The 56591-nt window shown below is 64.5% G+C and carries 54 protein-coding genes and 2 pseudogenes; 29 read left to right on the top strand and 27 right to left on the bottom strand.

The genetic code is table 11. The features are described from left to right. Positions 1–4: 4 nt before the first annotated feature. Positions 5–1150: an NAD(P)/FAD-dependent oxidoreductase gene (locus tag AUL34_RS18840; RefSeq protein ID WP_192845790.1), complete on the bottom strand. Its 1146-nt coding sequence runs from the start codon at positions 1148–1150 to the stop codon at positions 5–7. A gap of 126 nt (positions 1151–1276) precedes the next feature. Between AUL34_RS18840 and AUL34_RS18835 the strand changes: the two genes are divergently transcribed. The 4 genes and pseudogenes from AUL34_RS18835 (at position 1277) to AUL34_RS18825 (ending at position 5669) form a co-directional block, all read left to right on the top strand. Then, positions 1277–2317, top strand: coding sequence for a phosphatidylglycerol lysyltransferase domain-containing protein (locus tag AUL34_RS18835; protein WP_061937284.1), 1041 nt, complete (start codon positions 1277–1279; stop codon positions 2315–2317). Between the two features lie 245 nt (positions 2318–2562). Then, positions 2563–3593, top strand: a pseudogene (locus tag AUL34_RS18830) (IS110 family transposase). A gap of 374 nt (positions 3594–3967) precedes the next feature. Further along, a complete protein-coding gene (locus AUL34_RS22935) occupies positions 3968–4216 on the top strand; it encodes a putative Ig domain-containing protein (protein WP_370539066.1) in 249 nt (82 codons plus the stop codon). Between the two features lie 88 nt (positions 4217–4304). Next, positions 4305–5669: an SGNH/GDSL hydrolase family protein gene (locus tag AUL34_RS18825; RefSeq protein ID WP_061937281.1), complete on the top strand. Its 1365-nt coding sequence runs from the start codon at positions 4305–4307 to the stop codon at positions 5667–5669. A 288-nt stretch (positions 5670–5957) separates the two neighbouring features. Here the strand turns inward: AUL34_RS18825 and AUL34_RS18820 are convergent, their stop codons facing one another. Then, positions 5958–6323 carry a hypothetical protein gene (locus AUL34_RS18820; RefSeq protein WP_061937278.1) on the bottom strand — a complete coding sequence of 122 codons (366 nt, stop codon included), beginning with the start codon at positions 6321–6323 and terminating at the stop codon, positions 5958–5960. Positions 6324–6605: 282 nt separating this feature from the next. Here AUL34_RS18820 and AUL34_RS22430 point away from each other — a divergent pair, with 282 nt between their 5' ends. Next, positions 6606–6761, top strand: a complete 156-nt coding sequence (locus AUL34_RS22430) for a hypothetical protein (protein WP_156421006.1) — start codon at positions 6606–6608, stop codon at positions 6759–6761. Positions 6762–6962: 201 nt separating this feature from the next. Here the strand turns inward: AUL34_RS22430 and AUL34_RS22425 are convergent, their stop codons facing one another. The 5 genes from AUL34_RS22425 to AUL34_RS22660 form a co-directional block, all read right to left on the bottom strand. Further along, the gene (locus tag AUL34_RS22425; RefSeq protein WP_156421005.1) at positions 6963–7124 is read right to left on the bottom strand and encodes a hypothetical protein; all 162 of its coding nucleotides are present in this window, start codon (positions 7122–7124) and stop codon (positions 6963–6965) included. A gap of 197 nt (positions 7125–7321) precedes the next feature. Beyond that, the gene (locus AUL34_RS18815; RefSeq protein WP_156421004.1) at positions 7322–7570 is read right to left on the bottom strand and encodes a hypothetical protein; all 249 of its coding nucleotides are present in this window, start codon (positions 7568–7570) and stop codon (positions 7322–7324) included. A 226-nt stretch (positions 7571–7796) separates the two neighbouring features. Further along, a complete protein-coding gene (locus AUL34_RS22025) occupies positions 7797–8300 on the bottom strand; it encodes a MarR family winged helix-turn-helix transcriptional regulator (RefSeq protein ID WP_082653495.1) in 504 nt (167 codons plus the stop codon). A 601-nt stretch (positions 8301–8901) separates the two neighbouring features. Next, positions 8902–9429 carry a DUF4142 domain-containing protein gene (locus AUL34_RS18805; protein ID WP_192845789.1) on the bottom strand — a complete coding sequence of 176 codons (528 nt, stop codon included), beginning with the start codon at positions 9427–9429 and terminating at the stop codon, positions 8902–8904. Between the two features lie 270 nt (positions 9430–9699). Further along, positions 9700–9921 (bottom strand): hypothetical protein, encoded by a 222-nt coding sequence (locus tag AUL34_RS22660; protein WP_061937267.1) that lies wholly within the window; start codon positions 9919–9921, stop codon positions 9700–9702. An 835-nt stretch (positions 9922–10756) separates the two neighbouring features. Between AUL34_RS22660 and AUL34_RS18795 the strand changes: the two genes are divergently transcribed. From AUL34_RS18795 to cyoD, 6 genes are read left to right on the top strand one after another with little or no spacing between them, the layout of a single operon-like run. Beyond that, a complete protein-coding gene (locus tag AUL34_RS18795; RefSeq protein WP_061937264.1) occupies positions 10757–11749 on the top strand; it encodes an SDR family oxidoreductase in 993 nt (330 codons plus the stop codon). 12 nt (positions 11750–11761) lie between these two features. Beyond that, positions 11762–13546: a glycoside hydrolase family 15 protein gene (locus tag AUL34_RS18790; protein ID WP_061937261.1), complete on the top strand. Its 1785-nt coding sequence runs from the start codon at positions 11762–11764 to the stop codon at positions 13544–13546. Further along, positions 13533–14507: a hypothetical protein gene (locus AUL34_RS18785; RefSeq protein WP_061937258.1), complete on the top strand. Its 975-nt coding sequence runs from the start codon at positions 13533–13535 to the stop codon at positions 14505–14507. Before AUL34_RS18790 ends, AUL34_RS18785 begins: the two co-directional genes overlap by 14 nt. After that, positions 14494–16560 (top strand): cbb3-type cytochrome c oxidase subunit I, encoded by a 2067-nt coding sequence (locus AUL34_RS18780; protein WP_061937255.1) that lies wholly within the window; start codon positions 14494–14496, stop codon positions 16558–16560. Before AUL34_RS18785 ends, AUL34_RS18780 begins: the two co-directional genes overlap by 14 nt. Further along, entirely contained in the window at positions 16557–17183 is a 627-nt protein-coding gene (locus AUL34_RS18775) for a cytochrome c oxidase subunit 3 (RefSeq protein WP_061937252.1), read from the top strand. The genes AUL34_RS18780 and AUL34_RS18775 overlap by 4 nt, the downstream gene beginning before the upstream one ends. After that, the gene (gene cyoD, locus AUL34_RS18770) at positions 17180–17497 is read left to right on the top strand and encodes a cytochrome o ubiquinol oxidase subunit IV (protein ID WP_061937249.1); all 318 of its coding nucleotides are present in this window, start codon (positions 17180–17182) and stop codon (positions 17495–17497) included. Before AUL34_RS18775 ends, cyoD begins: the two co-directional genes overlap by 4 nt. Before the next feature lie 10 nt (positions 17498–17507). On the opposite strand, the gene AUL34_RS23125 is transcribed toward cyoD, so the two are convergent. The 3 genes from AUL34_RS23125 to AUL34_RS18750 are packed head-to-tail and all read right to left on the bottom strand — an operon-like array spanning position 17508 to position 20145. Beyond that, positions 17508–19247: an SMP-30/gluconolactonase/LRE family protein gene (locus AUL34_RS23125; RefSeq protein WP_370539064.1), complete on the bottom strand. Its 1740-nt coding sequence runs from the start codon at positions 19245–19247 to the stop codon at positions 17508–17510. Further along, positions 19232–19678: a cupin gene (locus tag AUL34_RS18755; protein ID WP_061937242.1), complete on the bottom strand. Its 447-nt coding sequence runs from the start codon at positions 19676–19678 to the stop codon at positions 19232–19234. Before AUL34_RS18755 ends, AUL34_RS23125 begins: the two co-directional genes overlap by 16 nt. Then, complete coding sequence (locus tag AUL34_RS18750) at positions 19675–20145, bottom strand: DoxX family membrane protein (protein ID WP_061937239.1); 471 nt, start codon at positions 20143–20145, stop codon at positions 19675–19677. The genes AUL34_RS18755 and AUL34_RS18750 overlap by 4 nt, the downstream gene beginning before the upstream one ends. A gap of 151 nt (positions 20146–20296) precedes the next feature. Here AUL34_RS18750 and AUL34_RS18745 point away from each other — a divergent pair, with 151 nt between their 5' ends. From AUL34_RS18745 to AUL34_RS18730, 4 genes are all read left to right on the top strand, one after another. After that, positions 20297–21877 (top strand): GMC oxidoreductase, encoded by a 1581-nt coding sequence (locus AUL34_RS18745; protein ID WP_061937236.1) that lies wholly within the window; start codon positions 20297–20299, stop codon positions 21875–21877. 629 nt (positions 21878–22506) lie between these two features. Further along, a complete protein-coding gene (locus tag AUL34_RS18740; RefSeq protein WP_244492645.1) occupies positions 22507–24600 on the top strand; it encodes an ATP-binding protein in 2094 nt (697 codons plus the stop codon). A 269-nt stretch (positions 24601–24869) separates the two neighbouring features. Then, complete coding sequence (locus AUL34_RS18735) at positions 24870–25826, top strand: SMP-30/gluconolactonase/LRE family protein (protein ID WP_082653493.1); 957 nt, start codon at positions 24870–24872, stop codon at positions 25824–25826. A 3-nt stretch (positions 25827–25829) separates the two neighbouring features. Then, complete coding sequence (locus tag AUL34_RS18730; RefSeq protein WP_244492644.1) at positions 25830–26684, top strand: ZIP family metal transporter; 855 nt, start codon at positions 25830–25832, stop codon at positions 26682–26684. A gap of 400 nt (positions 26685–27084) precedes the next feature. Here AUL34_RS18730 and AUL34_RS22420 read toward each other — a convergent pair whose 3' ends face one another. Both AUL34_RS22420 and AUL34_RS18725 read right to left on the bottom strand, forming a co-directional pair. Beyond that, positions 27085–27411: a hypothetical protein gene (locus tag AUL34_RS22420; RefSeq protein WP_192845788.1), complete on the bottom strand. Its 327-nt coding sequence runs from the start codon at positions 27409–27411 to the stop codon at positions 27085–27087. A gap of 23 nt (positions 27412–27434) precedes the next feature. After that, positions 27435–27644: a cold-shock protein gene (locus tag AUL34_RS18725; RefSeq protein ID WP_061937230.1), complete on the bottom strand. Its 210-nt coding sequence runs from the start codon at positions 27642–27644 to the stop codon at positions 27435–27437. Positions 27645–28008: 364 nt separating this feature from the next. Here AUL34_RS18725 and AUL34_RS18720 point away from each other — a divergent pair, with 364 nt between their 5' ends. The 9 genes from AUL34_RS18720 to AUL34_RS18685 all read left to right on the top strand — a co-directional run bounded on the left by AUL34_RS18720 (position 28009) and on the right by AUL34_RS18685 (position 34374). Continuing rightward, the gene (locus AUL34_RS18720; RefSeq protein WP_061937227.1) at positions 28009–28227 is read left to right on the top strand and encodes a hypothetical protein; all 219 of its coding nucleotides are present in this window, start codon (positions 28009–28011) and stop codon (positions 28225–28227) included. Positions 28228–28480: 253 nt separating this feature from the next. Then, a complete protein-coding gene (locus AUL34_RS22415) occupies positions 28481–28651 on the top strand; it encodes a hypothetical protein (protein ID WP_156421001.1) in 171 nt (56 codons plus the stop codon). A 5-nt stretch (positions 28652–28656) separates the two neighbouring features. Then, complete coding sequence (locus tag AUL34_RS18710; RefSeq protein ID WP_061937420.1) at positions 28657–28908, top strand: hypothetical protein; 252 nt, start codon at positions 28657–28659, stop codon at positions 28906–28908. A 289-nt stretch (positions 28909–29197) separates the two neighbouring features. Further along, positions 29198–29692: a hypothetical protein gene (locus AUL34_RS18705; RefSeq protein WP_061937221.1), complete on the top strand. Its 495-nt coding sequence runs from the start codon at positions 29198–29200 to the stop codon at positions 29690–29692. Positions 29693–30125: 433 nt separating this feature from the next. Continuing rightward, positions 30126–31280, top strand: coding sequence for a glutathione-independent formaldehyde dehydrogenase (locus AUL34_RS18700; RefSeq protein ID WP_061937218.1), 1155 nt, complete (start codon positions 30126–30128; stop codon positions 31278–31280). Between the two features lie 75 nt (positions 31281–31355). Next, positions 31356–31685 (top strand): zinc ribbon domain-containing protein, encoded by a 330-nt coding sequence (locus AUL34_RS22020; protein WP_082653492.1) that lies wholly within the window; start codon positions 31356–31358, stop codon positions 31683–31685. Positions 31686–31910: 225 nt separating this feature from the next. Then, the gene (locus tag AUL34_RS18695; protein WP_370539063.1) at positions 31911–32321 is read left to right on the top strand and encodes a type 1 glutamine amidotransferase domain-containing protein; all 411 of its coding nucleotides are present in this window, start codon (positions 31911–31913) and stop codon (positions 32319–32321) included. Further along, on the top strand, positions 32318–33214 hold the full coding sequence (locus tag AUL34_RS18690) for an aldo/keto reductase (protein ID WP_061937215.1): 897 nt from the start codon (positions 32318–32320) through the stop codon (positions 33212–33214). The genes AUL34_RS18695 and AUL34_RS18690 overlap by 4 nt, the downstream gene beginning before the upstream one ends. 44 nt (positions 33215–33258) lie before the next feature. Further along, on the top strand, positions 33259–34374 hold the full coding sequence (locus AUL34_RS18685) for a two pore domain potassium channel family protein (protein WP_370539065.1): 1116 nt from the start codon (positions 33259–33261) through the stop codon (positions 34372–34374). A 99-nt stretch (positions 34375–34473) separates the two neighbouring features. Here AUL34_RS18685 and chrA read toward each other — a convergent pair whose 3' ends face one another. From chrA to AUL34_RS18655, 6 genes are all read right to left on the bottom strand, one after another. After that, positions 34474–35880, bottom strand: a complete 1407-nt coding sequence (gene chrA / locus AUL34_RS18680) for a chromate efflux transporter (protein ID WP_061937209.1) — start codon at positions 35878–35880, stop codon at positions 34474–34476. A 1-nt stretch (position 35881) separates the two neighbouring features. Beyond that, on the bottom strand, positions 35882–36700 hold the full coding sequence (locus AUL34_RS18675; RefSeq protein WP_061937416.1) for a sulfurtransferase/chromate resistance protein: 819 nt from the start codon (positions 36698–36700) through the stop codon (positions 35882–35884). Positions 36701–36906: 206 nt separating this feature from the next. Then, on the bottom strand, positions 36907–38310 hold the full coding sequence (locus AUL34_RS18670; protein WP_061937206.1) for a sensor histidine kinase: 1404 nt from the start codon (positions 38308–38310) through the stop codon (positions 36907–36909). 108 nt (positions 38311–38418) lie between these two features. Further along, complete coding sequence (locus AUL34_RS18665; RefSeq protein WP_244492649.1) at positions 38419–38778, bottom strand: response regulator; 360 nt, start codon at positions 38776–38778, stop codon at positions 38419–38421. Positions 38779–38925: 147 nt separating this feature from the next. Continuing rightward, on the bottom strand, positions 38926–39522 hold the full coding sequence (locus tag AUL34_RS18660) for a hypothetical protein (protein ID WP_061937200.1): 597 nt from the start codon (positions 39520–39522) through the stop codon (positions 38926–38928). A 12-nt stretch (positions 39523–39534) separates the two neighbouring features. Beyond that, entirely contained in the window at positions 39535–40710 is a 1176-nt protein-coding gene (locus tag AUL34_RS18655; RefSeq protein WP_061937197.1) for a zinc-dependent alcohol dehydrogenase, read from the bottom strand. A 193-nt stretch (positions 40711–40903) separates the two neighbouring features. On the opposite strand from AUL34_RS18655, the gene AUL34_RS18650 reads away from it, so the two are divergent. The 3 genes from AUL34_RS18650 to AUL34_RS18640 are packed head-to-tail and all read left to right on the top strand — an operon-like array spanning position 40904 to position 44507. Then, positions 40904–42688 carry a PAS domain-containing protein gene (locus tag AUL34_RS18650; RefSeq protein WP_192845787.1) on the top strand — a complete coding sequence of 595 codons (1785 nt, stop codon included), beginning with the start codon at positions 40904–40906 and terminating at the stop codon, positions 42686–42688. Between the two features lie 11 nt (positions 42689–42699). Next, positions 42700–43332 carry an SRPBCC family protein gene (locus AUL34_RS18645; RefSeq protein WP_210168817.1) on the top strand — a complete coding sequence of 211 codons (633 nt, stop codon included), beginning with the start codon at positions 42700–42702 and terminating at the stop codon, positions 43330–43332. Positions 43333–43343: 11 nt separating this feature from the next. Further along, positions 43344–44507: a zinc-dependent alcohol dehydrogenase gene (locus tag AUL34_RS18640; protein ID WP_061937188.1), complete on the top strand. Its 1164-nt coding sequence runs from the start codon at positions 43344–43346 to the stop codon at positions 44505–44507. Between the two features lie 203 nt (positions 44508–44710). On the opposite strand, the gene AUL34_RS18635 is transcribed toward AUL34_RS18640, so the two are convergent. Beyond that, positions 44711–45247, bottom strand: coding sequence for a PAS domain-containing protein (locus tag AUL34_RS18635; protein WP_061937185.1), 537 nt, complete (start codon positions 45245–45247; stop codon positions 44711–44713). Here AUL34_RS18635 and AUL34_RS23120 point away from each other — a divergent pair. Next, complete coding sequence (locus AUL34_RS23120; RefSeq protein WP_082653508.1) at positions 45157–45792, top strand: helix-turn-helix transcriptional regulator; 636 nt, start codon at positions 45157–45159, stop codon at positions 45790–45792. The genes AUL34_RS18635 and AUL34_RS23120 overlap by 91 nt on opposite strands. A 300-nt stretch (positions 45793–46092) precedes the next feature. Here the strand turns inward: AUL34_RS23120 and AUL34_RS18620 are convergent. From AUL34_RS18620 to AUL34_RS18605, 4 genes and pseudogenes are all read right to left on the bottom strand, one after another. After that, positions 46093–47160: pseudogene (locus AUL34_RS18620) on the bottom strand (hemin-degrading factor). 14 nt (positions 47161–47174) lie between these two features. Beyond that, positions 47175–47954, bottom strand: coding sequence for a heme ABC transporter ATP-binding protein (locus AUL34_RS18615; protein ID WP_061937172.1), 780 nt, complete (start codon positions 47952–47954; stop codon positions 47175–47177). A 3-nt stretch (positions 47955–47957) separates the two neighbouring features. Next, entirely contained in the window at positions 47958–49046 is a 1089-nt protein-coding gene (locus tag AUL34_RS18610) for an iron ABC transporter permease (protein ID WP_061937169.1), read from the bottom strand. Further along, on the bottom strand, positions 49036–49908 hold the full coding sequence (locus AUL34_RS18605; RefSeq protein WP_082653507.1) for a hemin ABC transporter substrate-binding protein: 873 nt from the start codon (positions 49906–49908) through the stop codon (positions 49036–49038). Before AUL34_RS18605 ends, AUL34_RS18610 begins: the two co-directional genes overlap by 11 nt. Before the next feature lie 318 nt (positions 49909–50226). On the opposite strand from AUL34_RS18605, the gene AUL34_RS18600 reads away from it, so the two are divergent. Then, the gene (locus AUL34_RS18600; protein WP_082653487.1) at positions 50227–52455 is read left to right on the top strand and encodes a TonB-dependent hemoglobin/transferrin/lactoferrin family receptor; all 2229 of its coding nucleotides are present in this window, start codon (positions 50227–50229) and stop codon (positions 52453–52455) included. A gap of 247 nt (positions 52456–52702) precedes the next feature. On the opposite strand, the gene AUL34_RS18595 is transcribed toward AUL34_RS18600, so the two are convergent. The 4 genes from AUL34_RS18595 to AUL34_RS18580 all read right to left on the bottom strand — a co-directional run. Further along, positions 52703–54517, bottom strand: a complete 1815-nt coding sequence (locus tag AUL34_RS18595; RefSeq protein WP_244492643.1) for a metal-binding protein ZinT — start codon at positions 54515–54517, stop codon at positions 52703–52705. A gap of 42 nt (positions 54518–54559) precedes the next feature. Next, on the bottom strand, positions 54560–55531 hold the full coding sequence (gene aztC / locus AUL34_RS18590; RefSeq protein WP_082653486.1) for a zinc ABC transporter substrate-binding protein AztC: 972 nt from the start codon (positions 55529–55531) through the stop codon (positions 54560–54562). Between the two features lie 307 nt (positions 55532–55838). Then, complete coding sequence (locus AUL34_RS18585) at positions 55839–56285, bottom strand: class I SAM-dependent methyltransferase (RefSeq protein ID WP_244492642.1); 447 nt, start codon at positions 56283–56285, stop codon at positions 55839–55841. 17 nt (positions 56286–56302) lie between these two features. Beyond that, positions 56303–56591: integrase core domain-containing protein (locus AUL34_RS18580; RefSeq protein WP_156420999.1), on the bottom strand; the 289-nt coding region annotated here is incomplete at its 5' end.

Raw genomic sequence — 56591 nt, 5'->3', positions numbered from 1 at the left:
GCAATCAAGCGCGCTGCATTCGGGCGATCGACCGTGCCGCGTGCTTGGCTTCCCGCTGCGCCTGCTGGAAGTAGCTTGTGAGGCTGGGCTGCATGCCGACGAGCCAAAGCCCGGGCACCGCCGTTTCGCCAAGGCCGCCCCGTAGGTGCGGACGGCCCGTCTCGTCGACGACACCGAGCGAGCCGAGCAACGACGTCAGGGCAGAGACATAGCCCACGGCGACGATCACGATGTCGGGTGCCAGCGTCGTGCCGTCGGACAGCGTCACGGTTGCGCCCCCGAATTCCGTGACTCCGCCGACCACGGCGATCCGCCCTCGCTTCACCGCCGCAACGGCACCGTCGTCGACGGCGATCGCGATCTGGTTTCGAGCCAAGCGTGTAGCTGCGTCGAACCGTCCTGGCGGAAAGCCGTGTCGCGTCAGGTCCCCGAACGCGACCCTTTGAGTCCACCCGATGAGGCGATCGGCGAACCGGGTGGGAAGCGAAGCCATGAGAGGCGACAGCCGATGAACCGCAAAACCGCACATGCGCTTCGGCAGGACACTGGTAGAGTTCCGAAGCGCCAGCCAGACAGGCCCCGTCTCAATGCGGCTGAGGTGGTTGAGCACGTCGAACCCGGAGTTGCCCCCACCGACTACGAGAACGGATCGCCCCTGATAGGCTCGGGCGTCGCCGAAGTCGGCGGCGTGAAGGACCCGTCCCGTGAAGGTCTCCAAGCCCTTCCATTGCGGCACGACCGGGACCGCATCACGTCCCGTGGCGACGATCACGGCACTGGCCAAGATCGTACCTACCGTCGTTTCGACGTTGAAGCGCCCATCAGCTCTTGAGATGGAGGAGACCGCGGCGTCGTGACGGATTTCGAACTGATGCCGATCCTGAAACGCCTGGAGATGAGCGATCACTGCAGATCGTTTTGGAAAGGCGCCTGTTCCCGCCGGATAGGACAGACCAGGCAACGCCGATAGCGAGCGGTGCGTGTTCAGCGTCAGTTGCGGGTGGCGCCGGTCCCAGGACGCCCCCAGGTCGCTTTCCCTTTCGAGAACGAGCGGCTCGATGCCTTGCTGGCGCATCGTGTGGGCGGCCGTCAGGCCGGCCAATCCCGATCCGATGATGACGACGTCTCTGAAGATGGGTTCTTGGCTCACGAAGATCCGCTTTAGGCGCTGACGGGCGATGATTGACTATCCGTCTTTGCCGTGGAAATCGAACCGTCGTTTGGAGGAAGGCAAGCAGGCTGTCGGCCGCTGAGGCCGCGCGGGAACCACGTACGCATGCCGAACTTCAAATCGATGATGGATGCCTGGCTGGAGGCCCGCCTTCCGACCGTCTCTGCGTTCGAGCCCGACCTTGCGACCCGACTGAGCCTATGCGTGAACCATGGCGACTTCTCGCTGGCCTATTCCACAGCGGTGCAGCCGGGGCTTGGCTACTTCGGCGACGTGGACGGCTATGTCGCCTTCGCAACCAAGATGGGGCATGCTTTCGTACTCGGCGATCCCGTTGCACACGAAGGCGATCGGGCGGACTACATTCGTCGTGTCGTCACGGCTATGCCTCGACCATGCTTCGTCCAGGTCGGCCATGCGACCGCCGGCGTCCTGGCCGACCTCGGCTATCGCGTCAATCAGATGGGCATCGAGAGCAACCTGGACCTTGCAACGCATTCGTTTGCGGGCAAGCGAAACGAGACGATCCGCTACTCCGAGGCTTGGCTACGCAAGAAGGGCTACCGGATCCTGGAATGCGACGGATCGATCGCGGACAGCGAACAGGTAAGGCATATCTCCACGAACTGGCGGAAGGGGCGCATCGTCAGCCGCCGTGAGATGCGGTTTCTGAACCGACCGTTCGAGCCGCGTCTCGGCCCGCACATGCGCCGGTTCATGATCGCGCACCCCGATGGCCATGTGATCGCCATTCTCGACTTCGACCCGATCTTCAAGAACGGGGCGGTCATCGGGTACACGGCCGCCTTCAAGCGTAAGCTCGTTGGAACGACGGCTCACGCTGAGATCGGCCTGACCAAGTTCGCCGCCGACCGCTTCAAGGAGGAAGGCCGCACCCGCCTGTCGTTTGGACTGTCGCCTTTAGCCGACATCGAAGCCAGCACCTTTCCGGAAAGCCGTCTCTGGCGTCGGTCCTTCCAGCAGGCGTTCCGCTCCCGACGGGTCAACGAAAATGTTTTTAATCTCCAGGGACAGGCGGCCTTCAAGCGCCGTTTCCACGGTGCGCGGCAGGTGAGCTACATCGCGTTCAAGCGTGGCAGCCCAATCGAGATGCTGGCGCTTCTGCGACTGCTCAAGACGCTCTGAGCTACCAGTTCTTTGAGATCGCGACTGAGGAAAACGGCGCAACGCAGCTATGTCGATCGAACAATGACCTCTGACCATAGCGCCCTTGGTGTATCGTGTTCACACTTCATGTTGTTCGTTAGCGATATCGGCTTCGGGCGGCTGCTTTCCCAGCCGCCGGAGACCGGGCAGGGTGATGGGGTGGACGCCCCCGACGGCATCGTTGTGCCAGCATGGGTGTTTCAACTCATTCACAGGAGGCGTCCGTGTCCGAGGTTACCACGATCGGCCTGGATATCGCGAAGACCGTGTTCCACGCTCATGGCGCCGACGAGCGCGGCCGGGGGGGGTCTCGAAGCGCCTGACGCGGGCGAAGCTGCTTGCCTTCTTTGCCGCGCAGCCGCGCTGCACCGTGGCATTGGAAGCGTGCGGCGGAGCCCATCATTGGGCCCGCGAGCTGACGGCGCTGGGCCATGAGGTTCGGCTGATCCCGCCAGCCTACGTGAAGCCGTTCGTGAAGCGGCACAAGAACGATGCGGTGGATGCCGAGGCGATCTGCGAGGCGGCCCAGCGTCCGACCATGCGCTTTGTGGCTGTGAAGAGTGAGGAGCAGCAGGCGTCGGCGCTCGTGTTCCGAACCCGCGATCTTCTGGTTCGCCAGCGCACCCAGCTCATCAATGCCATCCGGGGACACCTGACCGAGTACGGCTGGGTCGCCCCAAAGGGGCCTGCCTACGTCTCGATGCTCGGCGATCTTCTCGAGGACGAGATGGGAGCCTCGTTGCCTCCAGCGGCGTTCTCGATGTTCCGTGTCATGCTCGACCTCCTGGCCGATGTCGACGAGCGCATCGCCGCTCTCGACAAGGAGATCGCCCAGCGCGCCGGCGAGGAGGAGACGGCGCGAAGGCTGATGACCATCCCCGGGATCGGGCCGATCACCGCGACTGCGCTAATAGCTCTGGCGCCCGCAGCCGAGACGTTCGCCAAGGGGCGGGACTTTGCCGCCTGGGTCGGACTGACGCCGACGCAGCACTCCACAGGCGGCAAGCAGAAGCTCGGCGCCACCTCCAAGATGGGCGAGCGAACGCTGCGGCGCCTTCTGATCATCGGAGCCAGCGCCGTGATCCTCCAAGCCACGCGGCGCGGAACAGCGAAGGGATCGTGGCTGGAGCAGATGCTGGTGCGCAAGCCGCGCATGTTGGTGACGGTGGCACTCGCCAACAAGATGGCGCGGATCGTTTGGGCTCTTCTTGTGAAGGGCGGAACTTACCGAGCTCCGACGGCGGTCGCGGCGTAAGCCGAGGTCGTCGTCAGAGGCCGTCGGGACGCGAGGTCGGTCGAAGGAGGGTATGGCGCAACAGTCGGCGAGACGGGGCCGGAAGAACCAGTGCTTTCCACCGTGCCGTCGAGCACGATCTGGGTGTTTTGGTTCCGGTCCGCGAACTCCCATACGGGCCCGCAGCCGCGTGCTGCATCAGAGGCCGGACAGATAGCAGCATCCGACATCATGCCAACCCGACAGAAACCGCTTGCGTCCAAGGGGGCGTCCACAGATGGAAAGCCGACCGTCCGGCGTAGAGCACGGATCGGCGTTTGCAGACTTCACGCCATTCGCGTCCGCATCAATTGAACCTTCCAGATGGCGTAACCACTCCTGGCGCGGGTGGTGGGGTGGTGACGCCGCTCGCGATCTACGGCGCTCCCGGCACGGCCACGGTCGGAACACCTTTTTCCTGGCGGCCTCTGGTGTTCGGGGGGGCGGGCGCGAAGACGTTTGCCCGGTCTGGCCCCGCGCTGCCGGCGGGCCTGACCTTCTCGGCCTCAACAGGCGAGATTTCGGGGACGCCTACTCAGTCAGGATCGGTAAGCGGCATCGGCATCACCGTGTCAGCGGACGGAACGTCGAAGAGCCTGACGTGACTGTCACTGGCTGTCGAAACCGCACCCGCCAAGCTTGGCACAACCAGCCTCGTCTTCGCCCACGGCACGCGCAAGATGATCGACGGGTATGCCGGACCCCGCGCTCGACGTTGTGGCCGGAGGCACGACGACGCCGATCGCCTTTGTGGGCGAGGGCGTTGATGTCCGCGCTATCGCCTCGGTACAGGGAACTGACGCGGCGGTGAAGGTCCCGCGCGTCTACGATCAATCCGGCAACGGCAAGCACCAGACGTCCACCGTCAATCCGAGCATCAGCGCCAAGCTGGGCTATGAGGGGCGGTTGCCGATCCTCTTCGACAGCATCCAGTCGAACCAGGGGGCATCGCAGAACCTCGTCACCGAGAACCTGTCCTTCGAGCGTCGCGACCACACCCAATATCTCGTGTTCAACCCGACAGTCGGTTGGCGGCAGCGCAATCGCTGGTTCGCCATGTTCGCGGCGGCCAATGCCCTGCGCGCCTCCTACGGCACGACGGTCGGCACAAGCGGCAACTACCAGACTTCGAAGGGGCCTATCGTCGGGGACGGCACGAATACGCTGTTCACGAACCAGCCTCTGCGGACCATGCCGCTCGTGCTGGTGGTCCGGTCCACCTCCACGGGGCGTACCGTCTGGTGGGGCGATCAGGTCTATACCGCATCCGCTCTCGCGGCCGGAACGCTGGTGACGCACGAGCTGGGCTATCAGATCGGGTTCGCCTCCGCGCTCCTCAACCCCCGCATGCACGTCCTTGGGCAGTTGCTCTACGGCACGTCGCACACCGATGCGGAGGTCGCAGCCAACGTCGCCGCTCTCGAAGCGATCTACGGCCTGAAGAAGACGTTCGGGCGCCGCCTGATCCTGACGGGTGACAGCAACACGGAAGGCTTAAGCGTCGAGCAGGCGCGTGCTCTCGCCAACATTCTCCAGATGGAGAAGTTTCTGTCGCACCCTTGGGAGGTCTTCAACGTCGGCGTGAGCGGGCGGGGCATGACGGCACTCGCGAACTCGAACGGCGAAACGGACGCGGCATCGGCCTCCTACGAGTATTCCGAACTGATCCGTGCGGGGCAGGGTGACGTGGTCCCCGTCAATGCTGGCGTGAACAACCTCGACACCATGACCGGAGCGGAAGTGTTTGCCCTGGCGCAGACGACTGCCGGCCTCATCAGGTCTCCTGGGGGCATCCCCGTCTTCGAAACGGTTCCGCCGCGCGGGGATTGGACCGAAGGCGGGACGCCGGATAACAATCGCAAGGAGTACAACGCGCTGCTTCGGGCCTCCAACCCCGGAGACTATCTAATCGACACGGCGGCCGATCCGGAACTGGGTCCCTACGCAGCGCCGATGGGTCCGCTATTCCGGTCGGACCTCCTCCATTACACAGCCGCCGGCAACCTGCGTCGGGCGGTCACCCTGTATGCACCGGTGCTGAACGCCATTGCGACGTAACCGGTCGCGCCTCTACGTTCGAAGGGTGACCCGCTCGACTTCTGTGTGGGTCAGATGATCGAGCGGGTCTTCGCGTCGTGGCCAGCTGGCCTAATGCGATCAAACAATTCCGCTTCGCACAAGCCGCGACGTCAACGCCGCCAAAAGTAGGGCATCTGGCAACTGTCGCACATCTGGCGACCCGTCCGGGAGTATCACTTACCGGACGGGTCTTCGCGGTCGAACCTTTGGGCAGGCGCCCGCGATTGGGCGAGGTCGCTCCCATCCGATCTCGGAGTTAACCCGTCATCAAACCCCGCTGGTGGCACTCCGCTGGCGGCGTTCGCGAAAAACGTTCAAACCCCAAGCGAGGACGACACCCAGCGCGGCCCCGCCAGCCTTGATCAGGGCGTCGCTCATCCGCGCGTGGCGGCTTGGAGAAAGCTCCTGCAGGAGTTCAATACCACCGGCTCCGACGATGACGCACAGCCCAACCCATACCCAGCTTCGAGGGTAGGCTAAAACGAAGAGCGCGGCCAATCCGCCAAAAGCAAGAGCCCGATCGTAATCCACTGGTAGAACGTCGTGCGGACGGAGCTCGATTAGGCAAACAGTTACGAAGACGATAACGGCGAGCGCAAGCCAAGCGGTGATCTGAAAGAGGCGATTGTTCATTCGTCGCCCATGCACGTCGATTGAGGCGGCGCCGAGCCCCCGTCGGCCTACACCTCATCTGGGGAGTGACCCGCTCGGGGTTAGTCCGCAAGCCGAGCAGGTCTCCACATAGGCAGCCAGGACTGCTGTGCGATGCAACGAACTAAGCGTCGTTTGGATCCATGCCGGTCATGCTCCTACCCTGACACTTAATCCCGGTGCACGAACGATGCCGGTCGTCGCGACTTCAAAGACACGCATTTAGCTGTCAACGTGTCGCAGGGGACGAATTGGAGACGTCGAATGACCGAGCAGCACGAACAGGGGCGCAAAGCGCATGCCGAGGGAAAAGCCCGGCATGAGAACCCTCACGACATCAATACGGAAAACTGGTCTCGCTGGATGGACGGATACGATCAGGCTGCAACTGAGGCCATGTGCCGTAAAGACACAGCGTAGATTGCTCGCCCGATGTCGTGAGCAGAGTCCCCACCAGATCATCTGAGAGCGACCCGTCCGGGAGTATCACTTACCGGACGGGTCTTCGCGCCAGGATGTTGGAGACGATCTGCGACGCGATAACGAAACCCTCGCCGGTCGCGTCGGGCAGTGTCAACCGCGCCCTGAGTAGGCCGCATGCGTTTGAAGGCTGACGGTTTGCTAAATTTGTCGTTGGCCGTCTTGGGCACCGCCATGCAGACTGCGCGTTGCGGCCGCCTTGCGCTCCCGCAGCACCTGCTTGCGATGGTGCACATTGGCCCAGATGATGAAGCCGAGGAACGTCAGGACTACGCCGATGACGAGAAGGTCAGCGATCGACATGCACAGGTCTCCGTCGCTGGCGGCCCGACCAGCGCGAATTGACCTGCCGACCCACGATGGATCCGCACCCGCCCGCAACATGGCAATGCATGGCAGCGTCGCCTAGACCATTCAGGTCACGTATCCGCGAGGTGTTTGGGACGCTCGGACCCCGGAGTCACCTCGGGTTTCATAGGGAGGCGCGCGCCTCTCAATGATCAAGTGGAAGCGGCCTCGGGAATGAGGTCCTTCGTCCACGCAACGTGGACGACTTTGCCTCGCTCATCGCAGACCTCGACCTTGGACGTGAGAGGGAAGGCCCGTCCGAACCGCAGCTCTTCAACGGCAAAGCCTCTACAGTTGGCCTCGGCTTCGACCTTGGCGTGCGCAAGGTCGAGGAGCTCGATGCCTTCGGTGTCAGGTGTCGCCCGGTTGTCGATGGCAAGGTGGAAGAAAAAGCGTGGCATGAAGTGCACCTCAGACGCGCTGGATCCAAACCAACGCGAGGCCTGTGGTAATGTGCCGCCTTGCTGAAGCCCAAGTGTACAGCCGGCCATAGTTAGGCGCCTCGCCAGAGTCACCTGCGTATTCATCTGAGGGCGACCCGTCCGGAGCTGACGTAACCAGAAGGGTCTTCGCGGTGGAACCGTATGCAGGCGACCCCGATCGGGTGCCGTCGCTTAAGACGCTACATTATCGCATACGGTGAAGACGTTTCCCAACCGCTTCGTTAAACAGGGTGAGCCCTTCCATCATACGTCGGGTATCCTCCGCGCTGAGGTCGGACTGAAGTTCGTTGTCGACCGTTTCGCAAAGTAACCGGAGCTTTCGGCACATCGCCCTACCGTCGTCCGTCAGCTCGACGTTAGTGCGGCGCGCATCGAAATTGTCATGCGATCGGACGGTGAACCCTCGTTTGACCAGCCGGTCCATCGTTTTTGATACCGTGGAAGGGCGAACGTTCAATGTGTCTGCAAGTGCCGAAACGCTCATCCGATCGTGCACCTCAAGCGCTAGCAATAGGCGGTCCTGCCCGGCAGCAAGACCGAGTGGGGCGAGCTTTAGGCCAATGAGGGCTCGCAGTGACTGGGCCGATGACAGTGCCGTTGTCAGGAGCGAACTATCGTCGGCTTGAAGGGTTTGAGTTCTGGATGCGGGCGACATCGAAGCCGCCTTGTGTTCGTAGGCAGTTTCCATTGCTTTCACTCCCAACTGTGGGAAAGCAACTGGGGCGTCCGAAATGTTTGGCTAGCGAAATTCAAACTGTCTAACTATCTACCGTGCGCGATTGCATCGCCCGTAATTCGACGCAGCGGGCGCGTTTCCAACGCCGTTCATCGAGGACAACGTTTCGATCGCATCAGCGAATGTGACCCTTGCAAGAAATCGACCTTCCGCATCGCAAACCCCTATCTCATACAAGTAGGGCAGTGGTTGTCGGCGGCGTAACGCTTCGATCGCAAACGAGAGATGGTCCTCAACCGCTTCCGAGACGGCGTCTTTAACGGACGCCAGTACGGTTCCGTCAGGGTCGACTGCGGTGTCCGACCCTGTGTGAATGTGGAAGAAGTAGCGCGGCATACAAGCGATCCTTGTGATCGTCGCTTTTGCCAGAAGTGTCGCTCATCACTCCATATCATATTTTAATGGTGCGCGACCAGATCCAATGCCGGCTGCAGGACCGCCAGATTCATCTGCGTATTCGAGTGAAGCCTACGGGGGCAGATAAGGGCTTTGGGCAGGCGAAAACGAAAGGGAACCGCCATTGTTGGCGGTCCCCTTAAAACGGTCTTGCAGCTTATGCCTTGCCGGACATCGCCTTCACGTCCTTCAAGTGCTCCGTCACAATCGGCACAGCCTTCGTCGCCACCTCCTTAAGGGCCATATTCTTGCCCGTCTCGGAGTAAGCCGTGTGGAGCGCAACGGCCTCCTGATGCGCCATGGTCTGCATCTGGATGTAGAGAGCGTCGAAGCTGGCGGCGTCGGCTGACTTCAACTGAGCCACCATGTCGGCGTGCTTCGGCATCATCGTCTTCGGAACTTCAAGGCTCTCGGCCTTAGCGGCGGCCATGAGGTCCGCAGAGGTCTTGCCGTGATCGGAAACCATATGGTTCGCAAACTTCTTGACGGGTTCGCTCTGTCCCATCGTCATGGCGAGCTTGCTGGACTCGATTTCGAACATGTCCGACGAGGCAGCCATCTCGACGTACTGCCCGGCCGACATATCGGACATGTTCATGGCCGGAGCTGCTTTCGTGTCTTGCGCAAAGGAAGGCATAGGAGCAATGGCGGCGGAAAGGAAACCAGCGAGAAGAATATTCTTCATGACGACCTCGATTGATAAACTCGATGTGAGATGAAGTGGCTGGCTAGTTGAGTGTTCCGTTACGTCGCCTCTTTGTGAGTGGTTGGCTATTGGGCGGCGCATCGCCCTCAAGGGTGCTTCGCCGGATAGACCCCTTCACCTCTAGATCAAAGGGTGACCCGCTCGACCACTACATGTGGGCCGAGGGTGGAGCGGGTCTTCACGCCGACCACCCCAGTTGTCGACGCGATGGGGGCGGGGCCTGTCCTTCGTGTCGGAGTCAGTCCAGGCTCAAAAGCTGGTCTTCCTCAAAGCCTCTGCGCGGCTCAAAGCCGTCCTGGTGCGCAGCCTTTGGTCAAGTTCGTTCATTAGCTGAACGACTCGTTCAGCCTCCGGGATATCCATCTTGCTCATCGGTCCGAAGCCGCTGTCGGGAAGGGAAGGGAAGTCTCTGTCTGCGATATCCCATCCGCCGTCGACATGTTGGCGGATGGTGAAACGGTCAGTGGTCATTTGGTAAAGCCCCGGCTTCCGCAGGGGGGATACGCCCGACGCTGGCTTAGGTTCAATGCTGATAGGTGCTGCTACCGGTCGTCGCTACCGCGACCACCTTGGCCCGCACCTCATATGCAATGGGCGTCGCTAGTTGACCGCTGATCGGCGTGCGCGGAAAAACAACGATCCATCCCCTTCGGAACGTTCGATAGCCAGTCCCATTCGGACGAGATCGAAGAAAGCAACCAAAAGGTCGTCTGCCAGATCCAAGCTGCTGACAGATGGGAACACATTGTCAGTGTCCTCTATAAGCTTACGAACGGCTTGGCGCTGGATGGCTGTAAGGAGGGGCGGTCGGGTCACCGTACGTTCCTGACGCGATTGGACGTCTACGAAATCTGCATGGGTTGCATCTGAAGATCCATCCGCCACCGCAGATTATGTCGATAGTCGGACTCTCTTCCGGTTCAAATGGTGGGGTGAGTGGTTTGCTGCCTGTCCGCTTAAGGATAGCCGCTGCATCAAAGCGGACATAGCGGCAGGAGTCGCACACGTCCCCTTGTGCTGGAAAGGGCGGCGGACCGATCCTTTGCCTTTTGACCGCCAACTTCCACCTCGCCGGCCAGGGTTGCGCTTGGCTAACCAATGGCTGCATCAGTCGGCAGTGGAATCGTGTCCCGTCCCAGTCACATGGGTTTGCGAAAGGCGACAGGTCTAATGCTCACCGACCGATGCAACTTCCGAAACGCGGAAGGCGAGTCAAGTCGCAACATTAAATTAGCAGGGCGACCATTGCCGCTCCTGATCGGGCATCAACTTAGCGGTCCACAACTGATTAGGTGGGACGGGACCATTGAACAAGATCGTAGTCATAACGGGCGCCGGCGCCGGGGTGGGGCGAGCGACGGCCGATGAGTTCGCCCGGGCTGGCTACGATGTCGTTCTCCTGTCCCGTGATCCCGAACGGCTGGAGTACGCCGCAAGTTATGCTCGGCATCAAGGCGTTCGAGCCCTGCCGATCCCGACCGACGTCGCGGACGCGGCAGCCGTGGAGGCCGCCGCCGAGCGGGCCGAACGCGAACTCGGACCCATCGACGTCTGGGTCAACGTCGCCATGGCGACCGTGTTCTCGCCGGTCGCCAAGCTGACGCCCGAAGAGGTTGAGCGCGGAACGTGCGTCACCTATCTTGGGCAGGTCCACGGCATGATGTCCGCGCTCAAGCGCATGCGGACCCGCGACCGCGGCGTCATCGTGAACGTCGGTTCGGCGCTGGCCTACCGGTCCGTACCACTGCAGTCGGTCTACTGCGGTGCCAAGGCGGCCATCCGCGGGTTCACGGACTCGCTGCGGTCCGAGATCATCCACGACAAGCTGAACGTGCGGATCACGATGGTGGACCTGCCGGCGGTCAACACGCCGCAGTTCGACTGGGCCCTGAACAAGATGGGGCGTCGGCCCCAACCCGTTCCCCCGATCTTCGAGCCCGAGGTTCCCGCGCGGGCCATCCGCTTCGCCGCCGAGCACGACCGGCGCAATGTCTGGGTAGGCTATCCCACCGTGCAGGCCATTCTCGCCAACCGGATCGCGCCGGGGCTGCTGGACCGCTATCTCGCGCGGAGCGGCTACTCCGGCCAGCTCACGCAGGAGCCGAAGTCGGACCATGCGCCGAGCAATCTCTTCGAGCCCGTGAAGGGCGACTACGGCTCGCACGGCCGCTTCGACAGCCGCTCCAAGCCGCGCAGCATCCAGATGTTCACGGACCGCCATCGCACGGCGTTCTGGGGCCTTGCCGGACTCCTCGCCCTCTTCGGGCTGCATCGCCTCGCCCGTCGCTTCGACGTCTGACGGCCGAAGTCGTTGACCGTTCCGCTCGAAGACTACGCCCTGATCGGCGACGGCGAGACCGTCGCCCTCGTGTCGAAGCATGGATCCGTCGATTGGCTCTGCCTGCCGCGGTTCGATTCGCCGGCCTGTTGCGCCGCGCTTCTCGGTGACAAGCGGCACGGGTTCTGGCGTCTTGCCCCGGAAGGGGAGGTGCTGGAGCGCCGGCAGAGCTACCGCCCCGACACGATGGTCCTCGACACCGAGTTCCGGTGCGAGGCCGGTACCCTCGTCGTCACGGACTTCATGCCGCAACGCGAAGGCCGCCCCCTCCTCGTCCGCATCGTGCGAGCCGTGGCGGGCAACGTCGGGTTCGTCTCGCGCGCCGCCTTCCGGTTCGACTACGGCAACATGCCGCCCTGGATCGTTCCGGAAGGCACGGGCCTCGCCATGCATGTCGGGCCCGACAAGCTGGCTCTCCATGCCGACGCCCCCCTCGAGATCGAGGACGACGTCGTCGTGTCCCGCCTCTTGCTGGCGGAAGGCGAGAGCCGGGCCTTCGTTCTCGCCTATGGACGGTCCAACGAGATCGTCGGCGACGGGATCGACGCCGAGGCGGCGCTGCGCGACGCTGAGGATGAGGGGCGCAGGTGGATCGCCCGGCTCGGGAATGATGGCCTCGCCTATCCGCAAGCCGTGCGGCGCTCGCTGCTGACGCTGAAGACCCTGATCCATCGCCCGACCGGCGGCCTCGTCGCAGCGCCGACGACCTCGCTGCCGGAGCAGCCCGGCGGCACCATGAACTGGGACTACCGCTACTGCTGGCTGCGCGACGCCGCCTTCACGCTGGACGCTTTCGTCGAGTGCGGGTTCATCGAGGAGGCGCGCGACTGGCGCGACTGGATCCTGCGCGCGGTCGCGGGAGCCCCGGAGAAGATGCAGATCATGTACCGGGTCGACGGGTCCCGTCGTCTCGACGAGGCGGAGCTTCCATGGCTGCCGGGCTACCGCTTCGCCAAGCCGGTGCGCGTGGGCAATGCGGCCGCGGGCCAGCTCCAGCTCGACGTCTGGGGCGAGCTCATGTCCGCGCTCCACATCGCCGAGCGAGCCGGCATGGAGCGGACGACCCAAGGGCGGCACCTTGAGCATGCCGTCGTGGATCACGTCGCCAGGGTCTGGACGCATCCCGACCAGGGGCTGTGGGAAAGCCGCGGCGAGCCGCGCCATTACGTCTACTCCAAGGCCATGGCCTGGGTCGTCCTGGATCGCTTCCTGAACGGTCGGGGCGCCGAAGAACTTTCGACGGAGCGCCACGCGGAACTTCATGCGCTGCGCGACCACATGCACGCGACGATCTGTGCGGAAGGCTTCGACGCGGGTCTCGATACGTTCACGTCCTTCTACGGCGGGGCGGAAGTCGACGCCTCGCTGCTTCTCCTTCCCAAGATCGGCTTCCTGCCGATGAGCGACGCGCGCATGGCAGGAACGCTACGGGCGATCGAGGCGCAACTCGTCGAGGGCGGCTTCGTGCGTCGTCACCGCATGGAGGCTCTCGTTCCGGAGGGCGCATTCCTCGCCTGTTCGTTCTGGCTGGCCGAGTGCCTTCTGGGTGTCGGGCGGCGCGCGGATGCGGTCGAGACGATCGAGGCGGTGATCGGCGTCGCCGGCGGCACCGGGCTCCTGTCGGAGGAATACGACACGAGATCCCGCCGGCTCGCGGGCAACCACCCGCAAGCTCTCAGCCATCTCGCCCTGATCCAGGCCGTTCTGGCGCTGAAGCGGTTCGACGACGGGAAGCGGGGCAACGATGCCGACCTCTAGTCCGCAAGCTGCTCGATCCGTTCGGCATGGTGCGGCACGCCTAGCCGCCATCATCCCGCTCGCGCTTCTGGCGGGCTGCGGATCCGGCATCAGCTTCCTCGATCCTCACGGACCCGTCGCGGCCACGCAGCGGGACCTGTTCTTCGAGATCATCGGCTGGATGATGATCGTGGTGGTGCCTGCCATCGTGCTCGTGCCGTTCGTTGCCTGGCGCTTCCGGCGCACGGCAAAGAATGCCGTCTATCGCCCGACCTGGCAGTTCTCCTGGCCGCTGGAGATTCTCGTCTGGGGGGTCCCGATCGTTCTGGTCTGCATCCTGGCGACGCTGATCGCCGGCAAGGCGCGCTCGCTCGATCCCTATGCCGCGATCCCGTCCGATAAGACGCCCCTTGAGGTCGAGGTCATCGGCCTCGATTACAAATGGCTGTTCGTCTATCCCGAAGAGAACGTCGCGAGCGTCGGTGTCCTGGCGCTGCCCATCGATCGCCCGGTGCGCTTCCGGCTGACGAGCGACACGGTGATGCAATCCTTCATGATCCCGGCGCTCGGCAGCCAGATCTATGCGATGGCCGGCATGGTGACGGAGCTCAACCTTCTGGCCGACCGGCCGGGCGTGCTTCTCGGTCAGAACACACAGTTCAATGGCTTCGGCTTCCAGAACCAGAAGTTCGACGCGCTCGCCATGCCGGAGGCGGACTTCGACCGCTGGATCGCGAGTGCGAAGGTCGTTGGCCGCCCGCTCGACGAGGGTGCCTACGCGATCGTCTCCCAGAAGGGCAAGCTCGCGGACCTACGATCCAAGTTCGACTTCGACCCGGGCAAGGGCCTGATCTTCTCCGGCGTCGATCCGAATCTCTTCACCACCGTCGTCGCGAGATACCGGCCGGATTCCGCCCATCGGCACGAGCGCGCCGAAGCCGAGACCCACCCGAGCGAGGGACACGCCCATGCCGACCGTTGAAGGCTGGTGGCCGCTCGTCTTCGGGCGTCTGTCCTACGACGCCTTGCCCTTCTACAGCGGCATCGCGACGGCCGCGGCGTCGCTGGTCGTCGTGGGGGCGATCGCGGTCGCGACCCTTCTGACCTGGCTCGGCCGCTGGGGCTGGCTCTGGCGCGAGTGGCTGACCAGTCTCGACCACAAGAAGATCGGCATCATGTACGTCGTGATCGCCCTGGTGATGCTCTCGCGGGCCGTCGTCGAGGGCTCGATGATGCGGGCCCAGCAGGCGATCGCCTTCGACAATCCGGGCTATCTTCCCCCAGAGCACTTCGCCCAGCTCTTCTCGACCCACGGCTCGATCATGATCTTCTTCATGGCAATGCCGTTCCTGACGGGGATCATCAACTTCGCTCTGCCGCTTCAGCTCGGCGCGCGCGATGTCTCGTTTCCACTCCTGAACTCGATCTCGCTCTGGCTGACCGCAGGCGGCGCCGGCCTGATGATGGTCTCGCTCGTGATCGGCAAGTTCTCGACCGGCGGATGGAGCGGCTACCCGCCCTACACGGATGCGACCTTCAATCCGGGCGTTGGGCCGGACTACTGGATCTTCGCGGTGACGCTCGGGTCGCTCGCCTCGACCATGACGGGCATCAACGTCGCGGTGACGATCTACAAGAAGCGGTGCGGCGGCATGAACCCGTTCCGCATGCCGCTCTTCTGCTGGACGTCGCTGTGCACCGCCATCCTGATGATCTTCGCCCTGCCGCCGCTGACCGTGGCGACCGGGCTCCTCGCCCTCGACCGCTACGTCGGCACCCACTTCTTCACGAACGACGGGGGCGGCAACATGATGAACTTCGCCAACCTGTTCTGGCTGTTCGGGCACCCGGAGGTCTACATCCTCATTCTGCCGGCTTTCGGCGTCTACTCGCAGGTGATCTCCAACTTCTCGTCCAAAATCCTCTACGGCTACGATTCCCTGATCATTGCCACCATGTGCATCGCCGTCCTCTCCTTCACGGTCTGGGTGCACCACTTCTTCACGATGGGACAGAGCGCGGACCTCAACGCCGTGTTCGGGATCGCCACGATGACGATCGGCATTCCGACAGGGGTGAAGATCTTCGACTGGATCCTGACCATGGCCTGGGGCCGGGTACGCTTCACCGTGCCGATGCTCTATGCTTTGGCCTTCATGGTCCTCTTCACCATAGGCGGGCTCACGGGCATCCTGCTGGCCAACCCGGCCGTCGACTTCCAGGTCCACAACTCGGTGTTTCTGGTCGCCCACTTCCACAACATGCTGATCCCAGGCCTCCTCTACGGGATGATCGCGGCCTACACCTACTGGTTCCCGAAGGCCTTCGGCTTCCGGCTCGACGAGTGGTGGGGACGGGTCTCCTTCGGATGCTGGGTCACGGGTTTCTGCCTCGCCTTCCTGCCGCTCTACCCGCTCGGGCTGATGGGCATGCCACGCCGCACGCAGGAGTTCTTCGAGGCCGACTACCTGCCGTTCACGATCGTCGCCGGGATCGGTGCCCTGTTCCTGCTGGCCGCGCTGGCGAGCCTCGTCGTACAGCTCGTCGTCTCCATCCGCCGCCGCGAAGACCTCGCCGTTCCCGGCGGGGACCCGTGGAACGGGCGGACGCTGGAATGGGGCATCCCGTGCCCGGTGCCCGAGTACAACTTCGCGGTCCTGCCGATCGTCGATGCCCGCGACGCCTTCCACGCCGCCAAGGAGGACGGCACCGCCTATCCCGACCATCGCATCTATTCGGACATCGGGTTGCCGAAGAACTCGATGACGGGCGTCGTCTTCGGCCTGTCTCTGGCCGCCGCCGCCTTCGGTCTCGTCTGGTACATCTGGTGGCTCGCCGGCGTCGGCGTCCTGGCAGCAGTCGGCGCGATCGTTGCGAGGTCCTTCGTTCTCGACACCATGCGTGTCATTCCCGCCGACGAGGTCCGGCGACAGGATGAGGCTTGGCTGGCCCTCGTGCGCACGCTTCCGCGATCCGACCGCGAGACCGAGACGACCTCCGAGAACCGCGGCCTCGCGGAGGCGGCAGCCGCATGAGCCTCCTGTCCCAACACCGCCATCCTGGCCTAAACCTCGGCCATACCGATCCGGAAACCCACCGCCAGGCGGAAGAGACGCTCTTCGGCTTCTGGGTCTTCCTGATGAGCGACCTTGTCCTGTTCGCTCTTCTGTTCGCCACCTACGCCTCCATGCTCGGCGCGACCGACGGGGGGCCGGGACCGCGCGACGTGTTCGAGCTGTCCTCTGCTGCGCTGGAGACCGGCGTCCTGCTGCTGTCGAGCTTCACCATGGGCATGGCGTCGATCGCCATGAAGTACGATGAGGCACCGTCGCGGCTCTACGCTTGGCTGGGCGTCACCCTCGTACTCGGTCTCGTCTTTCTCGGATTGGAGGTCCGCGACTTCGTCAAGATGGCGTCGGACGGGGCGACGCCGCAACGCAGCGGCTGGCTGTCGAGCTTTTACGCGCTCGTGTCCACGCACGGCCTGCATGTGGCCGCGGGCTGCGTCTGGCTGATCCTGTCGATCGTCCAAGTCGCGGTCTTCGGGCTGCGGTCCGAGGTCAAGCTGCGCATCATGCGTTTGTCCCTGTTCTGGCATCTCCTCGACGTCGTCTGGATCTTCATCTTCTCGGTCGTCTACCTCGGGGGACTGGCATGACCACGGGTGAGCACGAGCAGGAGAAGCGTCGCGAACTGAGATCGTACGTTGTCGGGTTCGTCGCGGCGGTTGCGCTGACGTCCCTCGCGTTCCTTGTCAGTGCGGTCGGGATGACGTCCTCGACGGCATACATCGCGATCGGCGCCGCTGCGCTCGCGCAGGTCGTCGTTCACTTCCGCTTCTTCCTACATATCGGCCTGCAACGCTCGACACGCGACGACCTCCAATTGATCCTCTTCACTACTCTGATCATCACCCTGATGGCTGGAGGAACGATCTGGATCCTTGGAAACCTCCATCTTCGGATGATGTAGCGGCGAACGGTCAGGTGCCCCGGAGGCGGAAGCGGTGCCCGTCCGGATCCGCACCCGAGCCGCTCCCGGCCGGGACACCATGCAACACCAGGGACGTGGCGAACGGCGACCCGTCGATGGCCCCGCCAGGCACGGGGGCGGGGGTCGCGTAGCGGAGCAGCTCGAGATGGGGCGGACTGCCGCCGCCCGGCTCGAGCGTCGTCACCTCGACGAGGGCATTCGGAATCCGAAGCCCGTCCATCCGTGCCTGCTCGGGTCCGCGGTTCACATGCCGGTTCGTGACGGCAAAGTCGAGCTTGCGCCAGAAGCACACGGCTCGGTCGGTGTCGGACACGGTGATGGCAGAATGGTCGATACCGAGGAAAGGGGTGGGATCGCTATGCCGCCAAGGGGCGGGAATTTTTCCCGGATGGAACTCGATGAGCTCCAACGGATGACCGTCCGGGTCGCGGAACTTGAACGCTGTCGCTCCGCCCGATGCCTCGGGTAAGCGTTCGGGCCCGTCGAGCGAGATCGCCGTCCAGCCGGCGACGTCTCGCAGATGCTCCATCGCTCTGTCCATATCCGGGACAACGATGGCGCAGTGCTGGAAGGCGACGGCGTTCGAGGGCGGTGCCGGCTCCCCGTCCTGCGCTGCGTGAACGAGTTCCAACCGCTGCTCCCCGAGGAGCAGGACGCGTACGCCGTTCTCCCCCGCCGTCTCGCGACACCGGAAGGCTACGCTGTAGAAGCGGACCGTGGCCTCGACGTCCCGGCAGGCGAGCCGAATGGCCACGATGCGTTGATCGCTCATGGCCAGCGCGCGCCCCGCGTGTTCAGGAACACGGCCATCAGCGTGTGGCTCGCCCCGATGAAGAGTCGGTTGAGATGGGGCCCCGCCGCCGAAGGCGAGGTTCGACACGGTCAGCCCCAGACGGATGCGCCCGAGGAGCCGGCCGTCAGGACGCAGGCAATGGACGCCGTCGCCCGCGCTGGACCAGATGCGCCCCGCCTCGTCCACCGCCATGCCGTCCGTGTAGCCGGGCCGGACCTTGGCGAGGTCGCGCGAGGGCCCGAGCGAGAGCCCGTCGTCCGAGACATCGCACACGCGCAACACCTGGACCGGATCGGGGTGGGTCTGATCGCCCGTTTCAGCGACATAGAGAAGCCGCTCGTCGGGTGAGAAGGCGAGACCGTTCGGCCCGGCGAAGTCGCGCCTGACGGCTGCGAGATCGCCCGAAGCCGGATCGAGCCGGTAGATGGTGGGGGGCAGCTCAGGTTCCTGCCGCACGCCCTCGTAGTCGTTCGCGATGCCGTAGGGTGGATCGGTGAACCAGATGGACCCATCGCTCATGACCACGACGTCGTTGGGCGAGTTGAGGCGCCGGCCCTCAAAATGCGTGGCGAGCCGGGTGACGGTGCCGTCATGCTCGATCCGCACGAGGGCGCGCTCGAGATTGACGCAGGCGACGACACGACCCTGCCTGTCGCGTGCCTGCCCGTTGGCGTTGCCCGACGGTTCGCGCCAGACCGCGAGGCCACCACGCTCGCTCCAGCTCATCGTGCGTCCGCGCGGCAGGTCCTGGAACAGGAGCGTCGCCCAATCGCCCATCCAGACGAGGCCCTCGATCCAGCGAAAGCCAGTCGCCAGAACCTCGACCGGAGCGTTGGAAAGGGTCAGTCTATCGAACTCGGGCTCGACAGCTTCGAAGCGAAAGTCCGCGACCTTGAGCCCTGCATCCGGGACGCCGGAGTTCAGCGGAAACGGCACATCGTCGTCCGCTCGCGCTTCGAGTCAAACTGCACCACCATGAGGACCGCCGGCTCGTCGCCCACCGTGCCCGACATGTGCCCCACTCGTCCGTCTCGCTCTGTGGTACCCTGGTCTTCGCCGAACGACATCTCCCCCGGTCCCATCTCGACCCGCATCCCGTCCATGCTCTCCACATACCAGCGACCCGAGAGCGGGATGATCCATTGCGGCGAGGGGTTCTCATGCCAGGCGCCCTCCCAGCCGACAGGCTGGACGGTAACCATCACGCTCATGCCGTCATGATACTTCTCGCCCTGCCACTGCGGGGCGGCGGGCGGCTGCATGCTCTTGAGTTCGAACTCGGTCATCTCGCAACGCTTCTGGCGGCTGACACCGTCGTCGTCCGTGTAGAGATGCCAGTAGGGGACGGTCGGCTTGCTGTCGCTCATGGTGTGGTTCCGATGGAGTAGGGGTTCGTTGACGAAAGCGGATCGGCGAAGAAGGCGCCGACATCGTCCGCCTGCGTGCCGAACGTGACGAGCAGGAAGCCGCCGGCGACGGCGAAGTTCTTGAGAAAGTCCCACATGGTCTCGCGACCCTTCGACGGGCCGCGTAACCGGAAGTCGGGCGCGCGCCAGAACTGTTTGAACAGGATGGCGGTGACCGCGCAGTAGCCAGCTAGGAGAAAGGCGGCGAGCCGGTCGGCCACGCCTGTCAGGACGCCCAGCGACATCACCACCTCAACGAAGAGCCCGGTGAGGATCAGCGCTTTCGCCAGCGTGCGGTTGCTCGTGGCCTGGCCGGCCTGTTTCGTCGCATCTGCGAAGTTCAGCACCTTGTCCAGGGCGCTGAACGGCAGGAACAAGAGGACCAGCAACAGGCGCGTCAGGATAGCGACGAGGATCTCGAACGTCATGGTGGCAGGCGGTCCTGGCTGCGGTTTCCGGGTTTCGAGGAGATACGGCACGCCGTTCCGTCGAGTTCCCGCCCTTCGAGGACGAAGATGGAGGAACGATCTGCTGTGCCTAGTCTTTAGCCGCAACTCGGAGCAGGCAGGAGCACAGGGAATGACCGAGGACCGCTACGACGTCGTGATCGTCGGCTCTGGGCCGGGCGGTGGGACCATGGCCTGGAAGCTCGCCCAGACAGGCAAGCGTGTTCTTCTCATCGAGCGCGGCGACTATCTCAAGCGCGAGCGCGAGAACTGGAGCACAGAGGAGGTCTTCGCAAAAGGCCGCTACCAGGTTGACGAGACTTGGGTCTCATCAAACGGCGATCAGTTCAAACCAGGTCTTCACTACTTCGTCGGCGGCAATTCCAAGGTTTACGGCGCCGTCCTGTTCCGGCTGCGCACCGAGGACTTCGACGACGTGCGCCATCCCGACGGGATCGCGCCGGAATGGCCGGTGAAGTACGACGAGTTCGAACCCTACTACCAAGCGGCCGAAGAGCTTTTCGAGGTGCGCGGCGCACGCGGCGAAGACCCTACGGAGCCACCCGCGCGCAAAGGCTACAAGCACGAGGCGATCCGGCACGAGCCGCGCATCCAGCAGCTTTCCGACGACTGGGCGCGCGAGGGACTGCATCCCTTCCACCTGCCGATGGGCGCGCTCCTCGATCAGGACGAGACGGGTGCGGCCACCCCGCACTCGCCGCTACTGCGCTGCGACCCGTTCGACGGCTACCCGAGCCTCACCAACGGCAAGTCGGACAGCCAGATTATTTGCGTCGATCCCGCGCTGCGCGACAACCCAAACCTGACGCTTCTCAAGAACGCTTACGTCGAACGCCTCGTGACCAACGAGGCGGGCACGAGCGTCACCGGCGTCGAAACAGTCATCGAAGGACGGACGCACACGATCCAAGGCGACATCGTAGTGGTGGCCTGCGGTTCGCTATCTTCGGCGCTGCTTTTTTTGCGCTCCGGCAACGACAAGCATCCGGGGGGACTCGCCAACCGCTCAGGGCAAGTCGGGCGCAACTACATGCGCCACAACAACGCGACGGTGCTCGCCATCTCTAAGGACCCGAACCCGACGGAGTTCCAGAAGACGCTCGGCCTCAACGACTTCTATCACGCCCACGCGAAATCACCGCTGAACCCGTTCGAGTACCCGCTCGGCCATATCCAGATGGTGGGCAAGTCGGACGGGATGCAGATCGAGGCGGAAGGGCTGCCCGGCTTCCTGCACTGGCTACCGGAAACGCCGTTCGACTGGATCGCCCGGCACTCGATCGACTTCTGGCTGACCTCGGAGGACCTGCCGAAGCCCGAGAACCGCATCTTCTATCGCAACGGGCAGGTGCATCTGGACCTGACGCAGACCAACATGGAAGGGCACTGGGCGCTTCGCGAGATGCTGCGCAATATCTGCGACAAGGGAGCGATCCACCCGCACCTTATGGACCGCAAGCTTTATCTCGGCAAGAGCACGCCGATCGGCGGCACCGCACACCAGGCCGGCACGCTGCGCTTCGGCACCGATCCCGATACGAGTGTCCTCGATCTCGACTGCCGGGCGCACGGTATCGACAACCTGTATGTGACGGACGCGAGCTTCTTTCCCTCGATCGGCGCGGTGAACCCGACGCTCACCATCACCGCCAACGCGCTGCGTGTTGCAGACCGGATTGTAGAACGCCTTTGAACGGGGGAACCCGTTGAGCGCGAGCTACGGTTAGCGTTGCTGCCTCCGAATGTTCGCTTGTGGGTAAATCAATTAGCGTGACAAGAGTCCGTGAAGGGTCGAAACCCGTCCGACCGCTTCCGGGCGTCCGCTTCGCAGCCCCAAACGGCGCGACCGGGTGGAAAAAGAATGGTCCGCTTCCGGCTCGAACGGCGCAGGAGCGGATGCTCATCAGACTGCGAAGACGGAACTCGGCGTCGACAAGGCTGCCCGCTGCGACTGCTTCTTGCCATTGCCGTTCAGCGTATTCGCGATCATCGGGATGGACTGCGTTCAATTAGCCGTAACCAAGCCACTCCTCGGTGGTTTGTCCGGTATAGGCCAGCCAGCTCGGACTGTCGGCAATCACGACCCCGTCCGGGTCCGTCTCCCATAGCGCCTGCGCCCAGTAAGCAAGCGGCGGACGGTGCTTTGCCTCACTGGCTGCAAGGCGACGTCCAGGTCAACGATGGTCGTTCGACCGTTCATTCGCCGACGAAACATGATGCAGGCGTTGCGCATAACCCAAGGCGTGCGCCGCCGTGATATTCGAACCGTTGCTCCCCAACGTGCGCAGGGAGCGGAATGGATGTGGTGAGAAGGGACGCCTAATGGAAATCGTAGACGCTCGTCGAAGCTGGTTGTCCGAGGGCAGCGAGATGGCCCGTCGCATCAGCACCTTCGACTGGGCATCGACGCCGCTGGGGCCAATCGGGAGTTGGCCTCAGAGCCTGCGCGTCGCCGTTCGCCTGCTCTTGAGCACCCGGCACCCGATGTTTATCTGGTGGGGACCCGATCTGATACAGTTCTACAACGATGCCTATGCGGAGTCGCTCGGGCCGGAGAAGCACCCGTCAGCTTTAGCAGCGCCCGGTCGGCAAACATGGCCGGAGATCTGGCATGTGATCGGACCGCAGATCGCGCAGATCATGGCCGGCGGAGAGGCGACCTGGCACGAGGACCAACTCGTCCCGATGGTCCGACATGGCGGACCACAGGACGTCTGGTGGACCTACAGCTTCAGCCCGATCGACGAGGAAGAGGCCGCCAGCGGGGTCGGCGGCGTTCTCGTGATCTGCCGCGAGACGACTGCGGAAGTGTTGGCCGAACGCGCGTCGGACGAGCGCTATCACACCCTCTTCAATTCGATCGAGTCCGGCTTCTGCATCGTCGAACTCAAGAACGGGACTGAGGGCGAGCCCTTCGACTATCGCGTCGTCGAGGCTAATCCGGCTTTCGAGAAGCATACGGGCCTGCACGGGGCTGAGGGTAAGTGGCTGCGCGAGTTCGCGCCGGACCTCGAGGAGCACTGGTACGAAACCTACGGGCGGGTCGCATTGACCGGCCGGCCGGAGCGTTTTGAGGCGGGGTCCGAAGCGCTCGGACGGTGGTTCGATGTCTACGCGTTCAGGACCGGGACTAAGGAAAGCCGCCGCGTCGCCATCCTGTTCAACGATATCTCTGAGCGCCGGAACGCCGAGATCCAGTTGCGCAAACTCGCCGACACTTTGGAGCAGCGCGTGGCGGAGCGGACGGCAGAACTCACCCAGGCGCACGAAGCCCTACGCCAGAGCCAAAAGATGGAAGCCGTCGGGCAGCTCACTGGCGGATTGGCGCACGACTTCAACAACCTTCTGGCCGGCATCTCTGGCTCGCTCGACATGATGCAGACCCGTGTGCAGCAAGGCCGCATCGGCGATCTCGACCGCTACATGGTCGGGGCACAAGGGGCAGCTAAGCGTGCTGCGGCGCTGACCCATCGACTCCTTGCCTTCTCGCGCCGCCAGACGCTAGAGCCGAAGCCCACGGACGTGAACCGCCTCGTTGCGGGCATGGAGGACCTGATCCGGCGCACAGTCGGCCCGCAGATCACTGTGGAGACGGTGGCGAAAGCAGGGCTGTGGTCAGCATTGGTCGACCCGAACCAGCTCGAGAACGCACTCCTGAACTTGTGCATCAACGCCCGGGACGCCATGCCCGACGGTGGCCAGATCACGATCGAGACCGGGAACCAATGGCTCGACGATCGCGCCGCCCGCGAGCGCGACCTGCCGCCCGGACAATACCTGTCGATGTGCGTCTCGGACAACGGATCGGGAATGTCCGCCGACGTCATCGAGCGCGCCTTCGATCCCTTCTTCACCACTAAGCCGATCGGCGTCGGCACCGGGCTCGGCCTCTCGATGATCTACGGCTTTGCCCGCCAGTCGGGGGGCCAAGTCCGCATCTACTCCGAGGTCGGCAGCGGGACGATGGTCTGCATCTACCTTCCCCGCCATCACGAGGAGGAGGTCGTCGAAGCCGAGGTCGCACCTGCGCTCCCGCGGATCGACGCCCGGGGCAAGACGGTCCTCGTCGTGGACGATGAGCCGCTGGTGCGCATGCTGGTGGTGGACGCCGTCGAGGATCTCGGCTTCAGGGCGATCGAGGCGGGCGACGGTCCACAGGCGCTGCAGGTCCTCCGTTCAGACGCGGCCATCGATCTCCTCGTCACGGACGTTGGCCTCCCCAACGGCATGAACGGCCGGCAAGTAGCGGACGCGGCTCGGGAGCTGCGCACAGACCTGAAGGTTCTGTTCGTAACGGGTTACGCAGAGAACGCTGTGCTCAACCACGGGCATCTCGACCCCGGCATGCAGGTGGTCACGAAGCCGTTCGACATGACCGTCCTCGCGAACAGGATCCAGGGAATGGTCGAAAACTGACGGCGAAACATCGAAGAACGGCTGGAATGACGGAGATACTGAGTTTCCCGTTACGCCGAGCATGCGTTCCCGCACGACCACGGGTTCTCAGCCTTTTTCACGGATCGGACGGCCACAAGCCACGAACATTCTCTCGCGGTCCATTTCCGGAAACACCGCAAGCAGCTCGGGTGCACGGCCGTCCGCGGTTCCGGCTACGGTTTTGAACCAAGCCTGTCCCGCAACTCTGACGCTGACGCCCGCCTTTCCGAGATGGAAGGGTGCGAACGATGATAGACGTCGAGCTTGTATGCCGTGCGGGGGCTTTGAACGGAGAAGGGCCCGTTTGGAGCGTATGCGAAGAGCGCCTCTACTGGGTCGACATTCGAGCTCCGGCCCTTCATCGCTTTGATCCTGCCACGGGGCGGAACGAGACCTGGGCGATGCCGACATGGATCGGCTGCCTGGCCCTCGCCGAACCGGGCCACGTCGTCGTGGCGCTGCGAACGGGTCTCCATCGCTTCGACACCCGAAGCGGCGCGCTCGCCTTCCTCGCTCCCGTCCCCTTCGATCCGCGCCGCTTTGCCTTCAACGACGGCGGCTGCGACCCCGTGGGCCGCTTCCTTGCCGGCACGATGCTCGACCCGCTCGATCCTGCAGCTTCCGATGAGGGTGAGGCCGCGACGCCGCTCTGGCGATATGAGGGCGACGACACCTGGATCGGCGTCACGCCGGCGGTCGAGACTTCCAACGGGCTCGCCTGGAGCCCGGACGGGCGCACGATGTACCACAGCGACACCGCCCGAAAGACCGTCTGGCGATACGACTACGACACGGCGACGGGCGCCGCCGAGAACGGCCGCGTCTTCGCGGAGGTGAAGGACGGGGCCGGTCCGGACGGAGCCGCGGTGGACGCGGACGGCTTCTATCTCTGCGCGGTGTTCGGCGGCGGTTGCCTCCTGCGCTTCGATCCCGATGGCAGGCTCGAGCGGCGTATCGCCATGCCGGCCAAATTCGTGACGATGCCCGCGTTCGGCGGGTCGGACCTTTCCACGCTCTTCGTCACCTCCGCGAGCTTCCCGGTTCCGCAGGCGGAGCGCGCCGCCCGTCCGAACGAGGGAGCGCTGTTTGCGATGGAAGCGCCCGCCCGCGGGATCGCAACTCGGCGCATGAGCCGACACGCAGCCTCGGACCCGGGGAGGACCCGGGGGGCCGCCTTCGTCGGCAGTCGAGCGCAGAGAGCCTGATCGATGCCGACATGGCTTGAAGCCGGGCTGTGGGGCCTGGCGGGCGCATCCTCGCTCGTGATCGAAGCCGCGCTCGCCACGCTCGTCCGTTTGCCCGTCCGCATCATCACCGGCATCATGGCCTTCGGCTGCGGCGTCCTGATCTCAGCGATCGCCTACGACCTCATCATGGAAGGCTTTCGCAGCGCCGGCATCCAGCCGATCATCCTCGGCGCGATCGCTGGCTCACTCGTCTATACGATCGCCAACTGGCTCGTCTCGCGCGGCGGCGGGCATCATCGCAAGCGCTCGGGACACCAGCAGAAGAACACGAACGAGGGGGGCGGGCTGGCCATTGCCGTCGGATCGCTGCTCGACGGCATTCCGGAGTCGATCGTGCTCGGCGTCGGGCTGCTGGGGGGCAGCGGCGTCAGCGTGCCGATGTTCGCGGCGATCTTCCTGTCGAACCTGCCGGAAGGGTTGTCGAGCGCGGCGGGCATGCTGAAGGCGGGCCGAAGCCGGACCTACATCTTCGCGCTGTGGGGCGGCATCGCTCTCGCCTCGGGGCTCGCCGCGCTTCTCGGCGCCGCCCTTCTCGGCGAGGCGTCCCCTGCGGTCCTTGCCACCGTCAACGCCGTCGCCGCGGGCGCGCTCCTCACCATGGTCGCCGACACGATGATCCCGGAAGCCGTCGAGGGCGAGCGGGGCAGGACGGGGTTCCTCGTCGTGATCGGCCTGCTCGTCGCCTTCGCGCTCTCGCACGGGATGGGCGAGGATACGGCAGGAGGTGCAGACCAATCCGCCATTTCGAACGACGCCGTTCGGATGATCGGCTGGGGCGTTCACATGTATGGTCCGTCTGCCGCATTCCATAGCTAGAAGCGTCGGGGGGTGACGGGGCAATGCTCCAGAGTCTGGCAGACCCGTGCCTCATGCAGCCAAGGCACACGGCAGTGGACGGCGGGAACGTTCCGACCGAGCGATCCCGCCGCGTTCTTCGAGTAAGCGCGGTTTACGTCCGCTTTCGGGACGACTTGCGAAGGCCGTCACCGACCGAAAAGGGTGGTTTTCACACCACCTGCTTCCTGACAAAAGTCGCGATTAGCGGACGCAAGTTTCGAAGGTCCGACCTACAGTCAGTAAGGCTGTAAGGAAAACTGCTGCTTCGGCAACGCGAATCAGGATCAGAATACAGTGCGTTCAGGCTAAGTAGCAGAACCGCTTGGTGACCGAGGCCCTTCAGTGGAAAGCTTATTCGCTCAAAGCGTCCGCTTGCAGCCTACAGATCTGCCAACCGAGTATTGCGATACAAGACTTCCGCCATCGTGTTGATTGTTGCCGGCGAGTAGATGCTTCCGCTTGACGTCCAGATCCACGGATACAGCCCCTTCGCGGCTTTATCGTATCGCATCGCCATGGCGAATTCGATCGCTTCACTCAAGCTCGGCCAGCGCTCGCCTTCGTCTTGGCTCCACGAGATCGGCAAGGGTCTGATCTGCTCGTAGCCCCACAAAAGGACGACAGGTTGAAGAACCGCCATCTCAAAACGACGAAAGGCCGGGCAGAACCCGACCTTTCCCCTTTTTCGAATCCCATGCCAGTACATCCGTGGTCATGGGTTGGATCAATTCAGAGCACCTGAAGGTTCTCAGCCGCGTTCTTGCCGGAACGACGGTCGGCGACGAGCTCGAAGCTGACCTTCTGCCCTTCGGCAAGCCCGCGGATTCCAGAGCGCTCAAGGGCAGAGATGTGAACGAAGACGTCGGTGCTGCCGTCTTCCGGAGCGATGAAGCCAAAACCCTTGGTTTCGTTGAAGAACTTGACGGTTCCAGTAGCCATGAGAATGCCCTTTCAAGACAAGGCGAATTGCCCGCAGCGCCGCGTGCGCTCCGATGCGTAGATCGACAGTGAGAAAGAGGATCGCTCGGGCGCTTGAGCACCAAAAATAAGATCGACTACCAAAGTTCGATCGGTGACAGCTACCCTTTCGCCGAACGGTTTACAAGCACACCATAGAATTAAACCCGCCTTGAAACCCTAAACCGTATCGCGAATTACACCCTCTTCGTCGATTTTACGCAATCACCGTTTGCTATTGGAGCGACAAGGACTATCTTCATTGCGAGGGCGTTGAAGAAATACGGTTTGGCGAGATCCTCAGCCGACCGTGCCTCTGGCGCTTCTGCCCTACGGAGCCAGTCCCATGTTCGGATACCAAGGCGGCGAGAGCGGCGAAACCGTCGCGCGCAAACGTGGCTACATGACTGAAGCGCGGCAGCGCTGGCCCTTCCTGACCCGGTTCGATGTCACAACCATCCACAACGAGCAGCAACTCGCCACGATGGTTCGCGACCGGTCAGGTCGCGCGAAGGCCGAAGTCGACGGAGAGGTTCACGTCTGGATGGAAGGCAAAACCTTCTAGGGCGCCCTCGACGCTCGCCGTCCGCCAACAGAACTCATCGTTCCACGAGGTTTCCTATGTCCGTTTCCCGCTTCGCTCCGACCCGAGCTGCCCATCTGCACCTTGTCACCGAACTCTTCCCAGGCCTGCAGAGCCTGGAGATGCGCAGCATCCTTACCACCATGGCCGAGAAGCGGCTCCGGAGGATCCGGATGGAACTGGAGGATCAGGCGAATGCAATCCGCCTGCCAATCTCCCGGGTTGGAGTGCCGTCATGAAGCCCTCGCTCGCACAGTTCTATCTCGATCGCGCAGACGAGTGTCGCATCGCTGCAGCCGACGCTCCGCTCCTGAACGTCCAGAAGAAGCACAACGAGGCGGAGGCCACATGGCGCGCCATGGCGGATCTCGCCACGCTTCGTGACACCAGCGGATCATCGACTTGAACGCGATGTTCGCGTCTGCCGCGAACGTCACGCTATTGGCGATGGAGTCGCAGCAGGCGGTACTGTTGCGGCTCCATCGCCTCGGCTGTGGTGGTCCTCAGTCCATCGACGAGGCAAACCTGATGGTGCGCGAGAAGATCGAAGCCTTCAGCGATGCGATGCGGGCTGCGATGGCCGGCGGATCGTTCGAGAGCGTGGTCGACGACTACCGGAGCGTCGTTCGAGCCAACATCGAGCGCTTGAAACTGACGGACTGACGCGACCTTGGGGTCCGCAACCTGCAACACGCAAGACGTTTGCCTTGGCAAACCCCTCCATGCTTTCTTGAAAGGTGTCTTTGATGACCCGCTTCCATGCACTCAATGCTGCCAACAAGCACTTCAAGACGGGAGGCTCTTTAACCGCTCCCCCCTCCACCTTCGAAGCTGTGGCCGCCGCTGCACGAGCAACGCGCGCAAAGTCCCTCCTGCTTCGACAGGGACGCATGGAACGAGAGGACGCAGCCGCGGCGATCCGTCTCCCGGACATGACGTCGAGGTCGGGCTCATGAACTCCGCAAAGACGGTCGACTACAATCGGGCAGCCGATGTCTTCTGGTGCGCTTCCGCCAGGCGGCAGATGCCGAAGGGTTCACTGCGGTTTCGCAAGTTTGCTTCCCTCGACACCGCGGTTCGGTTTCTGGTTGCCGACAAAAGCGAGAAGCGCTTCCAATGCACGATCGACACCGACATCGCGCACTACGAAGGCGACGAGATCGACACGCTGTTCGATCGTCCGGACTTTCCGGCATCTGGTGTGCTGCCACGAGCGCAACCATCACGCCGGTTCGGTGTCGACTTTTTCCTGGGCGCCCCCATGATGCCAGCTTACGCTATCGCGCGGGACCCTCACGGCACCTGGACAGTGTCATCCGTTGCGACGGGGGAGATGGTTTCGATCAACGACGTCGACATGAGCAGGATGAGCCTACCCGACGCTGAGCGGATGATGGACGTGCTCAACGGTTCGGATGGTCAGGATATGCTAGCCCTTGGCCCATAGATCACTATTAACCCGTTGTGCGCCGTCTCTCGCTGGAGTGACGGGTCGTAGCTGCGCCCTGAACTGCTGGACGTCCGCTTTTGCGCGATTGTTTCTACAGCTCTGAACGACTCAGTCGGGTCGACAACGGAAGGACCGCTTCTGGACGTCCGCTAACTCGGCGGCTGAGACAGGACGGGGTGGAGAACCGACATTCCGCTTTCGCATTCGTGCAAGCGAAAGCTGACGTCACCACTTGGTCTGGCGAATGAACGGAGCCGGCAAGATCGTCCCCTACAACCTCGGCTCTACTCGCCCCAACCTGTCCTCGCCAAACGATGTCGGATCCGTTGTGCTCTCCTAGGAATGCCCCTTAGGGAACGCCCGTATCTTCCGACAACGGGCGGCATGTCATTGCTCCCTACCGAGAACAGGGCTCGAGTGGGAGAATGTCATGAGAGCGGTAGTCTACAATGGACCGCGTGACGTTGCGGTTCGGAACGTACCCGATGCGCGCATCGAGAGGCCGACCGACGTTCTGGTGCGAATCACGAGCACTAACATCTGCGGCTCCGACCTGCACATGTACGAGGGGCGCACCGACTTCCCGCAAGGGGGCGTCTTCGGGCACGAGAACCTGGGTCAGGTGGCGGAAGTCGGCGAAGCGGTAGACCACGTGAAGATCGGGGACTGGGTCGCTATCCCGTTCAACATTGGCTGTGGGTTTTGCAGGAACTGCGAGCGCGGCCTGAGCGCATTCTGCCTGACCACTGCGGATCGAAGCGTCGTTCCGAACATGGCCGGCGCCGCATACGGCTTCGCCGACATGGGGCCGTATCGAGGCGGGCAGGCCGATCTGCTGCGTGTCCCCTACGGCGACTACAACTGCCTGAAGCTCCCGCCGGATGCTGAGGAGCGGCAGAACGACTACGTGATGCTCGCCGACATCTTCCCGACCGGCTGGCACTGCACCGAGCTTGCGGGATTGCGCCCCGGAGAGTCCATCGTGATCTACGGCGCCGGGCCGGTCGGCCTCATGGCGGCCTACTCCGCGATGATCAAGGGCGCCTGCATGGTCATGGTCGTTGATCGGCATCCCGACCGGCTGAAGCTGGCGGCGTCGATCGGTGCTCTGACCATCGACGATTCCAAGGGCTCACCAGTGGATCAGGTGCTGGAGCTGACGAACGGTATCGGCGCCGACCGGGGCTGCGAGTGCGTCGGCTACCAGGCGCACGACCCCGAGGGCCACGAGCACCCAAACATGACCATGAACGACCTGGTGAAGTCGGTGAAGTTCACTGGCGGCATTGGCGTCGTGGGCGTTTACACACCGCAGGATCCCGCCCCGCAGGACAAGCTCTACAGTCAAGGCCAGATCGTCTTCGACCACGGCCTGTTCTGGTTCAAGGGTCAGCAAATCGGCACCGGGCAGTGCAACGTGAAGGCCTATAACCGGCAACTGCGGGATCTCATCTCGACGGGCCGCGCGAAGCCGTCCTTCATCGTCTCCCACGAGCTGCCGTTGAACGAAGCGCCGAAAGCCTACCGGCACTTCGACGCGCGCGACGATGGGTGGACAAAGGTGGTCCTCAAGACCGCCGCCTGACAGACACCGGCAGGCGGCCGCCCGCCTCGGCCGCTTCGCCGACATCTCTTCGGCACCTGGCGCAGCGAGGATATCATGCCGAACTACGACTATGCGTGCCCGACGTGCGGACCCTTCACGGCGATGCGGCCCATGGCGGAGTTCCAAGAGCCGTGCGTTTGCCCAGACTGCGGGACCTCCGCGCCTCGAACGGTTCTGCGAGCACCCGCCATCGCCGCTATGGACCCCGTCCGGCGCAGTGTCCTGGCCTCCGCGGAGGCTGGCATGAGCAACCGTGGCACTGCGAAGGCGGCCCATCCCGCCGGCTGCGGCTGCTGCGTGCGCCGGTCGCCAATCCCAAGCGCCATGGCGTCGACGGGCCGCGTGTTCTCTGCGAGCGGACCGTTGCCCCGGAGCGGCCGGTGAGGGGTCTCCGAATGAGAGGCGACCCCACCGTTCCCCATCCCAGTTGAAAGGAGACAGGACCATGACTTCGAAAACCCTCGGCGGATTGACGATCGCGATCCTGGTGACGGACGGATTCGAACAGGTCGAGATGACTGAGCCGCGCAACGCCCTGGACGAAGCAGGTGCCAAGACCCGGCTCGTGTCGCCGAAAGACGATCAGGTCATGGCGTGGAACCTCACGGAGTGGGGCGACACCTTCCCGGTGGACATGCCCTCGACAGCGCCCGGCCCGAAGCCTTCGATGCGCTCCTGCTTCCGGGTGGGGTCATCAACCCGGACACGCTTCGGACGGACGAGAGGGCGGTCTCATTCGCCAAGGCCTTCTTCGACGCCGGCAAGCCCGTGGCATCGATCTGCCACGGTCCATGGACCCTGATCGAGGCGGGCGCCGCACGCGGGCGGCGGCTGACGTCCTGGACGTCGCTGAAGACGGATCTCCGGAACGCAGGGGCGGAATGGGTCGATGAGGAGGTCGTTGTCGATCAGGGCCTTGCCACGAGCCGCAAGCCAGACGACATCCCCGCCTTCAATCGGGAGGTGATCCGAATGTTCGCAAATGCAGGCAAGCCATCGCGGCAGGCAGCGGCCGAATGAACTCTAACTCCGGTGCGGCCCCGTCTCCGCTTCCGTCGTCAAGTCGAGCCGGCGGAGACCAGCGCCCGTACGGCCCGGTGTCGCGCGAGGTCGCCGCGATCGGCCAGGGGACCTGGTACATCGACGACGCGCACCTGCCGACGGCTGTCGATGCACTGCGTCGCGGTCTCGATCTCGGCATGACCCATATCGACACGGCCGAGATGTACGGCGAAGCCGAACTCGTCGTCGGCGAGGCGATCAGCGGGCGGCGCGACGAGGTGTTCCTCGTGTCGAAGGTGCTGCCGAGTAACGCGTCGCGCCGCGGAACGATCGAGGCATGCGAGCGCTCGCTGCGCCGGCTCCGGACGGACCGGCTCGACTGCTACCTCCTTCATTGGCGCGGAGGACATCCGCTCGAGGACACGGTGGCCGCGCTGGAGGGGCTGGTCTCCGCAGGGAAGATTCTGTCCTGGGGCGTGAGCAACTTCGACGTTGACGATCTCGACGAAGTGCTCGCCGTTGCGGGCCTCGGCCGCATCGCCTGCAATCAGGTTCTGTATCACTTGGAAGAACGCGCGATCGAACATGCCGTCGTGCCATGGTGCGAGAGGAACGATGTTGCGGTGGTCGCGTACAGTCCGTTCGGCCACGACAGCTTCCCCGGCCCGCGCACGCCCGGCGGCCGCGTGTTGCAGGACATCGCGGCGAACCATGGTGCGACCCCGCGGCAGGTCGCACTCCGGTTCTTGGTGCGCCGGCCGTCTCTGTTCGCGATCCCGAAGGCGGCGGCCCCCGAGCACGCGGCCGACAACGCCGGCGCTCTTTCGTTGGAGCTGACGGAAGCCGAGATCGAGCGGATCGACGCGGTTTTCCCGCGCGGCTCCCGCCCTCGTCAGCTTCCCATGTTGTAGATCTTGGGCGGGGCTTCTGCCGTAGCAGCAAGGAGGCCTTCGTGATGGATGCTTTGGAGCAGGCATTCGGCGCCGTCCTGATGCTCTTGGTTCTCTTGGACGTGTTCCTGACCGTGCTCTATGCCCGTGCGGGAGCGGGCATCTTCAGCCAGCGGCTCGCGCGGATGATATGGCGCCTCTTCCGGCATCTTCCGATGGGAGCCGCCCGCCCGGCTGCCTTGTCCTTCTGTGGACCAACCATTTTGGTGCTGCTCGTTCTGGTCTGGTCGACGCTTCTCGCCTTCGGCGCCGGGTTGATCGTCCATCCCGAACTCGGCATCGGCATCCGGGCGAGCACTGGCGAAACGCCGACGGACTTCATCACGGCGGTCTATGTCGGCGGCAGCAGCCTCTCCATTGTCGGTGCAAGCGACTTCGCCCCCCATACGGCTGCGATGAAGGTGTTGTTCCTGTTCAACTCGGTGATCGGCACGTCCGTGATCTCGCTGACGTTGACCTATCTGATGCAGGTCTACTCCGCCCTCAGGGAGCGGAACGCCCTCGGGCTAAAGCTGCATGCGATGTCCGCCGAAACGGGCGATGCGGCCGAGTTGATAGTGCGCTTGTTTCCAGACGGCGAGCTCAGCGGGGGATACGACAATCTTTCCGGACTGGCCGGCGCGATGGCCGAGATCAAAGAGGGACACCACTTCTACCCCATCCTCTTCTATTTCCGTTTCCGGGAGCCCTGCTACTCTGTCTCTCGCACAGCGTTTCTCACGCTCGACACGCTTTCCCTGATCAAGAGTGCGCTGGCCGATGACACCGCGGGCTGGGTGAAGAGGTCGGCCACGATCCAGCAGCTTTGGAGTGTGTCGCTCATGCTCGTCTCGACGCTGGACAGGACCTTTCTCGACCAAGTGTCGCGCCAAGCGGGCGAGCCTACCGACGACATGAGAGAGTTGTGGTGGGCACGGTATTTGGGCGCCCTACCGCGTCTGCGCCAGGCGTGCGTACCCCTCACGGCCAACGAGAAGAAAGGAGCAGAGTTCTACGTCGAGCTTCGCTGCCAGTGGGACCCGCTGATTGCAATACTTGCGCCTGCCATGGCCTATTCGATGCATGAGATCGATCCAGCAGGATCAGGGCAAGGGGAGGCGACGCACCCACGACAGGGTTAGAATCCCTCGCGGTCTGCCTGGTTTCGTAACGAAGCAGCGTCCTCCAACGACGCGTTCTGCCGACTGTGTAACGGTGAGTGCTTCACGATGCCATATGGATTACGCGACGAAGTGCCAGAGCGCTCCCGCACCGGCAGCACCGAGCAACGTCGGGACGACGCCAAGGTTAAAGCGGAACAGAGCGATCGCGGCAGCGACGAATTGCACGCTGGCAACCGGGTCGAGGCTCGCCAGCCGCGGCACGTCCAATGAGAGCGGGCCGATGCGGACCTCGGCGACTTGTCGAAACAGGACGTGCAGCCCGAACCAGACAGCGAGGTTCAGGATCACGCCGACTACCGCTGCCGTGATGGTCGAGAGCGCTCCCGACAGGGCGCGGTTCCCACGCAGCCGCTCGATGAACGGCGCGCCGAGAAAGATCCACAGGAAGCACGGAAGGAACGTCACCCAGGTGGTAAGCAATCCGCCGAGCGTCCCGGCGACGTAGGGGTTCATTGCGCCCGGGTCGCGGAAGGCGGCGAGGAACCCGACGAACTGCGTCACCATGATCAGCGGCCCCGGCGTCGTCTCGGCGAGCCCGAGGCCGTCCAGCATCTCGCCCGGCTCCAGCCAGCCGTAGTGCTCGACCGCCTGCTGCGCGACATAGGCGAGGACGGCGTAGGCACCGCCGAAGGTGACCACTGCCATCTTCGAGAAGAACACCGCCACGTCGGCAAAGACGTTGCCCGTGCCAAAAGCGAGGACGAGAACGGCGACGGGGACGAGCCAGAGCGCGAGGAACACCGCCGAGATGCGCAGCGCCCAGCGCAGGTTCGGGCGGGCGTGTTCGGGCACGCCTTCGCCGAGGGCGGAGTCCGCGTCGGCCAGCACCGCGCCCTTCGACAGCCCGTGCCCGCCGCCGCCAGTGAAGGCGGCCGATCCGGAGCGGGCGCCAACGTAGCCGATCAGCCCTGCTGCGAGGATGATCGCGGGGAACGGCACGTCTAACAGGAAGATGGCTGCGAAGGCTGCGGCCGCAATGGCGACCATGGTGCGGTTGCGGAGCGCCCGCCGTCCGATCCGGTTCACCGCCTCCAGCACGATCGCCAGCACCGCCGCCTTCAGGCCGAAGAACAGGCCGGCGACGATCCCGACGTTTCCGAAGGCGACGTAGACCCACGAGAGGGCCATGATGGCGAGGAGACCCGGCAGCACGAACAGACCGCCGGCGACGAGGCCGCCCTTCGTGCGGTGGAGAAGCCAGCCGATGTAGGTCGCGAGCTGCTGGGCCTCGGGGCCGGGCAGGAGCATGCAGTAGTTCAGGGCGTGGAGAAACCGCTCCTCCCCGATCCAGCGCTTCTCGTCGACGAGGACGCGATGCATCAGCGCGATCTGCCCGGCCGGCCCGCCGAAGGACAGGCAGGCGATCTTCGTCCAGACCCGGACGGCCTCCCCGAAGGCGATGCCATGGTCGTGCGCTCGGGCGAGTTCGGTATTCGGGAGGCGGGTCGTGGGAACGTCGGTCATGTCACGCTCCTCCCTTCCGGCCAGGCCAGTTGTGGGTCTCGTCCGTCGCGTCCCGGCACCAGCGGTAGAAGGCGTCGTAGAGGAGGAGGCCCGCCTCCAGTTGCTCCAGATCGTCGGCGTACATGCGCGACAGGCCGAGGGAAGCGGCAAGAAGGCCCGGCGCCTCACGCGCGAGGTCGGGTCGCCCCGTGTCGGCCCCGCGCACCAGCGTCGCGAGGCGCAGGAGCGGCGGCGTACTGAGGCCGAACTCGTCCACCATCGTGTCGAAGGTGCAGCGCTCGCCGCGGTGGCTCCAGAAGACGTTCTCGACGTCGAAGGGCGCGGCGCCGAACCGCTCGCCGACGGCCTCGACCTCGGAGGGTTGGACGAACAGGAAGACCGCGAACGGGTCGACGAAGCGACGGATCAGCCAGGGACATGCGATGCGGTCGACCTTCGGCCGGGCCCGCGTCACCCAGACGGTGCGGCCTTGCCCGTCGCGAGACGGCAGCTTCGCTTCCGGGACAAGCGGCAGGCTGGCCGCCGCCCAGGCATCAAACCCGCCCTCTAGCACCTCGGCGGGGACTTCCTCGTGGCGGAGCCAGGCCGCGACGCCGTGACTGAGCTTGGTGCCCGTCTGGCAGACCACGACAGCCGCGCGGCCCGTCAGATCCCGCGCCCAGGCGGCAACGTCGGCATGCCCCCGCCGCAAGGCGGCGGGCAGGATGCGCGGATCGGCGGTGAAGTCCTCGTCCGTGCGCACGTCGACGACGAGCGGCGACTTCGGGGTGCCCACGAGCCGGGCGAGCTTGTCGTGCGTGATGGTGATCGTCGAGGCCATGCCGCGTCCGTCCATGGAATGGATATGGGGGGACGCGATGCTTCGGCCGTGGCCTCGTGGGGAGATCGCTGTCCCCATGCGGCTACATCACAGATGCGAGTTCGCCATGTCAACGGTGGTTATCGAGCGACCCGAAGCAGACACCAGCGCTATTTGCGCCACAACAAACCGATGGCCCAATCGCCCCCTCGCTTGAGGCGGCGGCGCTATGACTTCTCTGTTTGGAGTTCGGTGAGGGGTGCCACGATCCGGCACTTGAGACCATCTGGGGCATAGTCGAGCTCGACCGAGCCACCGACCGATCCGGACAACCCGACCTCGATCAGTTTCGATCCGAATCCCTTGCGGCTCGGCGGAACGACGGGCGGACCTCCGATCTCGCGCCACATTAGGGCAAGGGTCGGGAGTTTGGTCCCATCATCGATCTCCACGACCCATGCGATGTGGACGCGCCCCTCCGGCACGCTCAGCGCACCGTACTTCGCGGCGTTGGTCGCCAGTTCATGGGTAATGAGCGCTAAGGTCAGCGCCGCCTTGGGACCGACGAACAGGTCCGGTCCTCGCAGGGCGACCCTGTCTTCGGGATCATGCAACTCGACCGCGCTCTTGATCACGCTCGCGACCGCGCCGGAGTCATGCTGCCCTGTCAGGAGGATGTCGTGAGCGCGGGAGAGAGCCTGGATCCGCTCGCTGAGGCTCTTGCGGGCTGTCGCAAGATCGGGCGCGCTTCGTAGCGTCTGGGTTGCGATTGACTGTGCGATGGCCAGAGTGTTCTTCAGCCGATGGGCCAGCTCGGTGACCAGGAGCTGACGCTCCTGTTCGGCCGCATGTTCCCGCCGAAGATCGGAGGTGACCGTGCCATAGGCGATGGGTCGCCCGTCCGCATCGGGAAGCGTGAAAACGTTGAAGCGGACGGGGATCTCCTCGCCCGTCCCGAAATGGCGGAAGTGGAGGTCCCCCGTCCAGGATCCCTCGCGCAGGGCGGTCGCCAGGACGTCAGCTTCAATGCAGGCCCACTTGTCGGCAGGGAAGTAGTCGCTGATCCGGGTCGTCCCCTCCGGATCCTTCAATCCAAGAAGCGCCTTCCCGGCCTCGTTCACATACTGCACGCGGCCTTCGAGATCGGCGTAGGCGATGAAGTCGGTGCTGTTCTCGACGATGCGACTGAGCTGATCCCGTTGCTGCACTTCCCGAGCGAGGCTCGAGATGGCGACCCGTCGTCCTTCGGCGACCTCGTTGAGAACAAGAACGGCATGGCGAAGCGATGCGGCGAGTTCTGCGATGCCGAGATTAACGATCACGAACAGGATCTGCGCTGCCCATTGTGCGCCCGTCAGGGACAAGGGGGCGTCATCCGGCGACATGGCGTAGGCTGCAGGAATGGTCGAAGCGAGCGTGGCGAAGAACCCCGGTCCCCGGCCGCCGAACAACGCACTGGCGATGATGACCGGGATGAAGAACAGAAACGGCAGGAGGTCGGTGACGAACGCCGCCCGGAGAGCCGCAACGACTACGATGGCCAGCGCGACAAGGGCATAGGTTGCCGGGGCCGGCAGGCGAACCCGGAGGGCCTTGATCAGCGAACGACGGTAGGCACCGGAGATGGACATTGCGTCGGGAACCGTGTTCGGAAACGATCCCACCGGGACACACGACCGTATCATTACCAAGCAGGCCGGTCGTCAGCTAGCGGCTTTCCCGTAGCTCACTCGAAGAGCTCACCGCTTCGCCTCGACCCATTCGAGAGCCGCAAGGATCTGGGATTCCATGAAGGGTTTGGCGATGAAGCCGATGGGTTTCCATCCAAGCTCTTGGGCTCGGGCTTCCTCCTCCCTTCGGGCTGAAACGAAGAGCGCATCGATCCCGTGTTCGCCACGCAGCCTATGAGCGGTCTCGATGCCGTCATCGCTGCCGGCCAGGTCGATGTCGAGGATGGCAACGTCGAAGGGCACCGCCCCCGCGGCAAGATCCAGAGCTTGCTGCATGGCGGGTGCAACGCCGACGACGGTATGCCCTGCGTCCTCCAGGATGTCCTGGAGATCCATCGCGATCAGCGGCTCGTCCTCAACGATCAGCACCCGAAGCAAGGCCGTCTCTCCATCTCCACCGGTCTGGCAGGGAATGAAGCGAACGGATGCTGATTGGTTGCAGGCGTCTTGGAAGTGAGCCTCAGCGCTAGCCGCCGCTGGCGCAGTTCTGCCGGCGCCGGCATAGCTGGATGCGCGTTAGCCCGCTCCAGACGCCTTCGCGTTCAGCGCTTCCGCAACCGTGCCTCCCGCTTGGTAATCCTTCGGGATCTTGAAGTCTTTGCGGGCGAGCCCGCGCGACTCTTGCGTGCCGCGCGGCAGGCCAACCCGGTCCGAGTAGTCGCGGTCGGATCCGGGTGGGCGACGGTGCGCCGCCCTGACGCCCGCATAGGCCTGAAGGTCGAGAAGCGTGATCCCGATGACGAGAGCGGTGGCGATCATCGCGTTGTCGCGCTTCGGGTTACCGTGATGAAGCGCTGTGGAAAGCGTCCCGAGGTCCAGCATGTCCCCCGCGATGCGCGCAGCCAACCCGATGGGCTTGTCTATGGACAGAGTCGGGATCGCACTGGCCAGTTCACGTGCGCCATAGGCCCGTATCAAGCTCTCTCGGCCCTCCAGGCCCAGCGTGCGGGCGATGCGGCCGGGCGCCACGAGTTCGACGACGCCGAGCCCGATCGAGAACCAGCCGAGCGCGCGCGCCAGCTTGTCGGCGCTCGACAGGGAACTCGGACCCTTGCGCTGAACGCGGGGATCACCCTCGGAGCGCGCGATGCCGGAGAGATTGGTGAGTGGCATGGCGTGCCTCCTTCAAGGTTGGAGCATGACCTTGATGCAGCCGTCCGCCTTGTCGCGGAACTTGGCGTACATCTCCGGTCCTTGCAAGAGATCGGCCTTGTGGGTGATCACGAAGGACGGGTCGATCTGGCCGTCTTCGATCCGGCGAAGGAGATCGCCTGTCCAGCGAGGGACATGCGCCTGCGCCATGCGGAAGGTCAGGCCCTTGTTCATCGCCTGGCCCATCGGGATCTTGTCGACGAGGCCGAGGTAGACGCCGATGATCGAGATGACGCCGGCGGGACGGCAGACATAGATCATCTCGCGCAGGACGTGCGGGCGATCGTTCTCCGCCATCAGCATCTGCTTGGCGCGGTCGAGCAGCGTGTCCGGTTGGGCGAAGCTGACATGGCTTTCGGTGCCGACCGCGTCGATGCAGCGATGCGGCCCTTCTCCGCCGGTCAGCTCGTTGAGGCGCTCGACCACGCTCTCGGTCTCGAAGTTGAGCGGGATGGCACCGGCGGCGGCGGCCATCGACAGGCGCTCGGGCAAACAGTCGATTGCCACCACCTGTTCGGCGCCCAGAAGAATGGCCGAGCGGATCGCCATCTGCCCGACGGGCCCGCAACCCCAGACCGCGACCGTGTCTCCGGGCTGGACATCCGTCTGCACTGCGGCCTGCCAGCCGGTCGGCAGGATGTCGGACAGGAACAGGAGCTTCTCGTCGTCGATGCCGTCCGGCACCTTCACATGGGTGGTGTCGGCGAAGGGCACCCGCAGGTATTCCGCCTGGCCGCCGGGATAGCCGCCGGTGAGGTGCGTGTAGCCGAAGAGGCCCGCCGTCCGGTGCCCGAAGGCCTTGTCCCCGAGTTCGGCCTTGCGGTTCGTCCGCTGGCAGACCGAGAAGTTGCCTTTCCGGCACTGGTCGCATTCGCCGCATTGGATGGTGAAGGGAATGACGACGCGGTCGCCCTTCTTGAGCTTGCCCTTCGCCGCGCTTCCGACCTCCACGACTTCGCCCATCGTCTCGTGGCCCATGATGTCGCCGGGTAGCATCGCGGGAACGAGGTTGTGGAAGAGGTGGAGGTCGGAGCCGCAGATCGCGCAACTCGTGACCTTGATGATGGCATCACGGGGATCCTCGATCTGAGGATCGGACACCGTATCGCACCGGATGTCCTCCTTGCCGTGCCAGACGAGCGCTTTCATGCCGGTCTCCTCGGTTGTGATACGCCTACGTAAGTTCACCCCTCATCCTGCGGCATCCGGGCGATACCTAGGGAACATCCCGAGGGCGCATCCGATCGCCTTCGTCTCGTCGACCTTCGGGCCGGGCGACGTCATGACGGGGGTTTCACGTTCCATGGATGCTTCAAGCAATCAAAAGCGCGCTGTCGATGCGGTGCGAGCGGACCGAGCCCGCTTCCTCGAGGCGAACCTCTCGGCGATCCCCGACTACGTGTACGCCTTCGACCGGGAACGCCGCTTCGCGTATGCCAACCCGGCGATGCTAGGGCTCTTCAACCTTTCGTCGGTCGAGATGATGGGCAAGACCTTTTTGGACCTTGGCTATCCCGCCGATCTCGCCCGTCTTCTCGACGGTCACATTGACCGGATCTTTGCGGACGGCATAAAAGTCGAGGACGAGGTCTTTCACCGAACCCCCAGCGGTCACGCCGCCTACTTTGACTATCTCTGGGCGCCGGTCTGGGGCGAGGACGGGACGGTGGAGCTTGTCGTCGGCGTGTCCCGCGACACCAGCGAGCGCCGGGCGATGGAGGAGGCCTTGCGCAGGAGCGAGGCACGCCTCAGGGCCGCCACCGAGCTCGTGGGCATTGGAATCTATTCATGGGACCCGGCGACTGGCGCGCTCGACTGGGACGAACGCCTGCGCGCGATGTGGGGACTGGCCGCCGAGGCTCCCGTCGACATGACCGTCTACGAGTCGGGCATCCACCCGGACGATCTTCCACGCGTACGCGAAGCGATCGTCGCCTGCGCCGATCCGGCGGGCGACGGACGCTACAACGTGGAGTATCGCGTCGTCGGACGCGAAGACGGCGAGACCCGCCATATCGCGACCGCTGGGCAGACGACCTTCGCGGACGATCGCCCCGTCAGCTTCATCGGCGCGGCAATCGACGTCACGGGCCAACGCCGCGCGGAGGCGGTGATCCGAGCGAGCGAGGCCCAGTTCCAAAGCTTTGCGGCCAACAGCCGCAATCTCATCTGGATCGGCGACCCGAAGGCGCGAAGGATCATCTATCGTAGCGCGGCGTTCGAACAGATCTGGGGCATCCCAGCCGAAGATGCGGCGAACGATCTGTCCGAATGGATCAAGGATGTCCATCCCGACGATCGGAGCCAAGTCGAGCACGCTCTCGCCACGGTGGCTGCTGGCGAGGTGTCGCAGTTCGAGTACAGGCTCATCCGGCCGGGCGACGGATCGATCCGCTGGCTGCGGGATACCAGCTTTCCGATCTTCGATGATGCCGGTACGGTGAGTCGCATAGGCGGGATCGTGGAGGACGTGACGCAGGAGGACCTTCGTCACGTCTACGTCGTCAGCACCGAGCCAATGGAGGCGCGCAAGCTCGCCAACGTAGTTCGCGGGTTCGGCTTCCGGGCGAGGATCTTCGAAAGCGCTGCCGCCTTTCTCGATATGGCCGCGGTACTCACGCCGGGCTGCGTCATCGTCGATCTGCGGTCGGGAAGGGATGCGGGTCTGTCGGTCCCGCGTGAGCTCAAGGCGCGCGTGATCACCCTGCCTACGATCGCACTCGACGCCGCTGAGGCCGATGTTACCACGGCTGTCGCCGCCATGAAGGCTGGCGCCCTGGACTACATCGTTGCAGGAGAAGACGCATCGTTTCCGGCAGCGCTCGCAGGCTCAATCGCTGAGTGTCAGGGCGCGGCACGCACGACGGGGCGGGACGAGAGCGCTGCCGCCCGAATCGCACGCCTGACACCTCGTGAGCGCGAAGTCATGGTCGGCCTCGTGGACGGAGGCACCAACAAGGTCATCGGACAGAAGCTCGGCATCAGTCCGCGCACCGTCGAGCTTCACCGTGCCCAGGTCATGAACCGCCTCGATGCGCGCAGTCTGACCGAGCTTCTCCAGATCGCCATCGCGGCCGGCATCGTGCCCTCGCCCGACGAAAGCCGCGCGACGCGGAGGTCTACCTAGGGATCCTACGGGTGCTGGCGGCCGTGGGGGTGTCGCTACAGAAGAACCTTGAACAGGTCCGGAGCGAGCGATGGCAGCGCCGCGTAGAACCCCTTCGGGCCACGATGGAATCGAACAGGGATTCGAGGTGGATCATGAGCACCACTGAGGCCGAAGCAGACACGGCGACCGCTGCTTCCATCACCATAGGCAAGCCGGCCGCCGACCTGCACTCGCTTTGGCTGCGACCGGACACCCAGTCCCGGATATGGGCGCACTTCGCCGAGGTGACGTCCTCGGGCGATCGGACCGCGGAATGGGTCGCGCATGGGCCTGCGGGTGGCGAATATCGTTGGCGGACCGAAGCCGTCGACACCGGGCCGGAGATGGTCCGCTGGCGCAGCCAGGACGGCGCCGACGTGCCGAATGTCGGCACGCTGCGGTTCCGGCCCGCTCCGGGCGACCGGGGAACCGAGCTGCATCTCGATGTCCGGTTCGATCCCCCCGGGGGCGTTGTCGGAAAGGCGGTAGCCAAGCTCTTCCACATCGCGCCGCGCGAGATCGTACGGACGGCCCTCTACAGGTTCCGCGCGCTCGCCCTGACCGGCGAGATCCCCACCACCGACCCTCAGCCCGCCGCACGCAGCGGCGGCGCGGACCGCTAGGAGACAGGCCCATGCGCGCGCTTTGCTGGAACGGCGTGAACGATCTTCGCGTCGAGACCGTTGCCGACCCCCAAATCCTCAACCCGAGCGACGTGATCCTCAAGGTCCGGCTCTCGACCACGTGCGGTTCGGACCTTCACCTCATCGACGGTCTCATCCCGACGATGCGGGCGGGCGACGTCCTCGGTCATGAGTTCATGGGCGAGATCGTCGATGTCGGCCGCGACGTCACCAAGGTGAGGAAGGGCGACCGCGTCACCGTCCCGTCCTTCATCTCCTGCGGCAAGTGCTGGTACTGCCAGCACGACCTCTATTCGCTGTGCGACACGACCCACCCGAAGCCCGAATTGCAGGAACCGATGCTCGGCTATCCCACGGCCGGCATCTACGCCTATTCGCATGCCTTCGGCGGCTATGCCGGCGCACATGCCGAATATGTGCGCGTGCCCTTCGCCGACACCGACTGCTTCAAGGTGCCGGATGGCGTTGCGGACGAGGCGGCACTGTTCATCTCGGACGCCGCGCCGACGGGCTTCATGGGGGCCGACTTCTGCAACATCCACCGCGGCGACGTGATCGCGGTATGGGGCTGCGGCGGGGTCGGCCTAATGGCGCAGCAGAGCGCCATGATCCTCGGTGCCGAGCGCGTCATCGCCATCGACCGCTATCCCGAGCGGCTCGCGCAGGCCGAGGCCTTCGGCGCCATCCCGCTCGACTACACCAAGGTCGACGTGGTCGAGGCCCTCAAAGAGCTTACCGGCGGGCGCGGTCCCGACGCGTGTATCGATGCCGTCGGAATGGAGGCGGACGGCACGGGGCTCCAGCAAGCCTATGACCGGGTCAAGCAGGCGCTTTATCTCGAGACGGATCGGGGAGCGGCCCTGCGGCAGGCGATGCTGGCTGTGCGCAAGGGCGGAACGCTCTCGATCCTCGGCGTCTACGGCGTGATGGACAAGTTTCCGCTCGGCCTTCTGATGAACAAAGGCGTCACCGTCCGGACCGCCCAACAGCACGGCCAAGCCTATGTCCCGCGCCTGCTAGAGTACGCCCAGCGCGGCGAACTGACGCCGGCCGCCCTCGCGACGCATCGCTTCTCCCTGGAGGACGCTCCGACGGGCTATCACATGTTCAAGCACAAGGACGATGGGTGCCTCCGGGCTGTGTTCGTTCAATAGGCGGGGTCTGATCGAACTTCGTTGAGATGACGCTCGTGAGGACGATCGAGTAGTTTCCAGTACCATCGTCCTGCAATAGCAACGCACGCAGCGATGTCCGCTTTTGGGGAGTGCCGTAAGCGATGTGAATGGCAATGAAGGGTCGATAGCTGCCTGCTATCGGCTTAGAGTCTGCTGCAAATCATCTGGCGCTGCCGAGTAAGTCAGTTCCGTCGGATGTGGTTCGCAAGTTGGAAGCCAGCCTCGAGGAGAACCGCCGATATCAGTTTGGATAAGACGGGTTTCGACAGGCTGGCCGCTGCGTCCCGTGCGTTGGTCAAGCTTTCGATCACTTCTGCCAGGACTGTCTCATCATCTGGTTTCGCTTCCCGTATCGGGGTGATGCGGCTGAGATATCCCGAGATGTGAGTAGGGTTGCCTGCCGGGTCGCGGAAGCACCTTCCCGTGGACCGGACCCACACGGTACCATACTCCTCGCTGACGAGACGGTACTCGGCGAGAAAGAGGTCATCACCCTGCAGCGTCAAGTCGACGCGTCGGTCGAGTTCCTCGTGATCATCGGGATGGATCGCAGCGTAGAACCGCTCGGTCGTCACTCCGTGTATCCCGTTCTCGCTGGGAATATCTGCATACAAACAGACGTCCCGACATGCAACAACGAGCCGGGTGCGCACGTTCCAGGTCCACACACCCAAGAAGTCCTCGGTCGCAACCGACTGCGGCGCACTCCGCTCACCCATCTCGTCCCCCAGACGTCTGCCGCACAGGGAGTAAGCTTCCTATGCTGTGCGATATAAGGTTATCGCGAAATTGTAAGTTGACCAGACGGGGCAATATGGTCGAGCACGATCAAGCGCTCATAATTCGTCCAACGCGTCGCAAGCCAGGATCTAGCCGCGCCATGCCTCCGTTTGATGACCTAGATCGGAAGATCGGCGATCGCATCAAATCCGCGCGAAAGCACCGGCGGATGAGCCTGAGTAAACTGGCTGCGGAGTTGGGTCTGACGTACCAGCAGGTTCAGAAGTACGAGACCGGCCGAAACCGCGTCAGCGCATCGACGCTGTTTAGGATAGCCGAAGCCTTGGAAGTCGAATTGGCATTCTTGTTCGAAGGGTGCTCGTCCGGCGGCGAGCGGAGCGCCGATGCTTCGCGGTCGGCCAACAGTGGCGACGACGAGCTTCGAGCTGCGCTGGTGCGCATTCAGGACTTGGAGATTCGCTCGAGGATGGTCGCGTTGCTGGACGCTCTGGCATGCAAACCGGGACATCAGACGAAGCCTTAAGCGTCGACGTGAGATCGGTGTCAACAAGGGTGACGTGCCCATTCATAGGGAAGGGAAGCGACCCGGCCGGAGCGCCTACTGCCAGACGGGGCTTCGCGTCGTGATGTTGGCGACGATCTGCGACGCAATAACAAAACCTCGCCCAACGCGTCGAGCAGAGTCAACCGCACCTCAAACGGCAGGGTCGGGTGGACATCCGGCCGTCGGTTTCGAAAGGCGTCACATCGATAGCTGTCATGCCGTCACAAGCCGTCTGGCAGTGCAGTCGGCTGAACGGTGGCGAGATGCTGGTTTCGTACCTTACGTGGGCTCGCCATCCAGCTCGGACTGGAACTTGTCGTCGGCATCTCGCCAGTCCGGGATGGCTGCTACCAGGTCACGCCATGCTTGCGCCTCGGGTCTGTCGCGCTCGCGCTCGCCGAAGAACTGGACGATCAGTTCGCGTTCAGCGTCATAGAGTTCGATCGATGTCAGGAGCCCGTCGTTCGTCGGCTTGCGCACCTCGAAGCCTTCGGCGACGAGGTCTTGGCGCAGATGCAGGTCGAAGCCTGGATCGAGCACGTTGATTTAGGGACCCATCGCCTTGATGGTGGTCACCTGGCCGGTGAAGATCTGGATGCAGCCCCGGTTGCCGACAAAGCACATGATCGGAGTGCCGCCAGCGCTCGCCGCATGCAGGAGCGCTGCCGCCGCGTCGGGCGCGAGGCGGCGTACATGCGCTTTGCCCATGGCATCCAGTGAGCCGCGCCGGTCGAGCCCGTGGCGGCGCAGCATAGGCGCGAACTCGTGCACGTCGCGCATGGCGCCGAATTCATCGCGGAAGGCGTCGAGGTCGCCGCCCTCTAGGGGCGCTTCGACCGGATGGGGCGACACCACGAAGGGTTCCGCTGCCTCGTCGGCGAAACGGGTCCGGATCGCCTCAAACGCGGCCGCATCGGACGCCGGGCGCAGGTGGACCTTGATCACCGCGTCGCCGGCCGCGTCGAAGACCTGGATCGAGCGGCGCGCACCCGTCTCGTTCGGGATGTCCACCGCGAAGACGCTGACCCAATGCTTCAGGATGAGCCGCAGATCGAGCGGCGGGTTGAGGACAAGGCCCATCAGGCCGTTGAGATGGATCGCGCCGAAGGTGCCGACGATCTCGTGCACCGCCGCCTCGTTGCGCGTCAGCGACAGGACCTCGCCAAGGGTCGGCAGCGCCTCGACGATCGCCGGGATCTCGGTGCGCAGGCGCACGACCTCGGGCCCGTCGTGCCGGTCGAGAAGCTCGGCTTCCGAGAAGCCGAGATCCCGTGCGAGGTCCCGCGGTCGCTTCGCAGACGCATAGAAGGGGTGGGTGGCCGTGTTCGCGGTCTCGAAAGTGTCCATGTTGGGTCCGTTGGTCAGGCTGCGCTCTGAGGCAGGATGAAGGGTATGCCGGCGGCCGGCAGCGCGCCGACACGCAGGGTCAGGCCGAAGGCACGTTCGATCAGCCCGTCGGTGAGAACCTCGGCCGGCGAGCCGTCGCCGAGGACGCGGCCGTCGGCAAGCACGAGGATGCGGTCGGCAAACGTGGCGGCGAGGTTGAGGTCGTGCAGGACCGCGAGCACGCCGCCCCCCTCATGGGCGAACTGGCGGACGATGCGAAGCACGGCGATCTGGTGCCGGATGTCGAGCGACGAGATCGGCTCGTCCAGGAACAGGTAGCGCGGCTGGCCGGCCTCCACTGGCGCACCGATCTGGCAGAGGACCCGGGCGAGATGCACGCGTTGCTGCTCGCCGCCCGAGAGTTCCTGGTAGAAGCGCCCGGAGAACCCCGCGAGATCGACGCGTGCGAGGGCCGCAAGGATCGCCTCCGGCCCGCTTGCGCGTCCGCCCGCTTCCAGGCCGAGGCGCACCACTTCGGCGACCGTGAAGGGAAACGCGAGCGCGGAGGACTGCGGCAGCACCGCGCGGCGACGGGCGAGCACGCGTGCCGGGATCGCGCCGAGCGCCGAGCCGTCGAGGTGGACGTGGCCGCCTTGCGGCGCCTGCTCGCCCGTCATGACCTTGAGCAAGGTCGACTTCCCCGCGCCATTCGGCCCGACCACGATCGTGAACGTCCCCGGCGCGATGTCGAGCGAGGTCGGATGCAGGGCGGTGCAGCCGCGATAGGCGACCGTGGCGTCTTCCAGCGTGATCATGGCTCAGAGGTCCGCGACGCCGCGGCGGCGCAGGAGGATCCAGAGGAAGACCGGCGCGCCGATCCCCGCCGTGAGAATGCCGATCGGCAGTTCCGCCGGCGCGACCACCAGCCTCGCGACCATGTCGGCGCAAAGGAGAAGGCAGGCGCCGGCGAGTATCGAGGCCGGAAGGAGGTGGCGGTGGTCGGGCCCGAGCCAGAGGCGCAGGAGGTGCGGCACCACGATCCCGACGAAGCCGATCGTCCCGGACACGGCGACCGCGGCGCCAGTGGCCAGCGCCACGACCACGACCGTCAGACGCTTCAGGGCCTGGACCCGAACGCCCATGTGGAAGGCCTCCGCCTCACCGAGGACGATCGCGTTAAGGCCTCGTGCCAGGACGGGCGCGCAGAGGAGCGCGGTGAGCATCATCGGGCCTGCGGCCGCCAGCTTCGTCCAGTTGGCGCCCCCTAAGCCCCCGAGGCTCCAGAAGGTGAGGTCGCGCAGTTGCGCGTCGTTGCTCATATAGACCAGGAAACCCGTTCCCGCCGCCGCCAGCGCGCCCAGCGCGATGCCCGCCAGCAGCATCAGCGCCATGGAGGACCGCCCGGCCAGCGTGCCGATGCGGTAGATCAGGAGCGTCGCGACAAGGCCGCCGCCAAACGCCGCCAGCGGCAAGGCGTAGATGCCGACAAGCGCGTGGTAGGGAGCGAGCACGCCGCCGGACAGGACGATCGCCGCCACGGCGGCGAAGGCGGCACCCGACGAAACGCCGACCAGCCCCGGATCGGCCAGCGGGTTGCGGAACAACCCCTGCATCATCGCGCCGACGGCCGCGAGCGACGCACCGACCAGCGCGCCGAGGAGCACCCGCGGCAGGCGGATCTGCCATACGATCAGGGTGTCGGCGAGTGAGGCCGCCTGGCCTTGTGGTCCGGCCAGAAGCACCCGTGTCACGGTGGCCGGACGCAGCATGGCGGGGCCGACCCCGAGCGCTAGCACCGCGGTCGCGAGCGTCAGCGCGGCAAGGGCGCAGAGAGCCAGTCGCGCCCGCGACGTCCGGTCGCCGGGGAGAGCCAAGCGCCGCGTCATCGGCAGCACGTCAGCGACCATCGGTGCCCGGCCCTGCAAGGTCGAGTTCGGAATAGAGCCGGGCCGCGAGGTCGCGGACCGCGCCGGGCGTGCGCGGGCCGAAGCCGAGAAGGTGCAGGGCGTCCATGCGGATCACGGTGCCAGACCGGCCGGCGGGCGTGGCGGCGAGCGCCGGGATGCTGAAGGGATCAATGTCGGGGGAGCCGGCCCGCGTCACCATCAGGATCGCGTCCGGTTGGAGCGCCGCGAGCGCTTCCGTCGACAGCGTCTTGTAGCCTTCGATCGCGCCGAACACGTTTTCTGCGCCCGCAAGCCGGATGACTGCGTCGGCGCCGGTCCCGGTGCCGGCGGCGTTCGGCCTGCCATCCACCAGCGACAGGATGAAGAGCACCTTCTTCCGGACCGGCACCGGGGCAAGCTGCGCCTCGAGGCGGGCGAGGTCGGCCCGGATGGTCTCGGCCATTGCCGCGCCCTCGGGCCCCTTGCCGACGGCATCGGCGACGAGGCGGACCTTCCGGTCGAGGTCGTCGACCGTGTACCCCGTCGGTACGTGGGTCACGGCGACGCCGGCCGCGTCGAGGAGATTCACCGCGGGCTTCGGGCCCGCACCCTCGTCCATCAGGATCAGGTCGGGCGAAAGCGACAGGACGCCCTCGGCGGAAAGCTGGCGCATGTAGCCGACATTGGGTTTCTCGGCGAGCGCTTCGGGCGGGTAGAGGCTCGTCGTGTCCACGGCCGCGATGCGCTCGTCCTCGCCCAGCGCATAGAGGATTTCCGTGATCGACCCGCCGATCGAGACGATACGCTGCGGTTCCGCCGCCCAAGCGGCGATGGGGGCCGCGAAGGCCAGCGAGGCGGCGATGACGGTGGCGATCAGGCGCATGGGCGGTCGCGTCTCCGTGGCGGCCGCATCGATCGGCGACACGGCGGCTAGGAATGATGGCGCCTTGCGTCTCGCAGGACGACCCCATTCGTCAAGTAAAAACCGCAAAATATTATGGTGGGATGCCAATGTATATCCATTCTAATTTGGAATAGCCCCAATCTAGAATGGCTAAAATGCAATCGCGTCGGCATGAATCAAGTTGACTCTACAATATATGTGCAATTAATCCTCGCGTTGGGACAAGGGTCCTGTGGCTAAAACACTGGAAATATTCCAAGAAAGACGCGACGTCTTGCCGGCATCGCGTGAGGGGGCATGACGATGCGCCGATTGGTTCAGGCGATGACGACGGGAGCGGCGCTCAGTGCCCTCCTGGCGACAGGGGCGGGGGCTCAGACGGAGACGGCGGAGGGCGAAAGCCTCATCCTCGACACCGTGGTCGTCGAGGGGGCAACCGAAGACGCTTCGGGGGCTGCCGGCACGGTCACGACCACCCGGACGACCCGCACCACGATCGACGACAAGCTGATCGACTCGATCGACGATCTCGGCCGTACGGAAGAGGCCGGCGTCACGTTCAACCGCCAGACCAACAGCATCAACATTCGAGGTCTCGAAGGGCCTCGCGTCCTCACGACGATCGATGGCATCCGCGTGCCCTACCTCAACGACGTCACGCGCGGTGCCGAAGGGGGCGCGAACGCATTCGACTTCTCGACGCTCTCCTCCCTAGACCTGACGCGCGGTACCGATCCGCTGCTGGGCTCGGGCGCGCTCGGCGGCGTCCTCGCCCTGCGCACTCTCGACCCGGAAGACCTGCTCCTCGGCGGGCGCAAGGTCGGCGTGCTAACGAAGAACGGCTACGATTCCACCGACAGGAGCTGGTTCACGGCCAATGCCGCGGCCATGCGCGTCGGCGACACCAGCGTGCTCATCCAGGGCGGCTATCGCGGCGGCCATGAGGTGGACAGCCAGGGCGACATCGACACCTTCGGCCCCACCCGCACCGCGCCGAACCCGCTCGACTACGACCCGTACAACCTTCTCGCCAAGGTCCATCAGGATGTCGGCGAAGGCCACCGGTTCGGTATCACCGGCGAGATCTTCAGCCGGGATGAGGACATCGACACTCGAACCTCGCAAGGCATCGGCGCGCGCGACAACTACCGCCCCGGCAACTACGCCTCGGGCGAGGGGATCGACCGCGAGCGCGTGTCGCTGACCTACGACTACGAGACGCCCGAACTCGGATCGGCTCTCGTCGACGAGGCGTCGGCAGTCCTCTACTACCAGGCCGTGGAACGCCACTCGACGATCGACGCCTACCGGTCCGTGTCGGTTATCGGCCCCTACGGACGCGACAACAGCTTCGAGGAAGAGTCGGTCGGCTTCACCGGCTTTGCCGCCCGAACCTTCCTCACGGGCGAGATCAGCCACAAGCTGACGCTCGGTACCGAGCTGCGCAGCGCGACCACGACACAGTATTCCGCCGGCTACGACAATTGCCGCCGGCCCTATACCGGCGCCTTCGCCGCCTGCAACAACCTGCACACCAACCAGGCCGACACGCCCGAGGTCGAGGGCAGCGCCATCGGTGTTTTCGCCGAAGATCAGATCGACCTTGCCGGCGGGCGCTTGCGGGTGACCCCCGGCCTGCGCTTCGACTGGTACGAGGAGGCGCCGCAACTCACCGTCGAATACGCCCGCAGCGCCGCCTATCCGGGCTCCCTGCCGCCCTCGTCGAACGACACGGCCCTCTCGCCCAAGCTTCTGGCGGAATACGATCTCATTCCGGGCCTGACGGCCTACGGCCAGTGGTCGATGGGCTTCCGCGCCCCGACGGTGGGCGAGCTTTATTCGCGCTTCGGCGCGGTGGGCACCTATCTGCGCGAGGGCAACCCGAACCTCGAAGCGGAGACGAGCAACGGCTTCGACGTCGGCCTGAAGCTCGAACGCGACACCTTCGGCGCCCATATCAATGTCTTTCACACCGACTACGAGAACTTCATCGACGTGGTGCAGCGCAGCCCGTCCTGCTTAGTAGACCGCGTGAACTGCGACCCGCTCTATCCGCAGGGCGGCGTCTCCAGCTACCGCAACATTCCGGATGCTCGTATCTCCGGCGTCGAGCTCGGGGCCTATGTCCGCTTCGCCGACTTCTGGACGGCCCGCGGCTCGCTCTCCTACATCGACGGACGAAACCGCACCGACGACGTCTATCTCGACTCGATCCCGCCGCTGACGGCCATCGTCGGTCTCGGCTACGATCGCAAGGAATGGGGTGGTGAGGTCTCGACAAAGCTCGCTTCCCGCCGGGACAAGGTCAGTCAGGGCTTCGAAGCGCCGGGCTACGGCGTCGTCGACTTCACAGCCTGGTACGCGCCCGATGAGGTGCCAGGGCTGAAAGTGGCGGGCGGCGTCTTCAACCTCTTCGACAAGACATACTACGACGCCGTCAACGTGCCGCTCAGCCCGTCGCAGCCGGACCTCTACTATTCGGAGCCCGGACGCACCTTCAAAGCGAACGTCACGTATCAGTTCTGAACAGCGGAGCGGCGGACACGAAACCGGGTAGAATGGGTCGTTCGGTGGGTCGCTTGGACGGTCGGGAAAGACCTGGGCCAACGCAGACGCGGGTTGGCGTATACCTCTTTGGTCTTCATCGGTTCGACGGGGTGGAAAGGCGACGGTCTGCTTTCGAACACGAAAGGTTCGAAAGCAGACACCTTGTCGGTGTCCCCGCTTTCGAACCTTATTGTAGCAGCCCCTTGAGTGAGGCTGATCGGTCCTGTCAGTGCGCTATCATCTCGTCGACGATCTGCTCAGGTCTCAGCGAGGACGGATAGTAGGTCGGCCAGTTCGTGACCTCCTCCAGAAGGGCCGTACGATCGTCGCCCCAGTAGAGGTGGTAGTGGTCGGCCTTGGCTGGGGCGATCCCGTGGTCGCTGAACTGGATGAACTGCGGGGCGTCGGCGTCGGCGTCGCCGTCCGTCTTCCGGAAGATGAAGCGGACGCCGCGGTTGCCCTTCTTGTAGGTCAGCGTCTCGCGGCCGTCATAGGCGTAGGTCCCCTTTGTCGGCTTGCCCTCCTTGTAGAAGGTGACGACGTTGCCCTCGATTGTGATCCGTTCGACGTCCGTCCTGTAGCCGGTCTCGTACTCGGCCTTGTATCCAGCCGCATCCATCGTGCCCTTCTCGGCCTTGTGCTGCCAAACCGGATCGAGCGTGCCGTCCTGAAGGTAGGGGTACACCGACTGCCAGTCGCCGGCGTAGTCCGACAGCGGACGGTCTTGGATCTGGCTGTCCTCGAAGTAGCCCGCGTAGATCTGTGGGTCGCCGTGGGAATGAGCATGGCCCGCATGGTCATAGCCGTCACCCTCGTGGACGACGCCGCTTCCGCCGACGACGACGAGGTTGTAGGGCGCGCCTTCGACCGCGATCGTGCCGGCCTCCGCAAGCGTGTCCTTCGCAATGCGGCGCACCAGGCCGGACTTGGGATCGCTCATGACGACTTCGTCGCCGGCCATGGCGAGACGCGGACGCGGATCGTTCCAGTGCCCGTCCATCGAGTAGGGCTCGGTGACGCGGGCGCTCTTGGCGACCTTGCCGTCGAGAATGTCGATCTGGTGCAGCGTGCCGTCCTCGGTCAGGACGTAGCCGAAGCGGGCGTTGGCGGCGTCGAGCGCGAAGTCGATGCGCCGGAAGGGCAGGTTGATGTGCCGGATGTGGGGTTCGTCGACGGGATCGACGACCACGAGACCCTTGGCGCCGTAGTTGCCGAGGAACACCTGCATCGCCTTCGAGCCGAGCAACGTCCCAGTGCTTTCCCCTGCTGGTAGGTCGGCGGAATAGGGCAGCATCTTGAATGTCGGCCCGTCCTTCCCGGCGGTGACCGTCAGGATGCCTTCGTCACAGCCCGTCGCCAGATAGGCCCCGGAGAAGGCCTCGCCGTGGATCCCGGTGCAGGGCTGGACCTCGCCGACGGGCGTCCCGTCCGCCTTCACCTGCTGGAGACCAAGGCGCTTGGGCGCCGCGTCACCCTCGACGGGGGCATCGGACGCCACGCTCGTCACCCAGGCCTCGCCGATCGGGGCGGCATAGCCATGGTGCGCGCGCGCCTGGGGAAGCCGGGTCGCCTCGACCTTGCCCTCGGCCAACTCGTGCGCGTCGAGGACCTCGGCGTATCCTCCCCGATCGAAGTTGATGACGACCTTGCCGTCGTGGTCGATCAGATGGAAGGGGCGGGGACCCATGAGGGTGTCTTCGACAGCAGCCGGGTCGGCGATGTCGATGTCCGAATGATCACCGTGCGAGTGAAGGGAGATGCCGCTGCGGATGAAGTGGACCTTGTCGTTGTCGCACTGGACGGCAACGACCGCCGAGCCGTCGTCGACCCCGTAGAGCTTGGCTTGTCCGGTCGTCTCGAACGACCAGCGCTTGACTGGATCACCGAGGTCGAAGGCCGTCACCTTCGGGGCGGCGTGGTCGCCTACGAAGACGCGGTAGAGCGTGACGTCCTCATGGCTGTGTTCGGCTTCCTGCGCCATGACGTGGGACGCCAGGACGAGGGAGATGCCTGTCGCGCAGGCAAGGGGTCGCAGCATCATCTTCTCCATTGGAAGGGGATTGGAAAAAAGGACCGCAGGTCCTCAGTCGGAGGTCAGGGACGCAGCGATGGTCCGCGCGTTGGCGCGCATCATGTCGACGTAGCTGGACGCAGGACCGTCCGGAGGGGAGAGAGCGTCCGAGTACAGCGTGCCGCCGATCTCGAGGCCGGCCTCGGAGGCGATCTGCTTGACCAGGCGCGTGTTCGAGATGTTCTCGGCGAAGACCGCCACGGCACGTTGGTCGCGGATATCCCGGATGAGCGAGGCGACGTCAGCCGCGGACGCCTCCGAACCTGTCGAGACGCCTTGCGGCGACAAGAACGTGACGCCGTATTCGCGCTCGAAGTAGCGGAAGGCGTTGTGGCCGACGACACCGGTCCGCCGATCCTCCGGGATGGCGGCGATGGTCTGCTTGATCCTGGCGTCGAGACCGGACAACTCCTCGCCGTAGGCTCTCGCGTTCGCCTCGTAGGCGGTGCAGTTGGCGGCGTCGGCGTCGCAAAAAGCTTTCGCGATGTTGCGGACGTATACCCCAACGTTGGCGATCGACTGCCAGGCGTGCGGGTCGTTCGGCGTGGCGTGGAAGACCGCCTCGCCGCCGTGGAAGTGATAGTGCCCGCCGTTCGGATCGTTCAGGATGTCAGCGCCCTCGCTGAGTTCCACCAGCGGGGCGCTGGCGCCGCTGGCCTTAACGAGGCGCGGCAGGAAACCTTCGAAGGACAGGCCGTTGACGAGCACCACGTCGGCACGGACGAGTGCCTTCGCGTCGGCCGGGCGGGGTTCGTAGACATGTGCGTCGGCGTCGGGACCGACGAGGGTCGTCAGCTCGATGTGCTCGCCGCCTACTTGGCTGGCGAGATCGCCGATGATGGAGAAGCTGGCGACGACGCGCAGCGGTTCGGCGTCAGCGGTCGCCGGCAGGGCGATGGAGACAAGGGAGAACGCCGGGCCGAGGGGCGTCTTTCTCGTTCTGGCAAGAAAGCCGGACAGGACAGTGTTGAGTAGCTTGCGCATAGGCCCTCCGCGACGGATCACGGAGCCGCTGTAATGTTATCTTATAACAATGGCAACCCTAGCCTGGGTCTCCACACCTGTTCCCGTTGCGTCGCATCGAACAACCTAAATCCCCCTGGGCGGTGCGGATCGAAGGTTTGTTTCCAAAGTGCGAGGGACCTCGCCTAATCGACGTCGATGGGTCTGTAGCGGTTGGACCGCTTCCGAGCGTCCGCTTCCTCGGCGGCGAGTGGCGCGACGGGCGGTTTCCTACCAGTCCGCTATCAGCCGAGGAGGTGCGACAGCGGACGTTCGATCGGCGGTGAGCTCAGTCCGTCACCGTGCGCCCGAGAAAGATGACGTTGTCGGTCACCGTGGCGGATTGCCCATCCAGCCCCTTGGCCACTCGCGCGATCGGGCAAAGGCAACGGACGCGCCATGCCTCTGGCGGAAGACGCATCGCCGCAAGAGTCTTCTCGGCTGTCGGGAACCGGGTATCTTCTGCGGACCAGGACCATGGATCGCGAGACCCGTGCTCGACGAGGAGGAGGTGTCCGCCCGGCGCCACCGCGCCAGCGGCACGGATAAGGACCTCGGCGCGGGGCCATTCCTGCGGCGAGTGAAGGAAGCTCGCGACGACAAGATCGAAGGTCCCCACCGGGAAGGATGTGGCGAGGTCGTGGGCCTCGAAGCTGACACTTTCCGCAATGCCCGCTGCCTTGGAGTTCCCCGCCGCCAGCGAGAGGGCGACGGTCGAGACGTCGACGGCCGTCACCTTCCATCCCTGCCGGGCTAGCTGTTCAGTCCCGGCATCTGGTGGATCGGATTGACGATGAACCGGTCTGGCTCTGAGGTCCAGATCCTGGCGATGTATTCGTAGGGTGTGAGACCACCGAGCGTCTTCAATCGACGGCCGAAGTTGTAGGCCGCCATGAAGTCGGCGAGATGCGTTCGAAGCTGATCGTGGCTCTCGTAGTGGAAGCGTTTGACGGTGGCTTCCTTGATCGTGCGGTTCATCCGCTCGACCTGACCATTGGTCCAAGGATGGTTCGGCTTGGTGAGGCGGTGCTCGATGCCGTTG

It is taken from the genome of Aureimonas sp. AU22, assembly GCF_001463745.1.
In the GTDB taxonomy this organism is placed as follows: Bacteria; Pseudomonadota; Alphaproteobacteria; order Rhizobiales; family Rhizobiaceae; genus Aureimonas.
This window is presented reverse-complemented; position numbering and strand designations above follow the sequence as displayed.

Excerpts from the sequence above, each read along its gene's own strand:
- AUL34_RS22025 (WP_082653495.1), bottom strand. The coding sequence starts at position 8,300 with ATGGAAACTGCCTACGAACACAAGGCGGCTTCGATGTCGCCCGCATCC.
- AUL34_RS18805 (WP_192845789.1), bottom strand. The coding sequence starts at position 9,429 with ATGAAGAATATTCTTCTCGCTGGTTTCCTTTCCGCCGCCATTGCTCCT.
- AUL34_RS18595 (WP_244492643.1), bottom strand. The coding sequence starts at position 54,517 with ATGATGCTGCGACCCCTTGCCTGCGCGACAGGCATCTCCCTCGTCCTG.
- AUL34_RS18750 (WP_061937239.1), bottom strand. The coding sequence starts at position 20,145 with ATGACGTTCGAGATCCTCGTCGCTATCCTGACGCGCCTGTTGCTGGTC.
- AUL34_RS18655 (WP_061937197.1), bottom strand. The coding sequence starts at position 40,710 with ATGAAAGCGCTCGTCTGGCACGGCAAGGAGGACATCCGGTGCGATACG.
- AUL34_RS18615 (WP_061937172.1), bottom strand. The coding sequence starts at position 47,954 with ATGATCACGCTGGAAGACGCCACGGTCGCCTATCGCGGCTGCACCGCC.
- AUL34_RS22660 (WP_061937267.1), bottom strand. The coding sequence starts at position 9,921 with ATGACCACTGACCGTTTCACCATCCGCCAACATGTCGACGGCGGATGG.
- AUL34_RS18720 (WP_061937227.1), top strand. The coding sequence starts at position 28,009 with ATGTTCGGATACCAAGGCGGCGAGAGCGGCGAAACCGTCGCGCGCAAA.
- AUL34_RS18640 (WP_061937188.1), top strand. The coding sequence starts at position 43,344 with ATGCGCGCGCTTTGCTGGAACGGCGTGAACGATCTTCGCGTCGAGACC.
- AUL34_RS18685 (WP_370539065.1), top strand. The coding sequence starts at position 33,259 with ATGGATGCTTTGGAGCAGGCATTCGGCGCCGTCCTGATGCTCTTGGTT.
- AUL34_RS18745 (WP_061937236.1), top strand. The coding sequence starts at position 20,297 with ATGACCGAGGACCGCTACGACGTCGTGATCGTCGGCTCTGGGCCGGGC.
- AUL34_RS18675 (WP_061937416.1), bottom strand. The coding sequence starts at position 36,700 with ATGGCCTCGACGATCACCATCACGCACGACAAGCTCGCCCGGCTCGTG.
- AUL34_RS18820 (WP_061937278.1), bottom strand. The coding sequence starts at position 6,323 with ATGAACAATCGCCTCTTTCAGATCACCGCTTGGCTTGCGCTCGCCGTT.
- AUL34_RS22425 (WP_156421005.1), bottom strand. The coding sequence starts at position 7,124 with ATGTCGATCGCTGACCTTCTCGTCATCGGCGTAGTCCTGACGTTCCTC.
- AUL34_RS18780 (WP_061937255.1), top strand. The coding sequence starts at position 14,494 with ATGCCGACCGTTGAAGGCTGGTGGCCGCTCGTCTTCGGGCGTCTGTCC.
- AUL34_RS22020 (WP_082653492.1), top strand. The coding sequence starts at position 31,356 with ATGCCGAACTACGACTATGCGTGCCCGACGTGCGGACCCTTCACGGCG.
- AUL34_RS18815 (WP_156421004.1), bottom strand. The coding sequence starts at position 7,570 with ATGCCACGCTTTTTCTTCCACCTTGCCATCGACAACCGGGCGACACCT.
- AUL34_RS18725 (WP_061937230.1), bottom strand. The coding sequence starts at position 27,644 with ATGGCTACTGGAACCGTCAAGTTCTTCAACGAAACCAAGGGTTTTGGC.
- AUL34_RS18710 (WP_061937420.1), top strand. The coding sequence starts at position 28,657 with ATGTTCGCGTCTGCCGCGAACGTCACGCTATTGGCGATGGAGTCGCAG.
- AUL34_RS18735 (WP_082653493.1), top strand. The coding sequence starts at position 24,870 with ATGATAGACGTCGAGCTTGTATGCCGTGCGGGGGCTTTGAACGGAGAA.
- chrA (WP_061937209.1), bottom strand. The coding sequence starts at position 35,880 with ATGACCGACGTTCCCACGACCCGCCTCCCGAATACCGAACTCGCCCGA.
- AUL34_RS18705 (WP_061937221.1), top strand. The coding sequence starts at position 29,198 with ATGAACTCCGCAAAGACGGTCGACTACAATCGGGCAGCCGATGTCTTC.
- AUL34_RS18605 (WP_082653507.1), bottom strand. The coding sequence starts at position 49,908 with ATGCGCCTGATCGCCACCGTCATCGCCGCCTCGCTGGCCTTCGCGGCC.
- AUL34_RS18740 (WP_244492645.1), top strand. The coding sequence starts at position 22,507 with ATGGAAATCGTAGACGCTCGTCGAAGCTGGTTGTCCGAGGGCAGCGAG.
- AUL34_RS18825 (WP_061937281.1), top strand. The coding sequence starts at position 4,305 with ATGCCGGACCCCGCGCTCGACGTTGTGGCCGGAGGCACGACGACGCCG.
- AUL34_RS18700 (WP_061937218.1), top strand. The coding sequence starts at position 30,126 with ATGAGAGCGGTAGTCTACAATGGACCGCGTGACGTTGCGGTTCGGAAC.
- AUL34_RS18600 (WP_082653487.1), top strand. The coding sequence starts at position 50,227 with ATGACGATGCGCCGATTGGTTCAGGCGATGACGACGGGAGCGGCGCTC.
- AUL34_RS18835 (WP_061937284.1), top strand. The coding sequence starts at position 1,277 with ATGCCGAACTTCAAATCGATGATGGATGCCTGGCTGGAGGCCCGCCTT.
- AUL34_RS18730 (WP_244492644.1), top strand. The coding sequence starts at position 25,830 with ATGCCGACATGGCTTGAAGCCGGGCTGTGGGGCCTGGCGGGCGCATCC.
- AUL34_RS23120 (WP_082653508.1), top strand. The coding sequence starts at position 45,157 with ATGCAACAACGAGCCGGGTGCGCACGTTCCAGGTCCACACACCCAAGA.
- AUL34_RS18755 (WP_061937242.1), bottom strand. The coding sequence starts at position 19,678 with ATGAGCGACAGCAAGCCGACCGTCCCCTACTGGCATCTCTACACGGAC.
- AUL34_RS18690 (WP_061937215.1), top strand. The coding sequence starts at position 32,318 with ATGAACTCTAACTCCGGTGCGGCCCCGTCTCCGCTTCCGTCGTCAAGT.
- AUL34_RS22420 (WP_192845788.1), bottom strand. The coding sequence starts at position 27,411 with ATGTACTGGCATGGGATTCGAAAAAGGGGAAAGGTCGGGTTCTGCCCG.
- AUL34_RS18775 (WP_061937252.1), top strand. The coding sequence starts at position 16,557 with ATGAGCCTCCTGTCCCAACACCGCCATCCTGGCCTAAACCTCGGCCAT.
- AUL34_RS18670 (WP_061937206.1), bottom strand. The coding sequence starts at position 38,310 with ATGTCCATCTCCGGTGCCTACCGTCGTTCGCTGATCAAGGCCCTCCGG.
- AUL34_RS22415 (WP_156421001.1), top strand. The coding sequence starts at position 28,481 with ATGAAGCCCTCGCTCGCACAGTTCTATCTCGATCGCGCAGACGAGTGT.
- AUL34_RS18635 (WP_061937185.1), bottom strand. The coding sequence starts at position 45,247 with ATGGGTGAGCGGAGTGCGCCGCAGTCGGTTGCGACCGAGGACTTCTTG.
- AUL34_RS18610 (WP_061937169.1), bottom strand. The coding sequence starts at position 49,046 with ATGGTCGCTGACGTGCTGCCGATGACGCGGCGCTTGGCTCTCCCCGGC.
- aztC (WP_082653486.1), bottom strand. The coding sequence starts at position 55,531 with ATGCGCAAGCTACTCAACACTGTCCTGTCCGGCTTTCTTGCCAGAACG.
- cyoD (WP_061937249.1), top strand. The coding sequence starts at position 17,180 with ATGACCACGGGTGAGCACGAGCAGGAGAAGCGTCGCGAACTGAGATCG.
- AUL34_RS22430 (WP_156421006.1), top strand. The coding sequence starts at position 6,606 with ATGACCGAGCAGCACGAACAGGGGCGCAAAGCGCATGCCGAGGGAAAA.
- AUL34_RS18785 (WP_061937258.1), top strand. The coding sequence starts at position 13,533 with ATGCCGACCTCTAGTCCGCAAGCTGCTCGATCCGTTCGGCATGGTGCG.
- AUL34_RS18660 (WP_061937200.1), bottom strand. The coding sequence starts at position 39,522 with ATGCCACTCACCAATCTCTCCGGCATCGCGCGCTCCGAGGGTGATCCC.